Source organism: Streptomyces sp. NPDC048389, assembly GCF_040706335.1.
GTDB lineage: Bacteria > Actinomycetota > Actinomycetes > Streptomycetales > Streptomycetaceae > Streptomyces.
In genome coordinates, this window is the sequence record NZ_JBEZKP010000004.1 from 114572 (window position 1) to 171321 (window position 56750).

Here is a 56750-nt window from a genome sequence, read left to right on the forward strand (position 1 = left end):
CCGTAGCGCCCCGATCAATCTGACCAGCCTTCTGTGTTGACGAATTCCCGCAGGTCAAAGCCACTTCGCGAGGCGCTCGGCAGCCATACTCACGACAAAATTCCGACCCTGGCACGGGTTTGGAGAGCAACGTCGTCTTCGCGCCGAGAACCGCTTCTGACCTGCCTGAATGTGGCTGACGCCACACGGAAACGTAAGCGCTCTGGTGGGTCGTTGCACCCAAGGCCCGGCATGCGCTGTTTGAGCGATTCGCGCCGTGGTTGGTCGGGCGGCAAGGGTGGTTGCCGCGCGCTGGCGGGCGCGGTGGCAGAGGTCCATGCCGGTCGCCGGGTTCAGCGCCAGATGGCACGAAAGGGCCGTTGTGTTCTGTCGAGGAGCCGCCAGTTGTCAGTGCACGCGGCGGTCCTCCAGGGGCGCCGCCTGTACCTGTTCGTCCGTTGTGCGGGGCAGGTGCGGGGTGTGATTGACCAGGCGGGCCGAGTTGGCGACGACGGCGATGCTGCTGGTGTTGTGGAGGAGGGCCGCGAGGACGGGGTTCATGGAGCCGCCGGCGCCGGCGACGAGGCCGAGCAGGTTGACGCCGATGGCCAGACCGTAGTTCTGGCGGACGACCCGCAGGGTGTGTCGGCTGAGTTCGACGACGGCGGCGACCTGGCGCAGGTCGTTGCCCGCGAGGGCGATGTCGGCGGTCTCCAGGGCGACGTGCGAGGAGTGCTCGCCCATGCTGATGCCGACGTCGGCGAGGGCGAGCGCCGGGGCGTCGTTGGTGCCGTCCCCGACCATGGCGACGGTGTGGCCCTCCGCCTGAAGGTCACGGATGAGCTGGAGCTTTCCTTCGGGCAGGGCGTGGGCGTGGACTTCGGTGATACCGAGCGTGTCCGCGACGACCTGCGCGGTCTCGGGGGCGTCGCCGGTGAGCAGGATCAGGCGGGATACGCCCAGGTCACGGAGTTGCCCGATGACGGTCCGTGCCCCGGCGCGTACGGCGTCCGACACGCCGAGGATGCCGATCAGGTTCTCGTCCTGGGCGATGCAGATGACCGTCTCACCGCCGGAACGCAGCCGCTGCGTCCAGCCCAGCGCCTCGTCGTCGAGCTCGACGCCATGCTCGCGCAGCAGAGCGGGGCTGCCCACCAGCAGCCGGGTGCCGTCCAGTTCGGCGCGCATGCCCATGCCGAGGACGACCGCGCACGCCTGGTGGATGGGCACGTGGAGGTGCTGCTGCTCGGTGTGGGCGACGATCGCCTGGGCCAGCGGGTGCCGGGCGTGCAGCTCCCCGGAGGCGGCCAGGCTCAGCACGTCGTCGGCGGTGAACCGGTCGCTGAGCGTCACCACGCTGGTCACCAGCGGCTTGCCGAAGGTGAGCGTGCCGGTCTTGTCGAACACGACGGCCGTGACCCGGCCGACGCCCTCCAGGTGGGTGCCGCCCTTGATGAGAGTGCCGCGGCGCGCCCCGTTGCCGATGGCGGCGCTGATCGCGGTCGGCGTGGCGAGCCCGGCGGCGCAGGGGCAGGCGATCAGCAACATGGTCATGGCCCGCCGCGCGTCCCGCGTCACGGCGTAGGTCACCGCCGCCACCGCGAACGACACGGGCACGAACCGGCGGGTGAACCGGGCGGCCACCGTCTGGATGGGGGCACGGTCGGACTGTGCCTCCTCGACGCGCGTGATGATCCGGCCGACCGTGGTGTCCCGGCCGACCTGGTCGGCTCGGACGGTGAGCGAGCCGGAGGTGAGAATCGTCCCGGCGTACACGTGGCTGCCGGTACGGGCGTACACGGGCAGCGCCTCGCCGGTGATGGCCGCCTGGTCGACGAGGGCCTCCCCGTCGACGGCGTGTCCGTCGACCGGGATGCGGTGGTGCTCGTACACGGCGACGACATCGCCCGGCTCCACCTCATCCAGCGCCGCCTCGACCTCGACGCCGCCCTCTCGTACGAGCCAGACGCGTTCCTCGCCGATCGTCAGCAGTTCCTCGATGGCCCGCCGGGTGCGGCGCAGCGTCAGCGTCTGCAGGAACTCGCCGATGTTCAGCAGCCACAACACGACGAGAGCCACCACGTTCTCCCGCAGCACCAGCGAGATCAACGTCGCGGCGGTGACCAGCGTGTCCGTGCCGGGGGAACTCCGGCCGCGCAGCGAGCGCAGGGCGCCGCGGAAGAACGGCAGCCCCGTGAACAGCACCGTGATCACTCCGCCCGCGCCCGTCGATCCGAGACCGAATCGGGGCCTGGCCAGCAGTCGGCGTACCGCGACGAGGGCGAGGACCGCTCCGCCGACGGCCAGCCGGGCCACCTCGCCGGTGGACGAGTCCGGTACGGACCGGGTCGGTTTGGCGGGCGCCGAGGCGGGCGGGGCCTCTTCGAGCGCGGCGACCAGCTCCTCGACGTCGAGGAGGTCCGGTGCCATCCAGATCACGATGCTTCCGGTGCGGGGAAAGATGCGCAGGGCACGGAAGCCGTCGATGCCGGCCAGCCGTTCGTCGACCAGCCCCGCGCTGCCCGGGCGCTCCCGCACCCAGGGGACGGTGAGCCTGGCCCGGCCGTTGGCGACCGAGCGGACGATCACATGCGACATGAGAAGCTCCCTCGCGGGTGCTCAGTGCTCGTGGCCGTGATCGTGCTCGTGGCCCTCGACCTTGACGGCGGACGGCGGGGGCGCCTCCTCACCGAGGGACGTACGGGCTTCCGCGAGCATGTCACCGGCCTTGAGCCTGGCTTCCTCGGCTGCCGAGGAGAGCCAGCGGCCCGCGACGATTCCGCTCGCGATGCCCCCGACGACGGCCTTGCGGGCCGCCGGCGTGCCGTCCGGCAGACGCTTGGAGAGCCCACGGATGATCAGGCCGCCCACGACCCCGGATGCCGCGTAGTGGGCGAGACGGCCGGCCGCGGCGCCGGCGACAGTGAGGGGATGCATGAGGTGCTCCTTCCCGAAGCCCTGCCTTCAGTCTGCACCCGCCCCGCGTGCCCGGGCGAGTCGTCGGCCCGCCCGGTTCGGGCCGTACAGACGGCAGGCGAGGTAGATCAGGAAGGAGATCGTGGTGACGTACGGGGAGACGGGGATACTGCTCCCGAGGGAGAGCAGCATGCCGCCCTGCATGGCAACGAGAGCGAAGAGCACGCTCAGGACGGGCAGCAGCGCGGCCGACGCCGTGATGCGCGCGGCGGCCGCCGCGGGTGTGACGAGCAGCGACAGCACCAGCAGCGCCCCGACGATCTGCACGCACAGCGCCACTGCCAGCCCGAGCACCACCATGAAAGCCAGGGACAACGCCCGTACGGGTACACCGCGGGCGTCGGCCACCTCCGGGTCGACGCTGGCGAAGGTCAGCGGACGCCACACCAGCGCCAGGGTGAGCAGCACCACGGCCGACGTGCCGGCGAGCCAGGCCAGCTGCGGCGTGTCGACGGCGATGATCTGCCCCGTGAGCAGCCCGAACTTGTTCGCCGCCCGGCCTTTGTAAAGCGACAGGAAGAGGATGCCCAGGCCGAGCCCGAACGGCAGGATGATGCCGATGACGGAGTTGCGGTCGCGAGCCCGGACGCCCAGGAGGCCGATCGCGGCGGCCGCCAGCAGCGCGCCGGCGATGGACCCGGCCACGACGTTCAGCCCCAGCAGCAGGGCCGCGGCGGCGCCCGCGAAGGACAGCTCGCTGATGCCGTGCACGGCGAACGGCAGATCACGCATGATCACGAACACTCCGGCGAGACCGCCGACCAGGCCGAGCAGGACGCCCGCGAGGAGGGAACCCTGGACCAGACCGAGCAGTTCGCCGTAGTCGCCGAAGTCGAAGATCTGCTGCCAGAGGCCGGGGTCGTCGCCCTGAGCGGTGGCCGCCGTCCCGGGGAGCGCTCCGCGCACGGTCATGACGGCCTGTCGGCGTTGGGCCCGGTGCCGTTCGGCCCGTTCCCGTGGTTGTTGTGCGGGGCGGCCGCGTCGGGTGCGCCGACGACCACCACACGGCCTCCGACGTGGACGACGTCGACCTGCGTCCCGTACAGCTCCGAGAGGACGGAGGTGGTCATCACCTCCCCCGGCGGACCGATCCGGAACCCGCCCGGGGCCAGGTACAGGACCCGGTCCACCATGCCGAGTACGGGGTTGATCTCGTGCGTCACGAACACGACGGCGGTGCCGGCCGCGTGGCGCCGCCGGTCCACCAAAGCGGTGACCGTGCGCTGGTAGTGCAAATCGAGGGAGAGCAGCGGCTCGTCGCACAGCAGGACGCGCGGGTCCGCGGCGAGGGCCTGGGCGACCCGTACGCGCTGCTGTTCGCCGCCCGAGAGCCTGCCGAGCGGTACGTCCGCGAACGGTGTCACCCCGACCGCCGCCAGGAGCTCGTCAGCGCGGTGGCGGTCCGCGCGGCGGGCGGGCCACGGGCCCCACCGGTGCCCGTCCATGCCGAGCCGTACCAGGTCACGGGCCCGCACCATGGTGTGCGCGGGCAGCGACCTGTGCTGCGGGACGTAGCCGATGTGCCGGCCGGTGTGCGCGTGGCCGGGGGCGCGGCCGAGAACGGTGAGGGAGCCCGCTGTGAGGGGCCGCCGCCCCAGGATCACCCGCAGCAGGCTGGTCTTGCCGGAGCCGTTCGGGCCCAGCACCGCCAGGAATTCTCCGGGCCGCACGTCGAGGTCCAGTCCCCGCCACAGCTCACGGTTGCCGTATGCGAGGGTCGCGTCGCGCAGGCTGATCACCGGGTCGGTGTGTCCGGGGCTCCGGCCGGCGGCGCGGCGGGAGAGCGGCTCGATGGCCTCCGTACCGTCCATGACGTGTCCGATTCGCGGAGTGAGGGCTGCCTCTCCTGGGGTTACTTCTCCAGTGCGCGCCCGAGTGCGTCGACGTTGTCGGTCATCCAGGCGATGTAGTCCTTTCCTGGCGGCAGGGTCTCGGTGACGGGGACGACCGGGATGCCGTTGTCGCGGGCGGCCTGCTGGACCCGCTCGGTCTGGGGGCTGGACGTCTGCTCGTTGTACACGAGCGTTTCGGCCTTCCTGTCGGCGAGCAGGTCGAGCGTCTCGCGCAGGACCCTGGGGGAGACCTCGTCGCCTTCCTCGACGGCCTCGCTGAAGTCCGGCGGTGTCACGTTCCGCAGTCCGCACGCTTCGATCATGTACAGCGGTACGGGCTCCGTGACGGCCACGGCGGCGCCCGCGTGGTCCTCCCGGATGCGCGCCTCCGCGTCCTCGACGGCCCGCAACTTCTCCTTGAAGTCGGCAGCGTTCTTCCGGAAGGCGTCGGAGCCGTCCGGGGAGGCGGTGGCCAGGGCGGCTGCGATCCGGTCGGCCAGCCGGCTCATCGTGGGCATGTCGTACCAGACGTGCTCGTTGAACTCTTCTTCCCCGGGGCGGTACATGCCCGAGACCTCGACGGCGTTGACGACCTCGGCCGAGGAGTTGTTCGCGCTGCGCAACAGGTCGCCGACGAAGCCGTCGTAGCCGCCGCCGTTCTCGACGACGACCTCGGCCCGGGACAGCTCCAGCCGGGTGCGAGTGTCGGCCTCGTACGAGTGGGGGTCCTGCGCGGGGTCGGTGATGACCGATACCACCCGTACGCGGTCGCCGCCGATCTGCCGTACGACGTCCCCGTACACATTGGTCGAGGCGACAACGGGGACGATCGCGGGGGATGGGGCAGAGGCGGGCGTCACCGAAGCGCCACAGCCAAAGAGCGGTACGAGCACGGCAGCGGTGACGACCACCAGGCCGCGGCCTGCGAACGCGCGCATAACGGTCCTCCCACCGGGGACGAAGCCGAAACGGTTATCACTTGAATTGTCGCGCCGTCGGCGTGGTCCTTCCACCGGAGGCATCAGTGGCGCGGCGCGGCGCGGGTACGCGCGCCACCGGAGGCAACGACACGCTGGCTGACGGGGGCGGCAGCCGCGGGTCCCGTTGTCAGGTTCAGCCCTCGTCGTCCTCCGGGAAGTCGCCGACCTCGTCCACGACCTCCGCGGCGACCAGGCCGCCCGCCACGCCGACGGCTGCGAGGCCCACGGCGCCGGCAGCCGTGGCCGTTGCCCATGCCGGGGCCGGTGTGCCCGTGACCGTCGTGGTGATGGCCGTCGTGCCCGTGATGCACGTGAGAGGTGTCCACCGGACGCGTCAAACCGAAGAAGCCGCCCGGGCGGCGCCCGGGCGGCTCGTTGTCGTGTCGGTCAGAAGAGCGAGTACAGCAGCTTGTTCGGGGAGCCGCTGCCGGCGCTCTTGACGACGCCGCTGGTGGCGTTGGCGGTCACGGCGTCACTGACCTGGGCCGGGGTGGCCGACGGGTTGGCGGCCAGGTACAGGGCGGCCGCCCCGGCGACGTGCGGGGTGGCCATGGAGGTGCCGCTGATGGTGCTGGTGGCGGTGTCGCCGGTGCTCCAGGCGGAGGTGATGCCGACGCCGGGTGCGAAGAGGTCCAGGCAGGTTCCGTAGTTGGACCAGGAGGACTTCGTGTCGGTCTTGTCGGTCGCGCCGATCGTGAGGGCCTCGGGGACGCGGGCCGGCGAGTATTTGCAGGCGTCCTGGGCCTTGCCGCCCTGGTTGCCGTTGCCGGCGGCGATCGCGTAGGTGATGCCTGAGGCGATGGAGTTCTGTACGGCCGCGTCGAGGGTGGAGTTGGCGCCGCCACCCAGGCTCATGTTGGCGACGGCGGGCTTGACGGCGTTGGCGGTCACCCAGTCGACTCCGGCGACGACGCCGGAGATGGTTCCCGATCCGTTGCAGTCGAGGACGCGGACGCCGACGATCGAGGCGGCCTTGGCGACGCCGTAGGTGGTTCCGGCGGTGGTTCCGGCGACGTGGGTGCCGTGGCCGTTGCAGTCGTTGCCGTTCTGGCCGTCGCCGATCGTGTCGGCGACGATCCGACTGGGCGGCCGGGCAGCTCACCACCGACCTCGGCACCTCCCTGGTCAGCGGCCGGCCGGTGGTCGGCATCCTCGCCGGCACCGTCGGCACCACCCTGGTACTCGGCGTCGTGCTGCCGGCGGCCGTCCTGCTCGGCGTCTCATCCGGGCTGTGGGAGGGCGGCCGCCTGTACCGGACGGTCACCTCGGTGACCCCTCGCACCGAACGTCGTACCGGACTTCATGCTGGCCCTGCCGATCGTCGCCGGGCTGTCCCTCAAGCTCGGCCTGCCGCCCGCCACCTGGATGGGTGTCGCGACGCCGGACCTCCTCGCCGAGCCCGCGCTGCTGGTCCTGCCGGTCACGGTGGTGGCCGCGCGCGTGGCGCGCCGCGGCGCTTTCCCCGACGCGACAGCCGCCCGGGCTCAGCGCTTGCGGCTCGGAGCGCCGGGGCCGTGCGGATCGGACACGGCCCCGGCGCGCTGCGACCCGGTCAGCTCTTGAGCTCGTCCAGGTACTTGGCGAACTTCTCCAGGCCGTCGATGTTGCGGGGCCCGCTGATGCCCTCGTTGTAGTCGAGGATGAAGAAGTTGTTCTTCTTGACGGCAGGCAACCCCTTCGTGTGGGGGGACTTCCTCAGGAAGTCGATCTTCTTCTGGGCGGGCAGGTCTCCGTAGTCGAGGATCATGATGACCTCCGGCTCCGCTTTGGCGACGGCCTCCCAGTTCACCTGCGTCCATCGCTGGTCGAGGCCGTCGAAGACGTTCTTGCCGCCGGCGGTCTTGATGATGTCGTTGGGCGGGACCTGGTTGCCCGCGGTGAAGGGTTGGTCGGTGCCCGAGTCGTAGAGGAAGACCGGGACCGGATCACCCTTGGGTGCCTTCGCCTTGACGGCCTCCACCCGCTTCTTCAGCCCATCGACGACCTCATCCGCCTTGTCCTCGACCTGGAAGATCTTGCCCAGCCGATCAAGGTCGGTGTAAAGGGCTTCGAACGGGGTGAGCTTCTCCGGGTACTTGGGGTAGTTGAAGCAGCTCTCGCTGTGCATGAAGCTCTGGATCCCGAGCTTGTCCAGGATCTCCGGGGTGATGCCCCGCTCATCCTTGAAGCCCGAATTCCAGCCGGCCAGGACGAAATCGGACTTGGCCTCGACCACGAGCTCCTTGTTGAGGAGATCGTCACTGAGCATCTTCACCTTGGCGTAGTCGCTCGCCCACGGGGACTCCTCCACCGGCGGGTTCGCCGGCGGCATCACGTAGCCGTGCACGTGGTCGACCAGCCCGAGGCTGAACAGCTTGTCGGCGCTTCCGCCTTCGTACGCCACGGCGCGCTTGGGGATCGTGTATTCGACCGGCTCACCGCACCTCTTGACGGTGGCCTTCTTGGGTGCCTTGGCGTCCGTTTCCACTTCGGCGCCGCAGCCGCTGAGCAGCAGTGTGGCCGCGAGCGCGGAGCCGAGGATGGTGTGCTGCCGCACCGTGCGGGGAGATCGAGTCATGGTCATACCTTGTGGTGCCTTTCACAGGGAGGGGTTGAGCGAATACAACAACTGCGGGTCACCCGTCAGCGGGTGGGACACGACGCTGGCCTTGACCCCGAACACCTCGTGGACGAGGTCCGTGGTGAGTACGTCCTCGGGCGTGCCGGTGGTGACAAGGCGGCCTTCACAGAGAACCCCGAGGCGGTCGCAGGCAGCCGCGGCGAGGTTGAGGTCGTGCAGCACGACCAGGACGGTGAGTCCCGAGCCGCGCAGGAGCGAGAGCAGTTCGACCTGGTGCCGTACGTCGAGGTGGTTGGTCGGCTCGTCCAGAACCAGGATCTTCGGCTCCTGGACGAGCGCACGGGCCAGCAGGACACGCTGGCGCTCCCCGCCCGAGAGCGTCAGGACTCCGCGCCGGGCGAGGTGGCGGATGTCGAGCCGGTCCATCGCGCGTTCGCACAGCTCCCATTCCCGACGGCTGAGCGCCTGGTTGCCCTGAAGGTGCGGTGCGCGTCCGAGTGCGATGACCTCTTCGACCGTGAAGTCGAGATCGACGGCGCCGTCCTGGGTCATGGCCGCGATGACCCGCGCAGAGCGGCGCACTGCCAGGCGGGAGAGCTCCTCCTCGCCCACCCAGACGGTGCCGGAGCTGGGGCGGAGCGCACGGTACACGCACCTGAGGGCAGTGGACTTGCCGCTTCCGTTCGGGCCGACCAGGCCCACGACCTGGCCACTTTCCACGTCCAGGGACAGGTCACGTACCAGGCTCCTGCCGTCGGTCACCACAGACAGCCCGTCAAGTCTGAGTTCCATCTCAGCGGCCTCCGAACATGTAGCCCTTGCGGCGCATCAGGGTGACGAACACCGGCACCCCGACGAGAGCGGTGATGACGCCCAGGGGCAGCTCACGCGGTGCCACCAGCGTCCGGGACACCAGATCGACCCAGACCATGAAGATCGCTCCGGCCAGTGGCGCCACGGCCAGCACGCGTGCGTGGGTGGCGCCGACGACCATGCGCACCACGTGGGGCATGACCAGTCCGACGAAGGCGATGGCGCCACTGACGGCGACCATCACTCCCGTCACGAGCGAGGCCAGGACGAGCAGGGCCTTGCGGTGCCGGTCGGGGCTGATGCCCAGACTCGCGGCGGTCTCGTCCCCGAGTGCCAGCACGTCGAGCGCCCGGCCGTACCGGTACAACACGACCAGGCCGAGAACGATGACCACGGACACGACCGGGAGCACACCCCAGCTCGCGGCGCCGAAGCTGCCCATGGTCCAGTACAGGACCATGCTGGTCGCCTCGCTGTCCGGCGCGAAGTAGATGATCAGGCTCATCACCGCTTGGAAGCCCAGCGACATGGCCACGCCCGTCAGGACGAGGCGCAGCGGGGAGAGCGTGCCTCGGCTGGAGGAGGCGGTATACACCAGGAGCGACGCGACCAGGGCTCCGATGAAGGCACCGGCCGACACCGCGTAGATGCCCAGCGCCGCCAGTCCTCCGGTGACCGTGACACCGACGGCTCCGACGGACGCGCCCGAGGAGACGCCCAGCACGAAGGGGTCGGCGAGCGCATTGCGCACCATGGCCTGGATGGCCACGCCGATCGCGCTCAGCCCAGCTCCCACGAGCGCCGCGAGCAGCACCCGTGGGGTACGGATCTGCCAGATGATCTGGTAGGTGGTCGCCTCGTCCGCGGCGATACGGCCGCCGCTCACAGCCGCCCACAGATACCGGGCGGTCTCCCCCGGCGTGATCACGGCGGCCCCCAGACCGATGGCCACCACGATCGAGGTGAGGAGAACGACGAACAGAGCGGCGCAGGCAAGCACCAGACCCTTACGGGAGGCGAGCCGGCCCTTCACCCCCGACGCGGGTTCGGGGGGTGCCGCGCCGGCTGACGTATCGGCGCCTCTGCTCGCCGATGGCGCAGTGATCGCTGGCGGTGACATGGAACTCGGCCTTCCAGGTTGAACGGAACGTACTGATCAGGCAGGTGGCGTTCGCCCGTGGGTGTGAACCGGCTCAGGGCAGGTCGATGGGCAAGGTCATGCCGTCGAGCGCGCGGGCGGAGGGGGAATCGTTGCTCTCGGGGAGCATTCCGATGGCATCGAGCACGACGCGGCGGAGGCGCTGGGTGTTCTCGGCGAAGACCTTGAAGACCTCTTCCTGGGCAACGCTCTCCGCCGCGTCGATGCCCGCGTCCAGATCGGTCACGAGGGCCACCGCGGCGTAGCCGAGGGCGAGTTCCCGGGCCAGGACCGCCTCGGGGTGCCCGGTCATGTTCACCAGTGACCAGCCGGCCGCCGCGAACCACTGTGACTCGGCGCGGGTCGAGAACCGGGGGCCTTCGACCACGACCATCGTGCCGCCGTCGACCGCCTCGATCCCGGCTGCGGCAGCTGCTTTGAGGAGCGCTTCGCGGCCGTGCTCGCAGTAGGGGTCGGCGAACGAGACGTGGACGGCACCTTCGTCGTAGAAGGTCTGGATCCGGCCGCTGGTCCGGTCCACCATCTGGTCGGGGACCACGATGGCGCCCGGGCCCAGCTCGCGCCGGAGTGAGCCGACCGCGCAGGGGGCCAGGATCTGGCGCACTCCTACGGACCGCATCGCCCAGAGGTTCGCCCGGTAGTTGATCTTGTGTGGCGGAATGCGGTGGCCACGGCCGTGCCGGGGCAGGAACGCCACTCGCCGCCCCTCGACCGTGCCCAGCATCAGGGCATCGGACGGTGGACCGTAGGGCGTGCCGATCCGGACCTCTTCCGCGTCGTCCAGCAGTTCGTAGAAGCCACTGCCTCCGATAACGCCGATGTCGGCCACCGGGGTGTTGCCGCTGACGCTCATGTGGGTGTTTCCTTTTCCCGTCTTGTTCTTCGGTGCAGCCGAATGTCGTCCAGGGCGGGGACCGTCGGGTGTCCGGCCACCTCCGGACCGCGCGGGTCTCCGGGGCGCCGCACGGCCACAGCCCTCCACCCCACGGCGGTGGCCGCGTCCAGTTCCTCTCCCACGTCGCTGAAGAAGACCGTTTCGTGTGCGGGGACGCCGAGGGCACGTGTGATGGCCCGGTAGGACTCCGGGTCCCGTTTGCCGCCCGCGCTGGACAGGTCGAAGTAGCCGTTCAGGAGCACGCTCAGGTCGCCGTGGTCGCTGTGCGCGAACCAGTCACGCTGAGCTGTCGCCGACCCCGAGGAGTAGATGTAACGGTCGATACCCGCCTGCCGCCATCGGGTCAGGGCCGCGGGCACGTCGTCGTAGACGTGGCCGGTCAGCGTGGAGCGGGCGTACCCCTCGGCCCAGATGAGCCCCTGGATCCTCTTCAGCGGCGGTGCCTTGACGTCCTGGTCGGACCAGGTGGTCAGCGCCGCGACGGCCCCGCCCTCGTCGAGGCGAGGATCACCGGTGCGGGTCCGTATCTCTTCCATCAGCTCTGTCCATGGAGGCTCGCCCCGGTGGGCCGCGAACCAGCAGGCGAAGCGCTCCCGCGCGTACGGGAAGAGCACCTCGTGCACGTGGGAGGCGGAGCCTGTGGTCCCCTCGATGTCGAGGACCACCGCCCGCACCGTCGACACGATCACGTCGCCGCCTCCGGCGTCAGGAGCACGTCGAGGCGGGGGAATCGCTGGGCGATGGGGTCGCCGGTGAAGTCGCCCACCCAGCCGTCCTCCTTCTCGAAGAAGCGGATCGCGGCGAACTCGGGACGCGGGCCCATGTCGAACCAGTGGCGGGTGCCCGCTGGTACGGAGAGCAGGTCGCCCGCCTCGCACACCACCGCGTGGACCCGGCCGTCGAGGTGGAGGTAGAAGCAACCCGTACCGTGGGCGAAGAAGCGCACCTCGTCCTCGGCGTGCCGGTGCTCTTCGAGGAAGGTGGAGCGCGCGTTGGCTGCCCGTTCCTCCCACTCGGGGCTCTCTTCCGGGTGGAGCTGAGCGACGTCCACCAGGCTCAGCCCTTCCCGCGCGCACAGTTCGTCGATCTCGGCGCGGTAGCGGGACAGCACCTCCTCCGGGCTGGTGTCCGGTGTGATGGTGCCGCGCAGCGGCCAGCGGCCGAACGCCACCGAGCAGGCTTGCAGGGTCTCCGCGATGCGGTCGTGGTCCCGGGTGCGCAGCAGCACCCTCCCGGGGTCGTCCTCCGGCATGACCTGAAGCAGGGTCATGAGTTCAGCCTTCCTTTCCTTCCGCGGGCAGCCCGGGACCGGCGAGTAGCAGCAGCCGGCAGATCGATTCCAGGCATTCCAGCCGGTTGCGGGCCTGGGCGAGGTCGCGTCCCCATGTGGTGATGCCGTGGTCGGTGATGAGAAGGGCAGGAGGTGCGTGCTGTGTGGCAGCCAGGTGGTCGGCCACGTCCGCGGCGATCCGCGGAACCTCGGGCCAGTTGGGAAAGACGGGCACCTCGGTACGTGTCGGGTCGGCCAGGCCCAGGCCCTTGAGCAGTTCGAACCGCTCGATGCGGAGCGAGGTCAGGCGCGTACGGTGGCCGGTGCGACACGCGACGGCCGTGGCGTAAGGGGAGTGGACGTGGATGACCGCACCCGCGTCCGTGGTCCGGTAGATCGCGGAGTGGATCGTCGTCTCGGCCGACGCCCGCAGCCGCCCTGGGGCTGCCTCCTCTCCCGTGTCAGCCAGCACGACGACCATGTCCTCCGCGGTCAGTTCCCCCTTGTCCCGGCCGCTGGCGGTGATCAGGACCGCCCTGCCGGGCAGGCGCACCGAGACGTTGCCGGCGGTGCCCGGCATCCAGCCGCGCTCGTACAGGGTTCGTGAGAACGCCGCGAGTTCACTTCCGACGCGTACTCGTTCGGCGTCGTCGATGACCGTGTGAGTCATGCCGGCACCTCACGCGGGTAACTCGTGCCGGGGGAACCGTGGGGCCTGAACACCTGGACCTCGGAGACGATCGCGGTGACCAGTTCGGCCGGGGTGACATCGAAGGCGGGGTTGAACACCGCGGCACCGGCGGGGGCGACCGCGACTCCCGCGAATCCCGTCACTTCACTCGAGTCGCGCTCCTCCACCACGATCCCCGAGCCGTCGGTCAGCTCGCGGTCCCAGGAGGACTCCGGAGCGACGATCACGAAGGGGATGCCGTGCCGCGCGGCGGCGACCGCGAGACCATACGTGCCGATTTTGTTCGCCACGTCCCCGTTCGCCGCGATGCGATCGGCCCCCGCCAGCACACAGTCCACCATCCCCCGGGCCATGGCAGCGGCGGCGGCGGAATCCACGCACAGCCGGTACGGCACACCCGCCTCACTCAACTCCCACGCGGTGAGCCGAGCCCCCTGGAGAAGCGGCCGCGTCTCGTCCACGAGCACCTCGGCCACCCGACCGCGCTCGTGCAACTCGATGATCGCGCCAAGTGCGGTGCCGACAGCGGCAGTAGCCAGGCGGCCGGTGTTGCAGTGAGTGAGGACGCGCGCAGGCCGGTCCGGGACCAACGACTGCACCAGGTCGGCGGCCCGTACGACGGCGGCCCGGTTGACCGTGGCGTCCTCCTCCAGCATGGCCATGGCCTCGGCGAGGACGGCCTCGGGCCCGTCGGCGAGCCGCGTCACGGCCCGGCGGACGGCCCAGGCCAGGTTGACGGCGGTGGGCCGAGCAGCCGACAGCCGCGCGGCATCGGCCTTCACAGACGCCAAATCGGTCCTACCGTACGAGCTGTGCCGGTAGGCGGAGAGCGCCACCCCCAGGGCGCCGACCAGACCGATGGCGGGCGCTCCGCGAATGGCCAGCGACGTGATGGCGTCGATCAGTTGATCCACCGTCTCAAGCCGCAGCACGCGGTATTCACGCGGCAATGCCCGCTGATCGACCGCGAGGATGCGCCCGTCGTCCCACGAAAGGGAGTGGGGGCGTGGCGATATCACTGTCTCGCTGTCCCCTTTCATATTCCTGCTCATATGCCCGCCGCCTTGCGCAGCGCGTCGACGCGGTCGGTGCGCTCCCAGGTGAAGTCGGGGAGCTCGCGGCCGAAGTGGCCGTAGGCCGCCGTCCGGCCGTAGATCGGCCGCAGCAGGTCGAGGTCGCGGATGATCGCGGCCGGGCGGAGGTCGAAGACCTCGCCGATCGCGGTCTCGATCCGCTCCACCTCGACCTTGGCGGTGCCGAAGGTCTCGACGAACAGGCCGACCGGCTCGGCCTTGCCGATGGCGTACGCGACCTGGACCTCGCAGCGCGAGGCGAGCCCGGCCGCGACGACGTTCTTGGCGACCCAGCGCATGGCGTAGGCGGCCGAGCGGTCGACCTTGGACGGGTCCTTGCCGGAGAACGCGCCGCCGCCGTGGCGGGCCATGCCGCCGTACGTGTCGATGATGATCTTGCGGCCGGTCAGACCCGCGTCACCCATCGGGCCGCCGATCTCGAACCGGCCGGTCGGGTTGACCAGCAGCCGGTAGCCCTCGGTATCCAGCTTGATGCCGTCGTCCAGGAGCTGCTTGAGCACGTGCTCGACGACGAACTCGCGGATGTCGGGCGCGAGCAGCGACTCCAGGTCGATGTCCGAGGCGTGCTGCGAGGAGACGACGACCGTGTCGAGGCGGACGGCCTTGTCACCGTCGTACTCGATGGTGACCTGGGTCTTGCCGTCGGGACGCAGGTAGGGGATCGTGCCGTTCTTGCGCACCTCGGTCAGGCGCTCGGACAGCCGGTGCGCGAGGTGGATCGGAAGCGGCATCAGCTCGGGCGTCCCGTCCGACGCGTAGCCGAACATCAGGCCCTGGTCGCCGGCGCCCTGCTTGTCGAGCTCGTCGCCCTCGTCACCCGCGGTGGCACCCTCGACGCGCTTCTCGTACGCCGTGTCGACGCCCTGCGCGATGTCCGGCGACTGGGCGCCGATCGAGACGGAGACGCCGCAGGACGCGCCGTCGAAGCCCTTCTTCGAGGAGTCGTAACCGATCTCCAGGATCTTGTTGCGCACCAGCGTGGGGATGTCGGCGTACGCCTTGGTCGTCACCTCGCCGGCCACGTGCACCAGGCCGGTGGTGATCAACGTCTCCACGGCGACACGGGAGGTGGGGTCCTCCCGCAGCAGCGCATCGAGAATCGTGTCGCTGATCTGGTCAGCGATCTTGTCGGGGTGACCCTCGGTCACGGACTCCGAGGTGAACAGACGACGGGACATGAGTCTCCTGTAGGTCAACCGACCCGCGGCACGGGCTCGATGGGCCGGCCGACGGCCGGCAAGCTGCGGGCGCTTCGGGGCGAGCGAGGCGGGGCGACGCGACGGAGAGTCCCCGTGCCCACAAGCGCGGAGAAGTTGATCGTGTCGCGGCCCTCGGCGAGCAGGCCCACCGCGAACCGCCGACGGACGCGTTCCACCGCGGCGACGGGCAAACCGTCGAACAGGTCCCTGAACCTGGTGCCGGACACCAGGGGCCACAACAGGTCGGGGTCGCCGGGCACAGCGAGCGGGACGTACTGCACATCGATGAATGACAGCGAGCGGGCAGCGAGCCAGTCCCGGAACGACCGGGGTGTGCTGATGGGTTGGAGCGGATTGGACAGCCGTGGGACGTCGGGAAGGCGCGGCCGTTCCGGCACGACGGCCCGATGCATCAACTCAGCCAGCGACTCGAACGCGCCCTGGGCCCAGACGGCCACGGCCAGCCGGCCGCCAGGCCGGACCAACCTCAGCAGTCGCTCTGTTCCTGCCGCCACGTCGGGGAACGAGGAGATCCCGAGCGAACACACCACGGCGTCGTAACCACCGGGAGGTGCGGGCCACTCGAGGACGTCGCCGTGGACGAAGCGCACGTTGGAGAGACCGCGGATCGCGGCCTTGGCGCGGCCCCGCTCGAGCGAGGACTCCACGAGGTCGACCGCGTCGATCACGCCGTGCGGGCTGACCTGCTCAGCGGCCGGGATCGCGGACGCCCCCGAGCCGCAGCATGCGTCGAGGACACGCACCCCGGGGCGCAGGCGCGCAGCCTTGACGGTCGCCGCGCCGATCGGCGCCCACAACGCGCTGAACAGTTGGTCGGAGCTCTCCGTCCCTTCTGCCAATCCGGCGGCCACGTCGCGCGGTTCCATGCAAACTCCCGTCCGAGGGTGACAGCGAGAACAACGTACATGAAAATGATTATCAATACTATCTCTCCGGCGATGGGCGCCGCGCCAGAACGCCGAAGCCTCACGCTCCGACCGTCGGCGCCGCCGACAGGACCGGCACCGAGGCGCCCTGGCCCAACTACGGCACCAGCCTCGCCCTCTCGGCCCACGGCGCGGGCATCACCTCGGCGTGGAGCACCGGCGACTGGTGTGGGCGGCGACCGCCTGCGCCCCGAGGCTCACCACGCTCGCCACGAGGGGCTTGCCGAAGGTGAGCGTGCCGTCCTGTCGAAGACGACGGCGGTGACGCGGCCGATGCCCTCCAGGTGAGCGCCGCCCTCGATGAGAGCGCCACGCACCTGCCCGGGTCCCCGGACTCACGCCACGCGCACGGAGTGCGACTGGCCTGCGGACGTCGCCACAGGGTCCACTCGCCCCCTGAGTGGGCATCAGACGATGTTGACAATCATTTTCATCTGATGGATGCTGCTCGAGCCCCGCACCCTCCGCCCCGTCCAGCGGTCGCGGTGCGGGGACCACTCCATGTGATCTCCTGGGAGCAGCATGTCGGTCTTTCGCAGCCGCCGAGAATTCCTCGCCCTCACTGACACCGTCCGCGCCCTGGCGCTCACCGGGTGCGGTGCCGGCTCTGGGGGTGCGGGCTCTGGCAGTGGCGGCCCGGCGGCGGGCGGCATGAGGAAGCCCCGGCGCGGCGGCCGGCTCCGCGGACCGCTCACCGATGGTGTCTTCGACCGACTCATGACAGGTGAAAGGTTTCTTCGCGCACCTGCACAGTCGTGGCCGCCGCCCCGTCCTCCTCTGGGTGGACCTGGCCCTGTCCGCCAAGGCGTGCGTCGGTGTGGCCGGGCTGTCCGGGCCCGTCAAGACACCCCTGTCCCGGTGCGTCGCCGGGCTCCACGAACGCCGGCGCGGCCGGGTGCTGCTGGACGGTGTGGTGCTTGCCGTGCTGCGGCGGTGCACCACCGAGCAGAAGCGACGCGTGCGGTACGTCCGGGCAAAAGCCCGCGCCGCTGCGACGAACGGCATCCGGTGGTCGAGCAGGTAACCCGTACCGCCGTACGACTCCGCGGCAGCGCGCCCGCCGAAGCGCCGGCCGAGGCACATCCGCCGCTGGGCCTGCAGGGGCCGGACGAGAAGACCCTCGAACGGCGCTCCAGTGGCCCGTCAAGCGGCGAGTTGCCACGGGTGGCGCCGGCGCGGGCCGCCATCGCCACCCCCGACGTCCTGGACTGCGACGAGATCACCACGGCCCTCGACCCGGCCGCCACCGCAGCGGTCCTCGCCGGACTCGCCCGGCTCCGCGAGGAGCACGGCACCGCGCTCCTTTGAGTGAGTCACGACCTCGAACTCCTCACCGTCGTCGCGCACCACAGCATCGAAACCGGAGCACCCCACCCGGCGCTGGAGCGGGCCACGCTCACCCGGCACCTCGTACGCGCCATGGATCTCGGTACGGCGCCGGCGGCCACTGACCTGGCCGCGCCGGCCGCACCCGGTTCCTGACTTCACGAGCTTCCACCACACGCCCCGACCACGGAGGACCCATGACCGACCGGACCGCAGCCGGCGCCGCAGCGTCCCAGGACGACGCCCGTGCCCTGCTGGACTCGCTGCCCGACACGCTGCCCCGGGACGAGATCCTCGCGATCAACAGCTCCAAGACCGACATCCACACCACCCGGACGTACGAGTACAACGGCTGGGAATTCATCCTGCCGCCGGGTGTCTTCAAGCCGGGCGACACCAGCCGCATCGTGCACGACCGGCTGCTGGACGGCACGATCCCCGTCAAGGGCAGGTCTTACGCGGCCATGGGCGCCGGCCTCGGGGTCGAGGCCGTCATCGCCGGCACGCTCGGGGCTCGGGAGATCTACGCGGCCGACGTCCACCCGGACAGCGTGGAGACGGCCGCCGAGCATTACCGGCGCATTGTCGGGGACCGGCCGGACACCGTTTTCCGGCCCCTGGTGTCCAACCTCTTCGAGGAGTTCCCCGACTCCGCCCGGCTGGACGTCATCAGCTTCAACCCGCCCGCGGTCTCCACACGGACCAGCGACGATCCGACCGTGGTCCGCAACGTCTGTGTGGGCGCCGAGATCGTCACGCGCTTCTTCGACCAGATCGTCACCCGCGACCTGCTCGCGCCCGAGGGCGAGATCTATCTGATCGTGTCCAACACCGCCGAACTCAAGCGGATCGTCGGCTACGGGATGGAGGCCGGGTTCCGGCCCGAGATCCTGCACCGCCAGACATGGGAGGGCGACGACTGCCAGGCGTACCTGTTCAAGCTCATCCGCCACGACGCCGCCTGACCGGGAGGACAAGACATGCACGATCACATAGCCGAGGCCGTCAAGGAACCGGACGTCGTGACCGTCCCGCCGGGCGCGATCTGTCTGCGCTTCGAGACGATGAAGCTGTACTCGGCCCTCGGCGCCGTACGTCACCTGCTGGAGACCGGACAGGTCAAGCCCGGCGACACCCTCGTCGACAGCTCCAGCGGCATCTACGCCCACGCGCTCGCCCTCGCCTGCCACCGCTATGGCCTCAACTGCCACATCGTCGGCTCGACGACCGTGGACCGGACCCTGCGGGTCCAGCTGGAGATCCTCGGCGCCACCCTGGAACAGGTCCGGCCGTCCAAGAACCTGCGCCTGGACCAGAACCTCCGCGTGGAGCGGATCGGGGAACTGCTGCGCGAGAACCCGCACTACCACTGGATGCGGCAGTACCACGACGCCACCCATTACCTGGGTTACCGGGACGTCGCCGACCTCATCCGCAAGGAGGTCCCGGAGGGCCCGCTGTCGCTCGTCGGGGGCGTGGGCACCGGGGCGTCCACCGGTGCCATCGCCACCTACCTGCGCGAGGCGGGCCGGGACGTGACGCTCGTCGGGGTGCAGCCGTTCGGCAGCGTCACCTTCGGCGCCGAGCACGTCACCGACCCGGACATGATCATCGCCGGTATCGGCAGCTCCATCCCCTTCCAGAACGTCCGGCACGACCTGTACGACCGCATCCACTGGGTCAACTTCGACTACGCCATGTCCGGCGCCGTCGAACTCCTCCGCGCCAGCGGCATCTTCGCCGGCCTGTCGGCCGGCGCCGCATACCTCGCCACCCTGTGGGAGCGGGAGCGCGACTCCGACAGGACGTACGTCTTCCTCGCCGCCGACACCGGGCACCGTTACGTCGACAGCGCCTACGCCAACCACGCCGACGCCGTGGGCCTCGGATCGATGCGGCCCCACGAGGTCACGGCGCAGGACGAGCTACGGCACCCGTGGTCCGCCATGGACTGGCCGCCCACCGACAGCGCGCTGCTGCGTGACGCTCCTGTGCTGGTGCCCGAGAGGGCCTAGCGGCGCCTGCCGGGGCCGACCGATCGCCCCCTTCGTACCGTCTTTCACCGGAAGGTGTCCCATCGATGTCCCTCGACGAGCAGCTCTCACGCGGTTTCGTTCTCCTGCCCCGCCTCCTCGACGTCGCCGAGACGGCGGCTCTGGGCGAGGCGGCGGAAGCCGTGCTCGCGCGCGTGACGAAGAAGACACCTGAACGGGTGGCCGACGTCACCGTGTGGCCGGACGGACACCGGCTGGAGCAGGTGGACGGCACCACCGTCCACTGGGAGCCGGACGCCCGTCCGCCCGCGGTCCGCAGCCTCGCGCCGGTCACGCACCTGCACCCGGCACTGGACGCCCTGTGGACGGACGAGCGGGTCACCGGCCCCATGCGGCGGATCGTAAACAGCGAGCGGCTCGGGCCGTTCACCTCCAAGCTCAACTTCAAGCGTGCGGGAGTCGGTTCGGAATTCCGCTGGCACCAGGACTACCCGTACTGGTACTGCTGCGCCGGGCCCGACGCCCGGGACGTCGCCACCGTGATGATCTTCCTCGACGACGTCACGGCCGACAACGGCGCCCTGGAGATCGTGCCGGGCAGCCACCTGGCCGGTCCCGCGCCGCGGGACCGCTCCGAGCCCACCGGCCTGCTGGTGGACGTCGCGCGCACCGATGCGAGCGGCGCGGTCACCGTCGAGGCACCGGCCGGCTCCGCCCTGATGTTCCCCGGGCTCATCGTGCACCGCTCCGGCCCCAACCGGACGTCACGGGACCGGCGTTCCCTGCTGCTGTGCTTCCAGCCCGCCGGACGCCCCACACTCCCGGGGCTCCCCTACCGGGCGGAGCGGCTGGCCGACCTTCCCTGACTTCCCTCCCTTCCATCCCCCCGAGAAAGAACCGATATGCCTCTCTCACAGCCGTACTCCGTACCCGAGCTCCAGCAGGCCGTCCTCGACGGCGCCTACGGGCCGCGCCCCCAGGAACTGGCCGTCACCAGCGCCTTCTGGCTCCACCACACCACCCGGCTCGCCGGCAGCCAGGTCACCTACCGCAACAGCTACCTGCTGATGAGGTCCGGCGACGCCTTCGGCGCCTGCTCCTTCGAAACCGGCGAGGTCGCCCCCGACTTCTGCGCCGACGCCTCCGGGCACACCCTCGACACCCTGATCCGGCACGACTCGGCGCCGGTGCGCATCGCCGCGCTCGACGCCTACCTCGGGCGCGTACAGCCGCACCGCAGCGCCGCGAACGCCGAACCCGTCATTCTTCCCACCGGAACGCCGGAAGAACGCGCGGAGGCCAGGGACGCGGCCGTCGCCGGGCTCCTCGACATCGCGCCCGGCGCGAAAGTCGCCCTCATCGGCGTCGTCAACCCGCTCGTCGCCGCGATACGCGAGCAGGGCGGCACCCCGCTGCCCTGCGACCTCAACCTGCGCACCACCAACTGGGGCGACCCCGTCACCGACGACATGACGCAGGTCCTCGCCGAGGCCGACGCCGTGGTCGCCACCGGCATGACCCTCAGCAACGGCAGCTTCGACCAGATCCTCGAACACTGCCGCAAGCAGGAACTCCCGCTGGTGGTGTACGCCCAGACGGGCAGCGCGGTCGCGCGCGCCTTCCTGGGTGCCGGCGTGACCGCGCTGTCCGCCGAGCCCTTCCCCTTCTCCCAGTTCAGCGCCGACGCCACCGCGCTGTACCGGTACCGGGCGGAGCAGGCATGAGCAGCGAGACCCAGGGCGTTACGGCCTCCCCAGAGGCTCCCGCTGAGGCCACCGACACGGTCGTGGGGCAGGCTGTGACGGGCGACGGAGCCGTACCGGGCGATTGGAAGATGACCCGCCTCCTGTGGCCGTTCATGCTCGCCTCGGCCGTCGGGCTGGTGCCCTTCACCATCTACAGCACCTTCCTCGTGCCCATCGCCCACGCCGCGGACGGCGGCGTCGCCGCCCTCGGCCAGCTGCGCGGCCTCGGCGGCCTCGCGGCGTTGGCCGTGGGCACCGCGCTGGCACCGCTGATCGACCGCGTACGCAAGGAATGGGCGGCCGCAGGGGGACTCGCCGTGCTGGCCGTCTCCGCCGCGCTCGGCGCGAGCGGCGACTTCCTGCTGCTGGCGGCCTTCTGCCTGCTCGTCGGCGCCGGTACGGCGGTACTGAACCCGGCGCTGACGGCGGCCGCCGCCGACCGCTTCGACAACGAGGCCGCCGCGGGCCGCGCGGCGACGCTGATCACCGCCACGCAGTCGTTGACCGCCCTCCTCGCGGCGCCGCTCGTCGCTCTGCCGGCCCTGCTGTGGGGCTGGCAGGGTGACCTGTGGGCCATCGCCGCGATCTCGGCCGTGCTGGCCCTGTACTTCCTCCTCCGGGGCCGCCGTCGCCACGATGTGGGTGGCGCGGCGGAGAAGGTCGAGAAGCCGGGGTACCTGGAGTCGTTCCGGCTGCTGGGAGCCCTGCCCGGAGTGGTGCCGCTGCTGCTGGTCGCCATGCTGCGGACGGCGGCCTTCATGGGGTACCTCGCCTACCTCGCGGCCTTCTACGACGAACGCTTCGGTCTCGGACCCGAGACGTTCGCGATCGTGTGGACGCTCAGCGGCACGTCGTTCTTCCTCGGGAACCTGTTCGCCGGGCGACTGCTGAGCGCCGAGAAGCCGAGGATCCCCAGCGAGCGCCTGATGGCACTGGCGCTGCTGGTGGCGCTGTCCGCCCTGGTCGGCGTCTTCTTCACGGAGTCCCTGTTCCTCGCCCTGCCGCTGACGGCACTGGTCGGCGTCGGACACGCGACGGTGGCGGCCTGCGTCACCACGCTGCTCGTGCGACGCTGCGGTTCCCTGCGCGGCACGGCGCTCAGCATCAACGCCGCCGGCATGAGCTTCGGTGTCTTCCTCGGCGCCGGACTCGGCGGTGTCGGGCTCGCGCTCGGCGGATACCCCGGTACGGCGGCGGTGCTGGGCGGGCTGACACTCGTGGCACTCGTCCTCGCTCGGCTGGTGGCCCGGTCCACACCTCCGCCCACGATGGACTGAGGCCCCACCGCATGTCCCGAACACGGCATGCGATCGTCATCGGGCCCGGGGCCGGCGAGCCGTGCAACGTGCTCCGCAGGCCCCGGGCGTCGTACCGCAGGAACAGCGTTCATCAGGGAGTCAGTTGTGACGGTCACAGGGGCGGAGACCAGCCGGCGCATGACACGCCAGCGCGCCGCCGTCGGACAGGCCCTCGCCGACTGCCCCGGCTTCGTCTCCGCCCAGGAACTCCACGCGCTGATGGGCGAGGCGGGTGTCCGCGTAGGGCTCACCACCGTCTACCGGGCGCTGCAGGACCTGGAGCGGGCCGATGCCGCCGACGTCGTACGCGACGACGTGGGAGAGAAGCTCTACCGGTACCGCCCCGAAGCCGAACACCGCCACTACCTCCTGTGCCGTCGATGCCGCCGCAATGAGCCCTTGGACACAGATGTTGTCGAGGACTGGGTCGCCGCCGTCGTACGCTCGACGGGCTTCGAGGAGGTCGAGCACACACTGGAACTCATCGGAATCTGCGCCGACTGCCAGAACGGCGGGGACCACGTCTGAGGGGAGCCGCCATCGAAGAAGCCCGCGTCCAGTACGCGGAGGAGTACCGCGTCAGACACTTCGAAGCTCAGGAAGCGGCTTGGCGCCACGCCACTCAACTGACGGAATACGTGAGCACCATGGCCTCCCCGCACGCCGTCGGCGTCGCCGCCCGAGTCGCCGAGGACATCGAGTCCGCCGACCTCAGCAGCGTGGCAGGCACACCGGCGTTCTGCGTCAACGATCGCCGACACCACGGCCCCTACGACATCACGAGCCTGTCGGCGGCCGTCCGGGACCTGGACCGCGGGCGCCAGCAGACAACACAATCGAGACAGGAGCACTGGAAAGGGACATTTCCAGATCGTGGGACATGCGTGGGACCGCGCGGCCAACATAGCGTCAGGTGTTCCGCCGACCTGGGAAAACGCTGGAAAGGCCGACGACCTCCGGAGCCGTGTGCGCAGGTTCGAATCCTGCCGGGGGCACAGAAGCCGGAACAGCGTGAACCGCCCGCCGACCTGCGGAAGTGCCAGACTTCAAGAGCGGACCCAGTCCCACTGGGTCCGGCTCTTTTTCGTTGTCGCTCACTCATCGCGAGTGAGTGGCGAGTGGGGCAGTCACCGACAGGGGCTACTCGACTCGCCGTCCGGACTCCTTCTCTTCCTCTTCGTCGTCAGGGAGATGCACGTCGCTGACCGTGATGTTGACTTCGACGACTTCCAGGTCCGTCATCCGCTCGATGGCGGAAATCACGTTCTCGCGTACATCACCCGCGACATCGCCGATCGCCAAGCCGTACTCGACGATGAACTCGAGGTCGACGGCGGTCTGCTTCTCGCCCACCTCGACCTTGACTCCGGCGGTGACCGCCTTACCCGTGCCCGGCATGCGTTCCCGCATGGCCCCCACGCCCCGTGCGAGCCCGCCGCCCATCGCGTGGACGCCTGGGACTTCCCGGGCGGCCATGCCGGCGATCTTCGCGACCACACCGTCGGCGATCGTCGTCCTGCCCCGTGATCCCGGGTCGTTCGCCCCGGGCTGTTTCCGGTCGTCGGCAGCCATCATCACGGTTGCCCTCCCACGTGTAGGTAGTGGTTGCGTCACTTCTTTCACGCTAACGCCGACAGCCCACCAACGCCGCTGGGGGAGGCATGGCGCTCCCCCACTGCGGGCGCGGGCGGTTCGCCGCGCCTTCAAAGAGAGCAGGTCGCGACACCCTCAGCCAGGCAGGATGACCCGCGGCGGCGTTTCAGGGTTCGTCCGACTTGTCATGGTCTGTAACGTGAGCTTGTGCTGATGCCCAAGCGCTTGCCCGTTCGCCTTGCCCCGGTGGGCCCGGCGGCCCCGCCACCCGCGCCGTCCCCCTCGCCCCTCCCCGCCGCGGCCCGGCTCCCGGCTCGTCACCCCTTCGCCGATGCGTGACACGCTCCGGGCGCAGCTGTGGCCCCTGCCGACGCTGGGAGTCACGCTCGCCATCGCCGCGGGCGTGGGGATGCCGCGGATGGACAAGCGGATCCGGGACGACATGCCGCCCTTGTTGCGGGACTACCTGTTCAGCGGTAACGCGGACGCCGCACGGTCGGTGCTGGCGGCGATCGCCGGCTCGCTGGTCACGGTCACCGCTCTGACCTTCTCGCTCACTGTGCTGACGCTGCAACTGGCAAGCAGCCAGTTCTCTCCGCGCCTGTTGCGGACCTTCACCGCGGACCGGTACTTCCAGACGACTCTGGCGCTCTTCCTCGCCACGTTCACGTACGCCCTGACCGTGCTGCGCACCGTACACACCGGCGAGGACGGGCAGACCGAGTTCGTCCCCCAGGCGTCGGTCACACTGGCCTTCCTGCTGACGCTGGCCAGCGTGCTCGCCCTCGTGGTCTTCCTGTCGCACCTGGCGCGCGAGATCCGCGTCGAGACGATGATGAGCAGCGTCCACTCCGCCGCCGACCGCACCATCCACCGGCTTCTACCGGGAGAGCCGGAAGAGACGGGAGAGCCGGAAAAGGGAGAAGAGGGGGAGAGGAGGGAAGAGGCGGACAGGGCACGGCAGAATCGCGCCGCCAAGGACCGTCGTGGCGCTCCGCCGGAACCGCCCCCGAACACTCTGACCCTGACCGTCGGCGCTTCCGGCTTCCTGACCTCCGTGGACGAGGAAGCTCTTCTGAAGGCAGCCGTGGCAGCCGACGCCGTCCTGCTCATCGACCGCGGCCCCGGCAGCTCGCTCATCATCGGCACGCCCATGGGAGCCGCGTGGCCACGCGACGGAGAGCCGTTCGCCCCCGAGACACGGGCACGCCTGGTGGAAGCAGTCGCCGAAGCGGTGATCACCGGTAGCGAACGCACCGACCTCCAGGACATCGCCTTCGGGCTGCGGCAGCTCACCGACATCGCCGCGAAAGCGCTCTCCCCAGGAGTCAACGACCCGACGACCGCTGTCCACGCCCTGTCCCACTCCTCCGCGCTGCTGTGCGACCTGGCACAGCGCGACCTCGGTCCGCACCTGCTGTTCGACGACGACCAGCAGGTCAGAGTGGTGCTGAGGCGCCCGACCTTGGAGGATCTGCTGGATCTGGCGGTGGACCAGCCGCTGCGCTACGGCGCGGCCGAGCCCGCCGTCCTCACCCGCATCGCGATGCTGCTGCGCGAAGTCGCCTGGAGCTGCGCACCTGGGCAGCAGCCGCCCGTCATCGCCGCACTCACCCGACTGCGCTCCACTGTCGAGGCACAGAACCTGCACCCCACCGAGCGTCTCCGGCTGACCGAGCTGACCCAGCTCGTCGAGCAGGCGCTGGCCGGGCGATGGACACACAGCCCGATGCCCTGACCGTACTGCCGGCAGAGACCGTACCGCCGGGCAAAGACTGTACTGCCGGGCAGACTCTCGGCTCCCCTGCTCCCCGTACGGGCACTCCCCTGCTCCCCGTACGGGCACTCCTCGCCGGTACGACACGCGGACGCCGCACGAAGTCGGGCCTGTGTGGCGAGCGAGTCCGCCATCGGGCGGCCCGCTGCCAGGACTGACGGCACGTCACATGACGTCAAGTCACGGCACATCACGTCTGTCACGTCACGCGGCGGGCCGTACACGCTCAGGACCGGGACCCGTGCGTACGCTGGACGCGTGCAGCTACTCCCGGAGCCCGTCCGCCGGCTCGCCGCCTGGTGCGCCGTCGTCCTGTTGGTCTCCGGGGTCGTCTACATCGGGATCCAGCTGTGCGTGGCGCTCCGGCCGGCCGTGGTCCCCGTGCTGCTCGCCCTGCTCGGCGCCGCGCTGCTCCTGCCCCTGCACCGGTGGCTCGTGAAGGTGAAGGTCAACCGGTCCGTCGCCGCCGGGCTCACCTGCATGGCGGTACTCGGTGTGGTCGGCGGTGCCGTGTACATCGTCACGGTCACCCTGGTCGACACCTGGGACCAGATCGTCGCCTCGCTGCGCAAGGCGGTGCGTGATCTGGCCGATCAGCTCGGTGCGTCCGGCACCTCCCTGGACGATCTCGCCCAGGATGCCCTGGACATGCTGGGAAGGTTCGGGGGAACGGCCGCCTCGGGCATCGTCAGCGGGGTCGGCTTCGCCGTCCAGGCGCTGGGCATGGCGGTGCTCGCGCTGCTGCTGGTCTTCTTCTTCCTGCGCGACGCCGATCAGGCCGCCGGCACCCTGCGCTCTCTCGTCCCGCACGGCAGTGCCGAGACCGTCGAGGCGATCGCCCGGCGGGCCTTCGAGGGCGTCGAGGGGTTCATGCGGGGCACCACCGTGGTGGCGCTCATCGACGCGGTGTGCATCACCGCGGGCCTGCTGGTCCTGCGCGTGCCGGGTGCTCTCGGCCTCGGCGCGATCGTCTTCATCGGTGCCTACGTCCCCTACCTCGGCGCCTTCCTTTCCGGGGCCGCGGCCGTGCTGGTCGCGCTCGCCGACCGGGGGCTCGTCATCGCACTGTGGGTGCTGGGGGTGGTGCTCGTGGTACAGGTGCTCGAGGGAAACATCTTCCAGCCCATGGTCCAGAGCCGGACCGTGCGGATTCACCCCGCGATGGTCCTGGTGGCGCTCACCGCGGGCGCGTCCGTGGCCGGAATCATCGGCGTGCTCCTCGCCGTGCCGGTCACCGCCGCCGCCTTCGGAGTCGTCCGCGAGCTGCGCACACGGTACGCGTCGTCCTCGGCCCCGCCTCCTCCGGAGCCCTCCAGCGAGCCGTCCGCGGATGCGTAGAGCCACACCGGACGAATGACACTCCGCGACTCGTCTCGTGGCCCTGCTCCCGCGGGAGCGGGGCCAGTGGCTCGATGAGCCCGATGCCGTCGCCCGGGTGTCGCGCCGGTCGCACGGGTGGACGACCGAGCGGCACTGCACCGATGGAATCGCAGGAGCGGGCGGCCGGCGGGGACGGTGCGGGTGACGGTGGCCCGGACGCCGAAGACGCGCAGTTCACGCCGTTCCCGGGTGCGGGCGAGGCGGGCGTCGCGTGGTGCGGAGGCGAAGCGCGTCGCCGAGTGCAGGAGGTTGGGGGGCCGGTCAGGGGCGCGCGGCGTCGGCCGCTGCCGACTCGTCCGCACTCTCCGCGTCGTCCTCGTGCTGCCACGCTCTCGGCCAGCTGCCGGACGGCGGCGGCGGCCCGGTGATGCCGAGGTCACGCCGCGCGAGGCCGTAGAAGGCGTCGCGTGCCAGGCTCATGCGCCTGACCGCCTTCTCCCATCCGGCCGGGTCGTGCTTCTGGCCGCGCGCGTACAACTCGACGTTCCATACGGCCTCGTGCCACCGGCGGGCTGCCGCTATGGTCTCGGCGTCGCCGATGAGCAGCACGGACTCCCACTCCGCAGCACGTCGCGCTTCGGCCTCGACGATCTGGGCGAGACCCTCCTCCGGGTCGAGCGGGTCCACGGCGTGCTGGAACCCCCTCGCCGCGCCCATCCGCTGCGCGATGTTCAGCTGGTGCTTCAACGCGTTGGCATAGGAGGCGTAGACGTCCAGCCTCCTCTGGTCCCAGCGTTCGGCCTTGGCCCGCCGCCAGCGACTCCGTTCCGTGAGGCTGGTGGCCACGTACGAGCCGGCGGCCCCTACGACGACACCGGCCAGTGCCGGTAGTTGCTCCCACATGCCGGTCCCCCTGCGTCTCGCACGAACGGTCGAGGACACAGTGCCGTACTCGGCGGTCACGGGCCAGACGGCCGGGCCGCCGGCTGCCGTGTGCTGCCGGTCCGGTGGAGACGGGGAAGTCTGGTCACGCCCCGCCCCACACCTCCGCCCGTCGCGCCACGTCGAAGAGCCGGTCCGCCTCTCGGACGGTGAGTTCGCCCGACAGCGGGGCCAGGGCCGAGACCTGGCGTTCGCGGTAGACGCGGACGTCGGTCAAGGTGGCCGCGACGTCGAGGGAGGCGGCGTCCACGAAGACGAGCACGGGATGGACGCGGACCGGGAAGTCGCAGTGGCTCCCCAGGACCTTCCGGACGAGGGCGGCCTCGGCCCGGCATTCGGCGATGTACGGGAGCGGGTCGCTGTCGTCGATGCGGACGGTGTCGTCATCGGCCCGCACCGACTGCTGCGGGTGGTATTCGGTACGGATCGTGAACACGCCACCGGGGCCGATCAGCAGGTGGTCGATGTCCGCGCCGTCACCGAGCGGGATCGAGTGCAGGACGCGCCAGCCGTGGCGGGTGAGGCGGCCGACTTCGGCGCCGGTTCTGCGTTCGCCGAGGAGTTCCTTGCGGCGTGACTCGGGCATGGGGCGGCGGCGGAGAAGGCGGGAGCTGAGGCGTTCGAGTCGGCCCGAGTCGGGGGCGGCGGTCGTGGCACCGGCCGGGGAGGATTCCTCGCGCAGCGTCGTGCCGGGGCGGCGGGAGGCGAGGTCGTTCTCCGGGGTCAGCAGGGGGAGCCGGTCCGGCCTGCCGGGGCTTGCGGGCGCCTGTGCCCCCGCCGGTCCGGGCGTGCTCCGTACGGGGGCGCCGCCCGCTGCCCGGGCGGCAGGCGGCGGCAGCTCGACCGGACGGCTCGGGGCGGCAGCGGCAGCGCCGACGGCACCGGCGGCCTCAGCCTCCGCCGCCGGCTCGTCGGTGTCGTCGAAGGCGCCCGGATGGACACGCACCTCCGGCAGTGGGCGGGTCAGGAGTTCGGGGGCACGGCGGGCCAGCATGTCGGTCACGTCGTCGCGGTAGCGGGCGTGGACGACGGTGATGCCGCCGGTCCTGCGGTCCGCCCAGCCGATGGGCGTGCCGTCGGGCAGGTTCACATAGAGCCGGTCGTGCCCGAAGTACTGCCATGCGGTGACCGTCAGTTCCTCGAGCATGCCCCTGCCTCCTTCGCGGTATTGTCCGGTGCCGCCGTAAGGCGGCACCGGCCCCCGTGTGTCCCAGGCTGACCCGCCGACGCGCCCGGCAGAAGGGCGCAGAGCGGGCGCACTGGTCGACGGGCGTCCTCACCGGGCAGGACCTGGGACTATGCCGAGGGTACGTGCCTTGACGCGGCGGACCGGGCGCGGCGGGGCGCACGGGGGAACGGGCCACCGCCCGGGTGCAGGCGCCGAACGGGCCGCGGGGGCAGCCCTCTTGAGCGGTGCCCCGCGCTCCCCTACGGTCGGGACGATGGACCCTGCGACCATCGGACTGCGCGGCGGGGCGAGCGTGGTCACCCCCCTCGTCAAGCGGCTCTTCGTACGGGAAGGGGCGGGCGCCGGACTCGTCGAGCGGGGCGTACGGCTGTCCGGGCTCGTTTCCGGCCGAGTTCCTGGCCGCGGCGCACCACCCCATGGCGGGCTCCGAGCCGGGCTGCTGGGCGGTACGGGTCCTCACCTCCGGGCGGGCGCTGCTGCTGATCGACGGCATCGACGAGGCACCGGCCGAGCGGCGTGAGCTGGTGCGCGGGCAGATCGACGCGCTGCAGCGCACGTTTCCCGGCAACCGCTGGGTGGTGACGTCGCGCCCGACGGCCGTACGCGAACGGTGGCTCGCGGCCCAGGGCTTCACGGAGCTGACGCTCGCCCCGATGACCCGGGACCAGGTGTCGCGGTTCATCCGCTCCTGGCACGCGGCCGCCGCCTCGGACCCCGGCACCGACCACTCCCGTCTCCCCCACTACGAGCGGCGGCTGCTGCACTCGGTGCGGCTCATCAGGGAACTGCGGGGGCTGGCCACCAATCCGCTGATGTGCAGCCTGATCTGCGCGCTGAACCGGGACCGCAGCGGCATCCTGCCGCGGGGCCGCAAGGCCCTGTACAAGGCGGCGCTGGCGATGCTGCTGGAGCGCCGGGACCCCGAACGCGAGGTCGACGCGGACGGCATCGTCATCGACCGCGAGGCCAAGGAACGGCTGCTGCAGAAACTCGCGCACTGGATGCTGCTGAACGACCTGACCGAGGTGGACCGGACCACCGCGGTCAGCATTCTCGACCTCTATCTGCCGGCGATCCCGAGCGCCGGGAGGCAGGGCACCCCGGAGGAGCTGTTCGACCATCTCCTGCACCGCACCGGGCTGCTGCGGATGCCGACACCGGGCGTGGTGGACTTCGTCCACCGCACCTTCCAGGACTATCTGAGCGCCAAGGAGGCCGTAGAGCGGCACGACATCCGCTTCCTGATCAACAACGCGCACCGTTCCGACTGGGACGAGGTGATCCGCATGGCGGTCTCGCTCGCCCGGCCGGACGAATGCGCGCAGATGATGGAGGAGCTGGTCTCCGCCCGGCCCGGGCTGACGGCGGCGGAGGCCAAGTACTGCAAGCTGCTGGCCTCCGCCTGCCTGGAACACGCCACGGAGATGAGCCCCGAGACCCGGGAGATGGTGCGTCAGCGGACCCGTTTCATCGTGCAGCCGGACGGTCTCGACAGTGCGCGCGGGCTGGGCTGGATCGGGCCGATAGCCCTGGAGCTGCTGCCGGACCCGGAGAAGGTCTTTGACGACCGCGCCCTGCTGCTGGCCGCGACCGCGGCCGGGGTGCGGGACGACGCGGCGATCGACTACCTGGTCCGGCTGCGTGACCGGCGCTCACTCGCCGTTCGGGCCGAACTGGCGGGTGCGTGGCGACGGTTCGACACCGAGCGGTACGCGGAGGAGGTGATCGCCCATCTGGACCCGGATGACCTGTACTTCACGGTGACCGGACCGGAGGAGATGGCCGAGCTGCGCCGCCTCGGCGGCCGTGAGCGCATCCAGGTCGCCGAGCTGCTCACCCCCGGCCAGCTGGTCGAGGGCCTGGTCGCGGACCGCCTGACCCACCTGTACCTGCTGGTCCACGACGCCCGCCGGGACCTCGGCCCGCTCAGCGCCTTCCCCCGGCTGACCACGCTGCGGCTGGGGCGCCACGTGGGGCCGGTGCGGGGTGTACCGGAGGGCGTACGGGTGGAGCGCGACGGGGCGTGAGGCGGGGCCTGGCCGGGCCGCGCGGAGCACGTGAGCGGGGCGGGCCGGGTGGGTGGTCGGACCGCCGACCATGCCCGCGGACGTGGCGGGACCCGGGAGTCGTATCCAGCTCCCGGGTCCCTGGGGATGCCACCCGATTGCGCACGCCAGTGGCGTTTAAAGGTACGGATCAGTCATCAGGCCGACGTGTTCTTCCTTTGAACTACCGCACCGTGTAAGAGGTGCAGGCTGGATTCGAACCCGCATCCGCCGGCGTTCGTCCGTACCCGGTCGATCTGGCGATCAGTGGCGATGCTGAATCTGGAGCGAGAGTCTGAGTTTGATCGCGGCTGCCTCTGCCATGTTGGGCCACCCCGGCCCGTGTGGTGCCGGGAGAAGGACTCGAACCTTCACTGTCACCGCGTCGTCAGGCTGAACCTCAGTTTCAGCTTGCGCCCATCACGCGGACCAGGCCTCAATTCCGGGCCGCGTCTGTTGCGCACCCCCGCGCTCGCACGCGGGGGCAATCGTGGGGCCGACGCCTGGCGGCGCCGGCCGGTGTGCCGTCAGCCGAAGAGGTAGCCGAACACCGCGTCGCCGACCCGCTGGTCGGTGACCTCGGCGCCGTTGGCCTCCTCGCGGGCGAACTTCACCGCGTGCTGGAGCTTCTCGACCCGCCCGAGCAGTTCGTTCACCCTGCGCGCCGGGAGCGCTCCGGAGAACTTGACCGTGGTCCAGTAACCGATCGGCACGTCCTCGTAGTACACCTCGACCTGCGCCGGGTGCTTGTCGGTCGCCTCGGCCTTGACGTGGTTGCGCGGCACCTTCTTCGTACGGATCGTGCGTACGGGGTCCGTCTTCCACCAGTCCGTCGACGGGTCCTGCGACCAGGACTCGGCGGCGTCCAGCACGGGCAGCTTCTTCACGAAGGTGTGCAGGTCGGTGAGCTGCTTCTCGAGGAAGAGCAGATAGCTGACCGGTGCTTCGGCGACGAGGGTCCGCCCGTCGACGACGACGTCCGCGCGGGCCGAGCAGTTGGCCCGGTCCTTGGTGGCGGTCACATCGAACAGCCGGGTCAGCGACGCCGACATCTCGCGCAGCACGTCCTCGGCCACGACCTGCACCTGTGTGGACTCGGGCGGCAGTTGCTCGCCCTCCTCGTCCTTCGGCTGGTACGTGCGCGAGATCCCGGCCAGCAGCGCGACCTTCTGCACCTTCTGGTGGGCCGCGGTGATGTCCTGGTACGACTTGCTCTTGACGCCCTTTTCGACGGCGATGATCTGATTGAGCTTCGCCACTTCTCCCCCTTCGAACAGCATCGAACCTACCGGGCGGGGCGGGGCCGGGTCCCGTGGTTTTTCACAGCGCCGGCGGCGAAGAGCCGGAGTCGTCCGCGACCTTCTCGTACACGGAGGACTGCGACCAGTCGGCGCCGGTGTCCGGGAAGTACCTGACTGCTCCCGAGGGCGGCCGGTGCAGGAAGAGCGACGCATCGGACGCGGCGCCGCGACGGACCACGCGTCCCGGTTCAGCTCGTCCACCGCTTCGGGGACCGGGTCGGCGGCGAACCGCATCCGCGGAATGCCGGAGGCGGGAGAGACGGTGACGCCACCGTGGGCGCGGTCGGCGACGGTGCGCCTGCCGCCCGGCCCCGCCGCCGCCCGTGGTGCGGATCCGGTCGCAGTACCGGGCCCAGGTCCGCGGAGTCCGGCTTCGTCCCGGCGGGCACGGCCCCAGCGGCGACCGCGGCAGGACGCGGGCGCGGCCGCCGGTGGTGCCGACGAAAGCAGGACGCGGGCGCGGCCGCCGGTGGTGCCGACGAAAGCAGGACGCGGGCGCGGCCGCCGGTGGTGCCGCCGACGCACGGCCGGTCGCCGCCGTAGTCGACGCCGGACCGCCGGAGCTGATCACGACGGCCTGGGACGGTGTGGACGTGAGGGCGGCGGGGGCGGTCGTGCGGCCGATCGCACCCCGAACCACATCGCCGGTAAACACTCTCCCGCTCCACGGCTGTTACTGGACGAAGGCTTGTCCGGAGTCCGGCGAACAAGAGGGAGTGCTCCCGATGCAGGAACCGATGATGTTGGCGGCCGCCGTGGGCGTGGTGGCCTCTCTGCCGAGAGTCCTGCTGTTCTGGCTGATGTCCAGGGAACGGCGGCGTATCGTGGCCGCCGTCTCCGAGTCCGGGAACGCGACCCTGTTCCTGGACCATTACGGGCCGGGCCGGGCCGGAGTGACGCTGTTTTCCGGCCGGGGGGACGAGAGGGGGAGCCGGTGACCGGGCAGGCGCACACATCGGGGGCGGTGAGGACGGCCGAGCCGTTCGACGGCTTCTTCGCCCGCTCGTTCCCCGGTATGACGGCCAGAGCCCTGCTGCTGTGCGGGCATCCGCAGGACGCCGAGGACGCGGTGCAGGAGGCGTACGCAGCGGCCTTCGCTCGCTGGGAACGGCTGCGTCACTACGACGCTCCCGACGCCTGGGTCTACCGGGTCGTCCGGCAGCGCCTGTGGGCCGTCGCCCGCGACCGGTCGCGTATCCGGCCCGCGGAGCCGGACTCGCTCCAGCCGCCCCCTTCGGCCGGAGTCGAACAGACGGTGGAGGCCCGTGCCGTTCTTACCGCGCTGGCCGAACTGCCCTCCCGGCAACGGACCGTGCTGGTGCTCAACTGCCTGGAGGGCATGACCCAGGAGGCGATCGCCGACGAGTTGGGCCTGACCAGAGGCGCGGTGGCGTCCAGTGTCTTCAAGGCCCGCGCCCAACTGGTGAAGGCGGTGGGCATGTCGGACAAGGCGGACGCCGGGAGCAGCCGACGGGCAGTGCGTGCGAGGCACGACGATCTCGGCCTGGTGCCCTCGCACGCACTGGCGCGGCTTCGGGACCAGACGGCTGCTCCCGCCGACCCCGTCGCCGCGGCACTGCGGCGGACCGAGCTGTGGCTGCGCGCCGCCGTCGCCCGGTCGGAGCGGCCCAGCCGTCAACTGGCCGCCGTACGCGCCGCCTCGGCGGATGTCTGCGCCGCAGAGGCCGAAGGGGAGGAAGAGTGAGCCGGTTACGCCGTTCACTGCGGTCGGCCGCCGCGCTCGCCCTGGTGGTCGGCTTCCATGTGCTGGCCGTCGTCCTCATCGGCGGGTACGCGGTGTTCGGTGTGGTGATGTCCCGGGTGGTCTTCGACCCGGCGGGCGAAAGCGGCCTGCCCCTCCTGCTGACGCAGATCTCCTTCGCAGTCGCCGCTCTGGTGATGCTCCCCCAGCTCATCATCGGAGTCGGCAGGGGGGCCGGTCCGCGCCCCGGCACGGCGGCAGTGGACCTCGACGACGCCTTCGGCCTGTGGGAGACCGTCCTGGACCTGGCCGACCGGATCGGGGTGCCCGCCCCGACGGAGATCCGCCTGACCATGGAGGCCAACGCCGCGGTCAGCGAGCAGGCGGGCGGCCGGATCGAGACGTGGGAACGGCGCCTGTACGTGGGGGTGCCGCTGCTGGCCGGACTGAGGGCCGACGAACTGCGGGCCGTCCTCGCGCATGAACTCGCCCACTACGCACAGGGGCACACCCGCTTTGCCGCGACGGTCTACCGGGGAGCGACCGGCCTGGAAGCGGCACGCGAGAGCTTCGCCAAGCCGGAGGTCGCCAATCCCATCGTCACCGTCTACACGGGCTTCCAGCACCTGACACTCAGTCTGTACGCATGGCTCTACAACGGGCTGTCCTTCGCCGTACGTCGCCGGCAGGAACTGGAGGCGGACGCGGCGGCAGCGGCGGTGGCGGGCAGGGATGCGGCCGTCCGGGCCCTGATGTCCGTGGAAACGGTCGCCGCCGCGTGGGAGGACTTCCGTTCACGGGTGCTGACGCCCATGTCGGTGCTGGGCCGTCTGCCGGACGACCCGGTGCGCGCCTTCCACGCCGCACTCACCGATCCGCGGTACGCGCAGACCCGGGTGCGCCAGGTGGAGGAGGGGGCGTGGCGCCCGGTGGCCGTGCGTCACCCGTTCGACTCGCATCCACCGCTGGAACAGCGTCTGGACGCGCTGCGGGCGCTGCCGGAAGGGCAGGCGGAACCGGACCTGCGCCCCGCCCACGTCCTCGTCGACGACGAAGGGACCCTGCCGGACCGGGTGTTCACAGCGCTGATTCCGCCGCGGTCACCCGGTCGTGAGCGCCTGACGCGGCCCTGGGCCGACTGGCTGACGGAGGCGGCGGAAGGCCGGGCGGTGCGCGCCGTCGAGGAACTGGACCAGGCGATGGGGCTCATCGCCCTGACACGCCCGACGACCGGTGGAGTCCTGGACCTGCTGACCGGCGCGCGCGGTGGCGAACTCGCCGATGCGTTGCGGGACACGGGCTGGGGCGAGCGGTGGGAAGCCGTGCCCTCGCCGCATGCCCTCCGTGGAGCCAGGGCGGAAGAGTCCCGCCGGACCGTCGGGACGTGGTGGACGCAGCGCATGGCCGACCGATGGGAGGAGCGTGGAGAGACCCCGAGCGAGGACCGTGACCGACAGGGCCCGCACGGCGTGGGCGATCAGCGGGAGGCCGATGCCCGGCATGCCGTCCTCGCCCTCGAACTGCTGGCCGGGCACGTGCTCGTGACCGCCGGCCGGGCCCGCTGGACCTTCCGCATGCACGGCCCCGGCCGGGCCGTGTCCGAGGACCCGGCCGCGGCCGAAGCACTGGAGGTGATCCCGGCCGCGCTGACGGACCCGGGCAGCGCTGCCCGGCTGCGCGCCCTTCTGCTGCTGTGCGGGGTCTCGCTCGAGACGGAGCTGAGCACGGCGGGCGCGAACTCCGCCCTGCGGATTCCACCCCAGTCCGTCGCGGCGGAGGAGCCGGAGGGCAAGCCGGAGCGGCCCGCCTTCCCGGTGGTCGTCTTCCTCATGGCCCTGGTCGCGCTGCTGCTGTTCGTGCTGCGCTGGGACATGGAGAACGAGCAGCGCTCACGGCCCCCACTGCCCTCGCTACCGGACCGGTACCCCCCGCCGTCACCTCTCTTCCACCCCACCTGCCCGCCCGGCCACATCCCGTACAGCGGCCTGTGTGTGCGCGTTCCCCCGCCGCAGCCCACCGGTTGAGCCAGGACCGCCCTTCGGGAAGGGGGAAGGGCTGACGTCCAGCACCGTGAAGAGCATCCGCGGGGTGTGCTCGTCCGCCCGGTGAGCGCCGCCGGGCCGGGTCAGGTCGGGCCGGCGCCAGGTCGGGCCAGGGCGGGTTTGGCCGGCGCCAAGCAGGTCAGCGCCAGGTCGGGCCAGGGCGCAGCAGAAGTCGGGACGAGTGGTCCACCATATCCGCCAGTACCGGCGTGCAGTCGGTGTCGCCGCCCAGCGGCGTGAGGATGCCGTGGGCTTCGTCGCGCAAGGAGTCGAGGTCCCGGGCGTAACGGTGGAGGTCGGCGGGGCTCGGAGGAGGGCGGCCGGTTCGAGGCGGGCGGGCGGCGGGAGATGCGCGGGGCGCGGCGTGCAGCGGCAGGAGGCGGTCGGCGGTCGGGAGAGCCGGCGTCGAGGGCGCAGGCGAGCAGACGGGTGAGCGTGCCGTTCAGCAGATCCTCGTTGCGGCCCGAGGCCACGTCCTCCTGTTCGCGCCGGGCCGCCGCGGCCGCTCAGCCCGGCTGCAGGGAGCGCCAGATACGGTCCGGGAGCACACGGGCGGCCTCGTCCAGGTCCATGTCGTACGTGCTGGCCAGCCAGCGGCGGGCGGCCTCCGCCGCCGGGCCGAGGACCAGGACCTCCACCAGCGACGGGGCGATGGGCGCGATCTCCCCCGCCTCCATCCGGGGCCGCATCCACGCCGCGACGGGTGCCAGCATGGCCCCCTTGGCCGCGCGTACCTCTTCGGCGTGGGACGCCAGGTAGCCGGAGTAGGCGGAGGCGTGGATGAACAGGGCGGCGTCGCGATGCTCTTCGGTGAAGCGGAGGTACGCGCGGACCAGGGCCCGGACGCCGGTGCGGGCGGTGCGGGTGCGCTGCAGAGCGGCGATCATCTCGTCGAACAGCTCGCCCGTGCACCGGATGTAGAGGGCCGCGGCCAGGCCGTCGAAGCTGCCGAAGTGGTGGTAGAGGCTGCCGAGACTGACACCGCTGGCGGTGGTGACGGCGTTGACGGTGAAGCCCTGCCCGTCCGACTCCCCGTAGAGGCGCAGTGCGGTGGTGAGCACATGCTCGACCGTTGCTTCGCCGCGTTGCTGCTTCACCATGGCGGACAGCCTAATGGCTCGTCACGCGGCCCTGACCGGGCCGGCCGACCTGCTGCTCGCGGTCCCGCAGGCCGTCCCGGGGAGCCTGCCTTGGAGGTGGCGGGACGCCGGTCCCCGTGTCCGTCCGGCGGATGAGCACGGGGGAGGTGGGCACGGGGGAGGTGGGCACGGGGGAGGTGGGCACGGGGAGATGAGTGAGGCGGAGTGGCCGTCGGCTGCAACGGATCAGTCGGACGCCGCTGGCACACTCCCGTACGGCCCCAGGAAGTGGAAGGCGCCGCCGCGGACCTCGTACTGGAACAGGGACGTGTCGCTCAGCCGGAACGCGTGTGTGACACCCGGGGCGAAGGCGAGGGGCTTGGCCAGGCCCTGGTGGGCGGTCGTGAACAGGCGCTGCGCCAGGGTCGCGGCGGTGACGTCGGGGGCGGGCAGGGTGTCGATGGTGGCTGTCAGGAGGCCGACCGCGTCGTACGCCTCGGCGGACCAGCGGGCCGGGTGCGTGTCGTACCGGTCGCGGTGGGCCTTGGCGAAGTCGGACAGGCCGGGTGCGTCGGAGGCCGTGAAGGGGGCGCTGAACACCCAGCCCTCCGCCGCCCGGCCCGCCTCGGTGAGGAAGGCCGGTGTCATCACGTGCCACACGGCCGCCCGCGCGCCGGTGAAGCCCTGGCGGGCCAGCTCGCGGGCGCAGGCCGCCGCCCGGCCGGGCGAGGTCCCGGAGTGGACGACCGCATGGGGGCCGGCCGCCAGGGCCTCGCGGACGGCGGGGGCGAAGTCGGCCGTGCCTGCGTCGACCGCATGCACCGTCACCGTGCCCCCGCCGGGCGGGGCGGCGCGTAGTCCGCTCACCCATGCCCAGCCGGCCGCGCCCGCCGCCCGGTCGTCGATCACGGCGGTGCGGGTGGCCTTCACCTCCTGGGTGAGGTGGCTGATCAGGCCCGCCTGCAACACATTCTCGCCCGCCCTGGTCACCGCCATCGTGCGGTGCTTGGACGTATGAAGGGTGTTGCTGTCCGAGACGTTGACGAGGAGCATCGCCGTCCGCGCCTGTTCGTACAGCTCCGCCACCGCGGCCGCGGTCGCCGCGGTCGTCGGGCCGATGACCGCGGCTACCGTTCCGTCCGCCGTGAGGCGTTCGGCGCCCGTCCGCGCGCGCTTCGGGTCGCCGCCGTCGTCGGCCACCCGGAGGCCCAGCCGGTACGCCGCGCCGCGGGCGTTGTGCGCCGCCACCGCCAGCCGGACGCCCCGCTCCACGGCGAGTCCGTCCGTACGGCCCGGACCGGTCAGGTCCGCCTGGACGGCGAGGGTGTGCACGGGTGGCGGGGAGGCGGCGGCCACCGGGTCGGTCTGCCGGCGGCGGCTCGCCAGGTACGCCACGCCGCCCGCGGTCAGGCCCGCCATCACCGCGCCCGCCGCGAACAGCACCCCGCGACGCCCCGGCCGGCGGTCCTCGAGCGCGGGCACGAGGGTGGCGGGCCCCTCCGGAGGCGGTGGGTCCAGCGCCGCAGCGGAGCGCTCCGCCACCAGGCGCAGCACGTCGGGAGGGAGCCAGTCCCCGTCTGCGTGATCCGGTGCCAGAGCCGCCCTCACCGCCGCCGCGGTCGGCCTGTCCCCGGGATCCTTGGCCAGGCAGCGCAGCACCAGGGCGCGCAGCCCGTCGGGGACACCGGCCACGTCCGGGGCCTCGAAGACCGTGCGGTAGAACACCCCGTACGGGTCCCCGTCGCCGAAGGGCCGCCGCCCCGACGCGGCGAACGCCAGCACACAGCCCAGCGCGAACACGTCGCCCGCAGGAACGGGGTCCGCACCCTTGCCGCCGGCCTGCTCGGGCGGCACGTAGCCGGGCGTGCCGACGACCGCGCCGTGGGCGGTGAGCGCGGAGGCGCCCGCGGGGCGGGCGACGCCGAAGTCGATGAGGCGCGGTCCGTCCAGGGCGAGCAGGACGTTGCCGGGCTTGACGTCCCGGTGGATCAGCCCCGCCCCGTGCACCTCGGCCAGCGCGTCGGCGAGCCGGGCACCCAGCACCCGTACGCAGCGCTCGGGCAGCGGCCCGTACGCGGCGACCGCCTCCGCCAGCGACGGAGCCGGCACATAGGAGGTGGCCAGCCAGGGCCCGGCGGCCTCCGCGTCGGCGGACGTGACCGGCACCAGCCAGGGCCCGGTCAGTGCGGCCGCCACCTCGGCCTCACGCCGGAAGCGTGCCCGGAAGCCGACATCGGCGGCCTGGTCGGCGCGGATCACCTTCAGCGCGACGAGCGCCCCGCCGCCGGTCCGCGCCAGGTACACCACGCCCATGCCGCCCGCGCCGAGCCGGGCGAGCAGCCGGTGCCCACCGACCTCGCGGGGGTCCTCGGGACGCAGCGCCTTCAGCGGCCCGCGTGGTGCGCCCACCCGGTCACCCGCTCACATGGCGCAGGTGGCCACCCCTGATCTCGTGCAGATACGGCTTCCCGTTGTCGGCGCGCAGCGTGCGGTCGTCCTGGAACGCGTACGTGCGGACGACGCCCTTGTACGTGCCACGGGCCAGCGCGCCGCCCACCTGGGCGCGGGTGGGGCCCGTCGCCGGTGCGGAGGCCGCTGCGGAGGGGGACGCCGGTGCGGACGGGGACGAGGGGGACGCCGGTGCGGACGGCGACGAGGGGGACTGAGCGTTCTCCAGCGCGGTGAGCCGGTCCAGGACCATCCTGGTGGCGTCGTACGCCTCCGCCGCCCAGACGTCCGGTGTCCGGCCGTGGAGGTCGCGGTGGGCCGAGGCGAAGTCCCGCAGCGCGGAGGCCGTCGGGGCGAGGTACGGGCTGACGGTCAGCCAGCCGTCGGCGGCGGCGCCCGCCTCGCGCAGGAACGCCGCGTCGACTGCCGCGTGACCGAGCAGGCGGAGCCCGGTGAAGCCGCGCTCGGACAGTTCCCGGACGACGGCGACGGCACCGGCCGGGGCGCCCGTGAAGAAGAAGGAGTCCACGCCGCGCGCCAGGATCCCGGCGACGGCGTCCCCGAAGGACGTCGTACCGCGCGGAACGATCCGCGGGTGGACGTCCATCCCGCCCTCGACGAACGCCCGCCGGCCGATCAGGGCGGTCTCCGAGGCGCCGACGCTGCCGGATCTGTCCCACAGCATCCCGACGCGCCTGCTGCCGCGCTCCTTGAGCAGCTCGGTCTCGCCGATGACGGTCATGCGGGATGTCGGAACGGCCTTGAAGTGGTACTGGGGCCGCGTCACGTTGTACGAGGCGGCCAGTCCGGTGGAGACGCTCAGCAGCGGCAGGCCCGCCTCGTCGTACACGCCCTCGACGGCGAGCACGGTCCGGTCGCTCGTCGGCCCGAGCACGGCGAGGACGTCCGGCCGGCCGGTGAGGCGCCGGGCCACGGTCACCGCGCGGGCCTCGTCGCCCCCGTCGTCGGCGACCTCGAGGGCCGCACTGAAGGGCCGGTCCTCGCGGGCGTTGAACTCCTCGACGGCCAGCCGCGCGCCGTGCTCCTGGGCCTTGCCCGCGTCCTTGCCGGGGCCGGTCAGGTCGGCCTGGAGCCCGAGCACCCTGCGGGGGCCGCCCGTTGCCGTACCGGCCCCGCCCGCGTCGTCCGGGCCGAAGGCCGCCCACAGGGCCGTGCCGCCGCCCGCGGCGAGGACCGTGGCACCCGCCGCCCAGGCCAGGACCCGCCGCCGGGCGGGCGCGGCCGGCTCCCCGGAGGACGGGTCGACCAGGGTGTCCTCGGCGTCGAGGAGGGCCAGTGCCTCCGCCGAGTCCCCGGCGACAAGGCGGACCACGGGGTCGGGCAGCCAGTCCGTCGGGCTGTCCGGGGCGTCCTCGACGAGGGCCGCGTCCACCTCGGCAGCCGTCGGCCGGGCGGCCGGGTCCTTGGCGAGGCAGCGCTCCAGCAGCGACACCAGTTCGCCGTCGGCGATGCCCTCCAGATCCGGGGCGTCGTGCACGGTCCGGTAGAGCTGTGCCTCGACCGCGCCCGTACCGAACGGGAGCCGCCCGGTCGCGCAGTACGCCAGCACGCACCCGAGCGAGAAGACGTCACCGGGCCGGCCGGTCTCCGCGGCCCGCGCCTGCTCCGGCGCCAGGAAGCCGGGTGTGCCGACCACCATGCCTGCGCCGGTCAGTTCACCGTCCCCGGCACGCTCCCCCGCCGCCCCGGTGACCGCCGTCGGGGAAGCGAACCGGGCGATGCCGAAGTCGATGAGCCGGGGCCCGTCGAGTGCGAGCAGGACGTTGCCGGGCTTCACGTCCCGGTGGACCAGCCCGGCCGCGTGCACGGCGCGCAGTGCCCGTGCCAGGGCCTTGCCGAGGAGTCTCACCGCGCCCGGGGGCAGCGGGCCGCACGCGGCGACCGCCTCCGCGAGGGAGGGCCCCGGTACATACGCGGTGGCCAGCCACGGTGCGCGGGCCTCGACGTCGGCGTCGAGCAGGGGCACCACCAAGGGGTCGTTCACGCGCCGGGCGGCCTCCACCTCCCGGCGGAAGCGGGCGCGGAAGCCGGGCTCGTCCGCCCATTCCGGCTGGATCACCTTGACCGCGGCCAGCTCGCCGCCGGCGGACCGTCCCGCGTACACCACGCCCATGCCGCCCGCGCCCAGGCGGCGCAGCAGCCGGTACCCGCCGATTCGCGGCGGGTCTGAGGGCAGCAGCCTGTCCATCAGTCCCGCGCCCCCTGTTCGTCCGTCTGCCGGCCCTTCGTCTCCTGCTCCCTTGCGGGCTGTTCCCGCGTCCGCTCCTTCGACTCCGGCACCGTGTGGCCGATCCGGGCCTTGACGCGGCCGATCATCGCCACCATCGGGTTGACCAGCAGTCCCGTGGCCGCCTCATCGGAGTGGCCCTTCGCGCCCTTCACGGCGGCGGACACCTGCACCGGTCCGATCCGGGCCTGCCACCACATGTAGGCGTGCGGGCCGCCCTGTCCGTCGCGGGCGTACAGGCCGTTCTCGAGCAGGGTGTCCTCGGCGTAGGAGTTCTGTCCCTCGCCGAAGTAGTGCGCCTGCGAGAACACGGCTTTCAGCTCTTCCCCCCGGGTCAGCCGCTGGTCCGGGCAGCGCATGGTCTCCTCCAGCGTGTCCGCGTTGGCCCAGTCGGCGGCGAGCGTGGTGCGGTACACGGTGACGGTCGCGGTCAGTCGCACCGCGCCCTTGCCGCCGGCCGCGGGCAGTTCGTAGTCGCGGGTCCGGCTGGCCAGCACGTCGGCGGGCAGTCCGGCCCGCTCCCAGACGCAGTCCTCCGTGAGGACCGGCCACCAGCCGGGGTCCCGCTCGTAGGGCGCGCTCCGCACCACGCCGTGGCCGAACTCGTCCGGCGCGGCCAGCACCGCGCCGATCAGCTCCGTCGCGGCGGAGGCCGTGCGGGGCAGCTTCGCCGGGTCGGCCTCGACACTGCGGCGGTCGGGCACGGTCGGCGCCGGTGTGGCTGTGGAGGTGGCCCTGCCCGAGGGCGTGGACTCTGCGGAGGCGGTGGTTGTGCTGGGTGGTGGACCGGCGCGGCCGTCGGGTGCACGCTCGTCCGCCGTACAGCCGATCGTCGTGGATCCCAGAAGCAACACGGCGCACAGCGCCGCAGGTACCCCTCCGCGTAACGCACTTCCGTAAGCCATGGCCCCGCCCCGCCCCTGTGGCATATCGCCCTGTTCGTAGGCGAGTTCCGCATTTTAGCCGTGCGGACCGGCCGCCGCCGCCGTTGTCGGCAAACTGCCTCGGCGTGCGGGCCCCCGGGGCGCCACGTCGCACGGGCCCCCACACCCCGGGAGCCGGACGCGTCGATCCGGGTCCGGCTCCCGTGCGCTTTCCGGTCAGGCGTTGGGGCGCTTGCCGTGGTTCGCGCTTTTCTTCTTACGGGCGCGGCGCTTGTTGCCTCGCTTCGACATGATGCGCGTCTCCCTCGACTCGGGATCTTTCGGGCGCCGCCAGTCTAGGTTCCACCCCTCCGGCCCGCATCAGCTCGCCGGACTCAGCATCCGCTCCAGGTCGCGCAGGTCCTTGCCGATCGAGGACCGTACTCTGCGCCCCATCAGCGGGGCAGCCGGGCGGTAGTGGCCGCCCGGGTCGCCGCGTGCGTGGATACGGGCCAGGGTGCCGGTCCCCCGCGGCGTGAAGGTGTAGGTGACGCGCATGGGCATGGGGCCCGCGACCGAGGCCATGTCGAGGAGCCGGAGCGGCTCGAGGGCGACGACCCGGAGCACGTAGTCGATCCGTTTGCCGAGGAAGTACGCCGCCCGGGTCACCTCCGCGCCGACGCCGAAGCCGCCACCCTCGGCCTCCCCGGACAGCGTGGCGCGGCGGATGCCCCGGGTCCACTCGTGGTCGTGGCGCCAGTCCATGGCGTAGGGGGCGACGCGGTCGACCGGAAGCGGGATCAGACGTTCGGCTGTCACGTCGATGCTCATCCGCTCCTCCTGCTCCTCCTGGGCCGGTCGGACCCGCCGGGCCGGCCGGGCCCGGATCCGGGGTCGGGACGCCGGCGCTGCGCCGCGCCCCGTCGTACCGGCCTCAGCGCCATCTCGGCCGGCCGCACGCACCGGCGCGCGAGCCGCCTGGGGGTTCCGCCGTTCACGCCGAGGAGCGCTTTCTCGGTGCCGTCTTCTTCGCGGTGGACTTCTTCGCGGTGGACTTCTTCGCCGTCGAGGAGGACGAGGAAGACGAAGAGGACGCCGACTTCGCGGTGGACTTCGAACCCGACTTCGAGGCGGTCTTCGGGGCGGACCGGGACGAGGACTTCTTGGCCGCCGTGGACGTCGGCTTGCCCGCCGTGTGCCCTGCCGCGGACTTCTTCGCCGTGGACGTCGACTTCTTGCCGCCCGGCCCCTTCCGAGCTGCCTCGGAGCGCCGCCCCTTGATCGGGGTCACCTGCGCCTCGTCGCGGGCGGGCTCCTCCGTCCCGTCGCCGCGCGACTCCCGGGCAGCCCGCACACTGCTCTCCAGCGCCGCCATCAGGTCGATGACCTTGCCGCCCTCGTGTTCCGCCGGAGCCGGCTCTGCGGCCGCGCCGCCGCCCTCCACCTTCGCGGCGATCATGGCCTCGAGCGCATCGCGGTAGTCGTCGTGCAGCGACTCGACGTCGACCTCGCCGAGGGTGGCCATCAGGGCATCAGCCAGGTCCAGTTCGGCCTCCCGCACCTTCACGTCGCTCTGCGGGGCCACGCCTTCCGGCTCCCTGATCTCGTCGGGCCACAGCAGCCCGTGCATGGCGATCACGTCGTCGACGACCCGGAGCATGCCGAGCCGTTCCCGGCCGCGCAACGCGAACTTGGCGATGGCGACGCGGTTGCTGCGCCCCAGGGCCTCGCGCAGCAGGGTGTACGGCTTGGCGGCCGGTGCGCCGTTGGCCGAGAGGTAGTAGGCCGTGTCCATCTGGAGCGGGTCGATCTCGGAGGCCGGCACGAAGGCGACGATCTCGATCGTCCTGGCGGTCGGCAGCGGGAGGGCGGCGAGGTCCTCGTCCGTGATCGGGATCATCGACCCGTCCGCGTCCTCGTACGCCTTGCCGATCTCGTCCTGCGTCACCTCCTTCTCCTCCAGCTCGCACACCTTGCGGTAGCGGATCCGGCCGCCGTCGGCCGCGTGGATCTGGCGGAACGAGACGGAGTGGTTCTCCGTGGCGTTGACCAGCTTGACCGGGATGCTGACCAGCCCGAAGGAGATCGCGCCGTTCCAGATGGATCGCACGTTTCATCCCTTTCATCCGGAATGCCGGGAATCGTGGGATTCTCATCGTATGACGCCGATCACAGAGGTGGAGGGGCGGCGCCTGACGCTCACCAACCTGGAGAAGGTCATCCACCCCGCCACCGGGACCACCAAGGGCGAGATCGTGCACTACTACGCCGTCACGGCCGAGGCGATCCTGCCCCACCTCAAGGACCGCCCCGTCTCGTTCCTGCGCTATCCGGACGGCCCCGACGGACAGGTCTTCTTCACCAAGAACCCGCCGCCCGGCACGCCGGACTGGGTGCGCACCGCACCGGTCCCCCGCTCGGAGGACCCGAAGGCGCGCCAGGTCGTGGTCGACGACCTGCCCTCGCTCGTCTGGGCGGCCAACCTGGTGGTGGAGTTCCACACCCCGCAGTGGCGGGCCGGCCGGCCGGCCGTCGCGGACCGCATGGTGTTCGACCTGGACCCGGGCGCGCCCGCCGGTGTCGCCGAGTGCTGCGAGGTCGCCCTGTGGCTGCGTGACCGGCTCGCCCGGGACGGCCTCGACGCGTACGCCAAAACGTCCGGATCCAAGGGACTGCATCTGGCCGTGCCGCTGGAGCCGACCCCCTCCGAGCAGGTCTCGGCCTACGCGAAGTCGCTGGCCGTCGAGGGGGAGGCCGCCCTGCCGAAACTGGTCCTGCACCGGATGGCCCGGGCGCTGCGGCCCGGGAAGGTCTTCGTCGACCACAGCCAGAACGCCGCCGCGAAGACCACCGCGACTCCGTACACCCTGCGGGCGCGCACGGAGCCGGCCGTTTCGGCCCCGGTGACCTGGGAGGAGGTGGAGGAGGGCCGCGCGGACGGGGCGGGGCTCGCCCTCGGGCTCTCCGACATCGCCCCCCGGCTCGAGCGGTACGGGGACCTGTTCGCCCCGCTCGACGACGGCGACAGGGCCGGGCACCTGCCGTGACACTGCCCCGGCCGCCCCTGAGGGTCGCGCTCGCCGAGCCGGTGAACGCCCTGCCGCGCGGTAGCGGCCTGGCCTACGAGCCCAAGTTCGACGGGCACCGCATGGTGATCTTCCGTATCGACGGCGAGGTGCTGCTCCAGGCGCGTTCCGGGCGGATCGTCACGGCCGCCTTCCCCGACCTCGCCGCCGCCGCGCGGCAGCTGCGCGACGGCACGGTGCTCGACGGCGAGGTCGTGGTGTGGCGCGACGGGCGGACCGACTTCGCCGCCGTACAGAAGCGCGCGGCCGCCACACCGGGGCGGGCGCCCGCCCTCGCCCGCTCCCTGCCCGCCTCGTACGCCGCTTTCGACCTGCTGGCGGAGGCGGGCGAGGACCTGCGGCCACTCGCCTACGAGAAGCGGCGGGCGCGGCTGGTGGCGGTGGCGGGGCCGCTGGGGCCGCCGCTGCAGCCGGTGCCGATGACGCTCGACCCGGCGGAGGCGGTGGGCTGGTACGAGAGCCTGCCGGCGATCGGTGTCGAGGGCCTGGTGGTCAAACGACTGGACCAGAGCTATCGGGGCGGGGTGCGGCTCTGGCGCAAGCTCCGGCACACCCGTACGCACGACGCGGCCGTCGTCGGCTTCACCGGCGCTCCGGCCAGGCCCGGCGCCCTGGCCGTGGTACTCCCCGACGACGACACACCGGTGGTGTCCAGCCCTCTGCCGCCCGCGCTGCGGACCGAGGCGTCCGCCCTGCTGGCGGGGCGGGTGAGCGGCGCGAGCGGGACGGCGATCGCGACCGGGATCGGCGAGGTGGAGTACCGGACGGTCGAGCCGGGGGTGACGGCGGAGGTGGAGCTGGGCACCACGCGGCACACGGTGACGACGGTGGTGCGGCTGAGACTGCCGGAGGATCTCGATCGACCGGCAGTCGATTAATCAAGTTTGACTACTCTCGGGGCCGGGCACTACCTTCCAGGACCGAGCAGCCGGGCCTTACCCGGCACGACGAGGAGACAGAGTGACGTTTCTGCCCGACACCGGACACATCCCGAGCGCCGAAGAGCTGGCCGGCATCCAGGAGTGGTTCGCCGTCTACGACGCGCACAGCGCCGCACGCGACGTCGAGCGCATGGCGGACATGGCCGTCTTCCCGCTCAACCTGATCAGCGACGACTCCGCGGGCAACGGCGCCTCCGCCCAGTGGGACCGCGAGCAGTTCACCGAGACCATGAGCCGGGTGATGGGCGACGGTGACGGCGACATCACGTTCGAGTCGGTGCGGACACCGGTGTTCCTCTCCGCCGCGATGGCCGTCGTCTTCACCGACTCGGCCATGACCGTGGACGGGCGGACCCGGCAACTGCGGTACGCGGACATCCTGATCAGGCGGAACGGGACGTGGGCGTTCCAGACGATGATGCAGGGCGGCTGGGGCGACCACCTGCGCTGAGCGGCCCGGCTCAGGCCCGGTCGGGGCGGCAGCCGGCACTGGACCCGGCCGCCCGGGATCACGCCCCGAGCCAGGCACGACGGCCCCGGCCACCCCGGGTCACGCCCCGAGCCAGGTACGGCGGTCCCGGGCCGCCGCGTACAGGGACTCGATGTCCGCGGGCTTGAGGACCCCGCCGAGCCGGGCCAGTGCCGGCACCTCGTCGTCCCGCAGGATCCGGATGTCACCAGGTGCCGACGCGGCGTCCAGCCGGGCCGCGCCGACGACGACCAGGACCGGCCGGACCGCGGCGGCCAGTACGTGCGCGGCCCGTTCGGCACGGCGGCGTGTCGGCGTCACGTCGCAGACCGCGCCCCGGCCGCCGCGGACCGGACGTTCACCGACCCGCACCCGCGTCCCGTCGGCCGCGAACGCGTGCAGAGCGAGCACGCCGCCCGGGCCGACGGCCAGCTGGTCGATGTGGTCGCCACCCGGCAGCGGCACGGCGTGCAGGACGCGCCAGCCCGCCGGTTCCAGCTCGTCGAGCGCTTCGCCGAGCCGCTGCTGCGCGGCGAGATCCGAACGCCGCGCATCGCGCCGCATCAGCCGCAGCGTGGCCGGCGGCCTGCGTTCGAGGTCCGTGAGGAGCGCCTCGCCGGGCCGGTTGGGAGCCAGATCGTCGTCCGGGGGCAGCGCGAGACGCGCCAGTTCCGCCCGGGTGGGCACGGGCGGCGGCCCCACGGTGAGCTCGCCCGCCGTGAACGGGGCGAGCGCCTCCAGCACGGCGTCGCGACGGTCGTCGAGGAGGAGCGCGACCCGTCCGGTGTCGCGCTCGCACCAGGCGACGGCGCGGCCGTCGGGGAGGGTCACCACGAGCCGGTCCCTGCCCTGGACTCGGGCCGGCGTCACCCTCAGTCGCTCCATCACCATCACCCACCGCCCATGGGAACAGCCGCCCGCTACGGCGGCAACAGGCCGGGATTCAACAACCCCCGGACAACCCCGCCGGTTACCGGTCAGGATGTCGGCTCCTTGGGGCACACTTCCCCCAGACACAAGGGTCGAGACCCGAAGTTTGCTTGGAGACCCAAGGTTTCTTGGGAGGGGGACAGTCGTGTTCGCGGGAATCGACGAGGTCGAGTGGGCCTCGCTGGAGCATGCCTACGGCCCGGCCGACGATGTGCCGGAGCTGCTGCGCGGACTCGCCTCCGCGGATCCGGCCGAGCGCGAGCACGCGCTCGACGGAATGTACGGGGCCGTGCACCACCAGGGGGACGTGTACGACTCGACGCTGGCGTGCATCCCGTTCCTGATGGAGCTGGTGGCCGATCCCGCGGTGCTGGACCGGGGCTGCATCGTCGAGCTGCTGACCAGTATCGGCGGCATCGATCTGGACGGCGACGAACTGGACCCGGAGGACGAGGAGTTCGAGGACGCCGCGAACTACGCCATGGCGGCGTCGGCGGTCACGGCCGGGGCGGACGTCTTCCTCGGCCTGCTGGACGATCCGGACCCCGGGGTGCGGCTCGCGGCGCCGCTCGCGCTGGCCACCCTGCACAGCGATCCGGTCAGGGTGCTGCGCCTGCTGCGCGCACGGCTGGACGCGGAACGTGACACGGAGGTGCGGCTGGCGTGCCTGGAGGCCGCCGGCCGGATAGCGCTGCGGCACCGGGGCCTGCTGCCGGAGGTGGTGGACCTGCTGACCGCCCTGTCCCGGACGGCGTACGGCGCGGGGCTGCGGCTCGCGGCACTCGCGCAGCTGGCCCGCTGCGCGCCCGGTGCGCTGCCGTCCGATGTCGTACCGGGGGTGACGGGTCTGCTGCGGGAGCTGCGCACCCAGCCGGTGGCGTCGGCCCCGGCCGCCGACGGGCTCCCCTCTGCGACGCTGCTCGGCCAGCTGTGGCAGGTGCGGGCCGGCGACACCTCGGCCCACCGCGCGGCCCCGTGGACGGCGGACCTGCTGCGGACGCTCCACGACGGGCTCGGCGACCGGGTGGACGACCGGATAGCGCTGCTGGCCGACCAGCTGTGCAGCCCGGACCGGGCGCAGCGGGTCGACGCGGTACGGATGAGCAGCGCGCTGCTGCGGACGTGGCGGGGTGCGTACGGGGAGCTGGTCGGCCTGCTCGGCGAGCAGCTCGCGGATCCGGAACCGCAGCTCGCCATGGGGGCGGCGTACACGCTCAAGGAGCTGTTCGGCCTCGCGGTGCCGGCGGCGGACGCGCTGGCGCAGCGGGTGGCGGCGGAGCCGTCCACCTGGGTGCGCAGATGGCAGGACGGGCCGCCGACGCTCTGCCCCGCGATCGTGGCGCTGGCGCGGGCGGGCGACGCGCGGGTGGTGCCCGTACTGGCGGAGATCCTGCAGCGGGCGGAGGCGCCGGGGGATCTGGGGCACTCGCTGGACGAGCTGGGCAGGGCCGCCGCACCGCTCGCCCCGGCGCTGCGTGAGCGGCTGGCGGCGCTCGAGCTGGACGACCGGCTGGCCGACCGGGTGGAGCCGCTGCTGCACGGGCTGTCCGTACTGGGCCCGGGTGCCGCGGCGGCCGAGTCGGTGCCTGCCGTGCTGCGGGTGCTGCAGGGGGCGACGGGCGAGCGGCGCGAGGGGGTGGTCGGATCGGCCGTGCGGACGCTCACGGCCTTCGGGCCGGCGGCCGGCGAGGCCGTTCCGTACCTGTGGGGGCTGCTGCACGAGGCGGGTTACGGGCAGGGGGCCGACTCCGCGGCGCACCTCTCCCCCGCCGGGGCGGCCTTACCGCCGGCGCTCGCCGCGCGGACCGCGGGCGCCCTGTGGGCGATAGAGGGCGACCGGGACGCGGTGCTGCCGGTGCTGTGCGCGGTGCTGAACACGCCCGAGCAGGCGGCCCGGCGGTCGGCGGCCTCGGTGCTCGGCACGATGGGCACGGCCGGTGCGGCCGCCGCGCCGCAGCTGGCAAGGCTGCTGCGGTCGATGGAGCCGTGGACGCGGGTACGGGCGGCGGTCGCGCTGTGGCGGGTCACCGAGGACCCCGAGCAGGCGTGGCCGGTGCTGCGCGCGGCCTGGGAGACGATGCCGCGCACCCGGATGTCGGCCGCGGCGTGCCTGGCGGACCTGTCCACGGCGGGTGCGCAGGGGGCGCAGCGGCTGGTCGACCGCGAACTGCTGTCCGCCCGGCGTCACAACGGGAACGAGAGCGTGGCGGACAGTCGTGACATCGTGGAGGACGAGAGGCTGCTGGCCCTGTGCCGGCAGGCGGTCCACCGCGGGCCGTGACCGGCCGGCGGTCAACGGACGCACCATCGACGGGGAGGACCCGACAGCATGATCATTTTCGGTACCAAGGGATACATCCACCAGCTGGCGATACTGACGCTGGTGTGCGGCCACTGCGGCAATCCGTCGGCGCACACCCTCAGGAAGCGGGTCAGCAAGTTCACGCTGTTCTTCGTGCCGCTGTTCCCCTTCTCGACGAAGTACGCCACGCAGTGCACTTTCTGCGGCGCGGAGCAGCAGATCACCGCCGAGCAGGCGGAGCAGCTCCAGCTCCAGGCCGGCGGCGGGCAGGGGCTCCAGGGCGGGCAGCCGACCGGCCACGCGCAGCAGCCGGGGCAGCACCCCTACCAGCGTTGAGGACGGCACCGAATGTTCATGACGGTCCGTCCGTTCGACGTCGGCACACTATGACATAAAGGGGCAAAGCAAGTCGCCGCTTGCTACGTTGCGTGGCATGACCGCAACGACGGCGGGGACTTCGCCGCACGAGCCGGGCCCCGGGCCGCGTCCGCCGAAGCGCCGGGGCGTCGAGCTGTCGCTCCTCGTCTGCGCCGTCCTGATCTGCGTCCACGGCTATGTCGCCGTCGGTCTCGCCAGGAACGGCGCCGTGCCGCCGGACGTCGCCGGCTACGGGGCGGGGCTCGGCGTCCTGGCCCTTGTCGCCCATCTGGCCGTCCGGCTGTGCGCGCCCTACGCCGACCCGCTGCTGCTGCCCATCGCGGTCCTCCTCAACGGCCTGGGCCTGGTGCTGATCTACCGCCTCGACCTGGAGACCCCGCTCAACCGGGCGGCCCCCGCCCAGCTCGTCTGGTCCACCTTCGGCGTCGCCCTGTTCATCGGCGCCGTCGTCCTGCTGCGCGACCACCGGGTCCTGGCGCGGTACGCCTACGTCAGCGTCACGGCCGCGCTCGCCCTGCTCTGCGCCCCGATCTTCTTCCCCGCGGTCAACGGCGCCAGGATCTGGATCCGGATCGGGCAACTCTCCTTCCAGCCGGGGGAGTTCGCCAAGGTCCTGCTGGCCGTCTTCTTCGCCGCATACCTCGCCGCGAACCGGGGCGCCCTCTCGCACGCGAGCCGGCTGATCCGCGGACTGCAACTGCCCACCGGGCGGGTGCTCGGACCGGTCGTCGCGGTGTGGCTGGTCAGCGTCGGTGTACTGGTGCTGGAGCGGGACCTCGGCACCTCGCTCCTCTTCTTCGGGCTGTTCGTCGTCATGCTGTACGTGGCGACGGGCCGGATCGGCTGGATCGCCGTCGGGCTGGTGCTGGCGGCGGCCGGGGCGTTCGCCGTCGGCTCGCTCGAGCCACACGTCCACAGCCGGGTCGAGGACTGGCTGAACCCGTACGCCAGCATCGAGGCCGGACAGGGCCCCGGCCAGCTGGCGCAGTCCCTGTTCGCCTTCGCCGCCGGGGGTGTGCTCGGCACCGGCCTGGGGCTCGGCCACTCGGTCCTGATCGGCTTCGCCACCAAGTCGGACTTCATCCTCGCCACCGCCGGAGAGGAGCTGGGACTGGCCGGCCTGAGCGCGATCTTCCTGCTCTACGCGCTTCTGGTGGCGCGCGGGCTGAGCACCGGACTCGGCCTGCGTGATCCGTTCGGCAGCCTCCTCGCGGTCGGGCTCTCCTCGATCGTCGCGCTCCAGGTCTTCGTCATCGCGGGCGGCGTGACGGGGCTGATCCCGCTGACCGGTATGGCGATGCCGTTCCTCGCGCAGGGCGGCTCCTCCGTGGTCACCAACTGGGTCATCGTGGCGCTGCTGATCCGGCTCAGCCACTCGGCCCGCGCACCGCTGCCCGTGCCCGTGGAGGCAGGCGTCATCGCGCCGGCCGAGGCGGTGCGGCAGTGACCCGCACCATCCGGCACGCCGCCGGCCTGTGCCTGCTGCTGCTGCTCGCCCTGCTGGTCAACGCCGGCCGTGTGCAGATCGTCGAGGCCCCCGGGCTCGGCGCGGAACCGGCCGACCGCCGTGCCGCCATCGCCCGTTACGCCCAGCCGCGCGGCGACATCCTCGTCGACGGGAAACCCGTCACCGCCTCCGAGGACACCGGCGAGCAACTGCGGTACGAGCGGACCTACCGCGACGGCCCGCTGTACGCCCCGGTGACGGGCTACGCCTCGCAGACGTACGGCACCTCGTTCGTCGAACACACGGAGGACCCGGTCCTCAGCGGCACCGACCCGATGCTCGCGCCGCTGCCCCTGTGGAACGACCTCAGCCGCAGCCGCCCGCCCGGCGGCGACGTCGCCACCACCATCAAGGCGGCGGCGCAGGAGGCCGCGTACCGCGGTCTGGGCGGCAGGCGGGGCGCCGTGGCGGCGGTCGAACCGGCGACGGGCAAGATCCTGGCGCTGGTCAGCAGCCCCTCCTACGACCCCGGTCTGCTGTCCGGCACCGGGCCGGAGGTCTCCCGGGCCTGGTCCCGCCTGAACGCCGCCGAGGCGCAGCCGATGCTGAACCGCGCGATCCGCCAGACGTATCCGCCCGGCTCGGCGTTCAAGATCGTGACGGCCGCGGCGGCGCTGGAGGCGGGCGTCGTCGACGACGTGGACGCCCCGACCCGCACCCCGGAGCCGTATCTGCTGCCGAACACCCGCACACCGATGCCCAACGCCACGAAGGGGTGCGAGAACGCCTCCCTGGCCGACGCCGTCCAGTGGTCGTGCAACAGCGTGATGGCGAACCTGGGGGCGCGCGTCGGGCTCGCGGACATGGTCGCCACCGCCCGCGGGTTCGGCTTCAACGACCCGGCGCTGCGCATCCCCACCGGCGTGACCGCCTCCAACTTCGACACCGACATGTCCCCCGACCAGCTGGCCCTGTCCTCGATCGGCCAGTTCAACACGACGGCCACACCCCTCCAGATGGCGATGGTGGCGGCGGCCGTGGCCAACGGTGGCGACATCCGGCACCCCTACCTGGTGGACCACGTCACCAGGGCGAACGGCGACCTGGTGGCGCAGAACGGCCCGCGCGGCTACCGGGAGGCGATGACGCCGGTCACCGCCCAGCGGGTGCGCGACCTGATGGTGCGGGTCGTCGAGAAGGGCACCGGGGAGAACGCGGCGATCGACGGCGCCACCGTCGGCGGCAAGACCGGCACCGCCCAGCACGGCATCGACAACTCCGGGCTGCCCTATGCCTGGTTCATCGGGTGGGCCCACGCCCATGACGCGGCCCAGCCCGCCGTCGCCGTCGCCGTCGTCGTGGAGGACGCGACCGCCCTGCGGGAGGACATCAGCGGCGGGGGCAGCGCGGCACCCGTCGCGCGGGCCGTGATGGAGGCGGCACTCTGGACGCCATGAACATCGCGGCGACACTGGAGGCCATCGGGCGCCTCGACCCCGGCGTGAGCGCCTTCACCGACGTGTGGGGCGCCGAAGCCCTCGCCCAGGAGCGCCGCACCGACCCGCGACTCCCTCTCGCGGGAGTCCCGTTCGCCGTCAAGGGCCCCTCGGGCATCCGGTCGTACGCGGCCCGGCGGCTGACCGCCGCGGGCGCGGTGGCGGTCGGCTCGACCTCGGTACCCGGGCCCGGCACGTACTGGCAGACCTGGGGGCTCGGCGCGTACGGGCCGACCCGCAACCCCTGGCGGGCGGACCGCACACCCGGCGGCTCCTCCGCGGGCTCCGCGGCGGCGGTCGCGGCGGGCATGGTGGGCCTCGCCACCGGCAGTGACGGGGCCGGCTCCGTGCGGGTCCCGGCGGCGTGGTGCGGTGTGTTCGGGCTGAAGACGACGAACGGGCTGCTGCCGTCGCCCGACCGTACCGGCCTGGCGTCGGCCGGCGTGCTGGCGGCGTCGGCGGCCGACGCGCGGGCCGCTCTGCGCCGCATCCTGGACACCTACGAGCCGGTGGCGCCGAAGCTTCCGCTGCGCGCGGTGTGGTCGGCGGACCTCGGCTTCGCGAACACGGAACCGGAGGTGGCGGCGGTCGCGCTGGCGGCGGTGGAACGGCTGGAGTCGGCCGGTGTCGTACGGCTCGCCGACGCCCGTCCGGCGCTGCTCGATCCCGCCGGCGCGTGGTCGGCGGTACGGAGCGGCCGGCCGGAGCGGGGCGCGGAGGTACGCGCGGAGAACGACCTCCGGCTGGACGCGCTGTTCGCCGGCGCGGACGTCCTGCTGACCCCGGCCACCCCCAACCGCCCGCACGGTCACGACGGGCCCGGCCACGACGTCTACTCGACGGCCCTGACGTGGACGTTCAACCTGAGCGGCCACCCGGCGGCCAGCGTCCCCGCCGGTTTCACCGGCGACGGCTGCCCCGTCGGGCTCCAGCTGGTGACGGCCCGGGGGACGGACGTCTCACTGGTCGAAATCGCCGCCACGGCACAGGAGCATCTGATTACCGTGCGTCCATGACCTCCTACGAACTCGCCCAGGTGAACATAGGCCGCCTCAAGGCCCCGCTGGACTCGCCGCAGTTGAAGGACTTCGCCGACAATTTGGAGCCCGTCAACGCGGTGGCGGACGCCGCCGACGGCTTCGTCTGGCGCCTGAAGACGGAGGCCGGCGACGCGACGGACCTGCGGATCTTCGGCGACGAGTGGATGCTGGTCAACATGTCCGTGTGGCGGGACAACAACGCCCTGACGGCCTTCATGTACCAGGGCATGCACCGGGAGCTGCTGGCGCGCCGCTACGAGTTCTTCGAGCGGATGCACGAGGTCATGACGACGATGTGGTGGGTCCCGGCCGGCCACCGGCCGACGGTCGCGGAGGCGGAGGAACGCCTGCTGCACGTACGCGAACACGGCCCGACGCAGTACGCGTTCACGCTGCGGAAGCCGTTCCCGGCGCCGGGGGCGTGATCAGCGGCGGCGGTTGACCGCCGTCAGATCGATGCCGATCGGGAACGGCAGGTCGAGGACCAGTTTCTTGTGGTGGATCCCCGTCAGCGCATAAGCCCGGACTGCCGGGTCGAGCTCGTACACGTACACGACAGGGAGCCCCTCGTCCTCCTCGACCCGCCAGAAGTGCGGGACGCCCGCCCGGGCGTACTTGTTCGGCTTGACCTCCCGGTCACGCTCGACCGAGTCGGCCGAGACCACGTCTACGGCGAGCACGACGTCCTCCGGGCGGAACCAGGTCTGGCGGGGCCCTCGTCCGCGTCCACCGGGACCACGAGGACGTCCGGCTCGGGCCTGTTCCGCCGGTCCAGCTTGACGGTCATCTCCCTGATGGCCTCCAGGTGATCCGGCGCCTGCTCCATGAGCGCGTTCTCCAGCAGGCGCATGGTGCGACTGTGGAACCGGGTCCGCGGACTCGTCAAGACAAGACTCCCGTCGATCAGCTCCGTGTGCGGAGGAAGATTCGGAAGCCTCTCCAGGTAGTCCGCGGTCCGGCCGTCGACCGGCGGACGGGGCCACTGGTAGTCCTCGCCCAGCCCGTACTCGCGTGCGGCACTCATGGTTGCTCCCATGCGACGGCGTCTGCCTGGGAGATCAAGCCCACCCAGCCGGAACGCCGGACGCCCGACTCGAAGGAGTGATCGACAACCGCGCCTTGACGGCATCGCCCGGGGCCGTCAAGGCGGCAGGCCCGCCTACGGCGTCTCCACCGCCCCGTCCGCGACGGCCTGCGCCACCTCCGCGACCCGTTCCCGCTCCTCGGCCGCGAACCGCTCCCGGTCGAGCGCTTCCGCGATCTCCTCGTCCTGGGCCATCAGCAGGTCGAGACTGGCGTCGCCCATCTCGAAGACGCCCATGTCGAGATACGCCTTCTGCAGCCGCTCGCCCCA

The 56750-nt window shown here is 71.9% G+C and carries 53 protein-coding genes and 2 pseudogenes (1 of these 55 cut by a window edge); 25 read left to right on the forward strand and 30 right to left on the reverse strand.

From position 1 onward, the window contains the following. Positions 1-387: 387 nt before the first annotated feature. The 6 genes and pseudogenes from AB0903_RS04800 to AB0903_RS04825 form a co-directional block, all read right to left on the reverse strand. Complete coding sequence (locus tag AB0903_RS04800) at positions 388-2577, reverse strand: cation-translocating P-type ATPase (protein ID WP_366699018.1); 2190 nt, start codon at positions 2575-2577, stop codon at positions 388-390. A 21-nt stretch (positions 2578-2598) separates the two neighbouring features. Beyond that, positions 2599-2916, reverse strand: coding sequence for a DUF1490 family protein (locus AB0903_RS04805; RefSeq protein WP_366699020.1), 318 nt, complete (start codon positions 2914-2916; stop codon positions 2599-2601). Between the two features lie 27 nt (positions 2917-2943). Further along, positions 2944-3867, reverse strand: coding sequence for a metal ABC transporter permease (locus AB0903_RS04810; RefSeq protein WP_366699022.1), 924 nt, complete (start codon positions 3865-3867; stop codon positions 2944-2946). Beyond that, entirely contained in the window at positions 3864-4766 is a 903-nt protein-coding gene (locus tag AB0903_RS04815) for an ATP-binding cassette domain-containing protein (RefSeq protein WP_366699024.1), read from the reverse strand. Before AB0903_RS04815 ends, AB0903_RS04810 begins: the two co-directional genes overlap by 4 nt. Before the next feature lie 41 nt (positions 4767-4807). After that, the gene (locus AB0903_RS04820) at positions 4808-5725 is read right to left on the reverse strand and encodes a zinc ABC transporter substrate-binding protein (protein ID WP_366699026.1); all 918 of its coding nucleotides are present in this window, start codon (positions 5723-5725) and stop codon (positions 4808-4810) included. Positions 5726-6154: 429 nt separating this feature from the next. Next, positions 6155-6835 (reverse strand): annotated as a pseudogene (locus tag AB0903_RS04825) (S8 family peptidase); the annotation flags it as partial. A 234-nt stretch (positions 6836-7069) separates the two neighbouring features. On the opposite strand from AB0903_RS04825, the gene AB0903_RS04830 reads away from it, so the two are divergent. After that, positions 7070-7330, forward strand: a complete 261-nt coding sequence (locus AB0903_RS04830; RefSeq protein ID WP_366699028.1) for a hypothetical protein — start codon at positions 7070-7072, stop codon at positions 7328-7330. On the opposite strand, the gene AB0903_RS04835 is transcribed toward AB0903_RS04830, so the two are convergent. The 10 genes from AB0903_RS04835 to AB0903_RS04880 form a co-directional block, all read right to left on the reverse strand. Beyond that, positions 7320-8330 carry an ABC transporter substrate-binding protein gene (locus tag AB0903_RS04835; RefSeq protein WP_366699030.1) on the reverse strand — a complete coding sequence of 337 codons (1011 nt, stop codon included), beginning with the start codon at positions 8328-8330 and terminating at the stop codon, positions 7320-7322. The genes AB0903_RS04830 and AB0903_RS04835 overlap by 11 nt on opposite strands. A 15-nt stretch (positions 8331-8345) precedes the next feature. After that, the gene (locus tag AB0903_RS04840; protein ID WP_366699032.1) at positions 8346-9119 is read right to left on the reverse strand and encodes an ABC transporter ATP-binding protein; all 774 of its coding nucleotides are present in this window, start codon (positions 9117-9119) and stop codon (positions 8346-8348) included. Position 9120: 1 nt separating this feature from the next. Continuing rightward, the gene (locus AB0903_RS04845; protein ID WP_366699034.1) at positions 9121-10140 is read right to left on the reverse strand and encodes an iron ABC transporter permease; all 1020 of its coding nucleotides are present in this window, start codon (positions 10138-10140) and stop codon (positions 9121-9123) included. A gap of 193 nt (positions 10141-10333) precedes the next feature. Then, complete coding sequence (locus AB0903_RS04850; RefSeq protein ID WP_366699035.1) at positions 10334-11152, reverse strand: S-methyl-5'-thioadenosine phosphorylase; 819 nt, start codon at positions 11150-11152, stop codon at positions 10334-10336. Next, positions 11149-11883, reverse strand: a complete 735-nt coding sequence (mtnC, locus tag AB0903_RS04855; protein WP_366699037.1) for an acireductone synthase — start codon at positions 11881-11883, stop codon at positions 11149-11151. Before mtnC ends, AB0903_RS04850 begins: the two co-directional genes overlap by 4 nt. Then, a complete protein-coding gene (locus AB0903_RS04860; RefSeq protein ID WP_366699039.1) occupies positions 11880-12464 on the reverse strand; it encodes a cupin in 585 nt (194 codons plus the stop codon). Before AB0903_RS04860 ends, mtnC begins: the two co-directional genes overlap by 4 nt. 4 nt (positions 12465-12468) lie before the next feature. Then, positions 12469-13134 (reverse strand): methylthioribulose 1-phosphate dehydratase, encoded by a 666-nt coding sequence (gene mtnB, locus AB0903_RS04865; RefSeq protein WP_366699041.1) that lies wholly within the window; start codon positions 13132-13134, stop codon positions 12469-12471. Further along, positions 13131-14207 carry an S-methyl-5-thioribose-1-phosphate isomerase gene (gene mtnA / locus AB0903_RS04870; protein ID WP_366699043.1) on the reverse strand — a complete coding sequence of 359 codons (1077 nt, stop codon included), beginning with the start codon at positions 14205-14207 and terminating at the stop codon, positions 13131-13133. Before mtnA ends, mtnB begins: the two co-directional genes overlap by 4 nt. After that, entirely contained in the window at positions 14204-15427 is a 1224-nt protein-coding gene (gene metK / locus AB0903_RS04875; RefSeq protein WP_366699045.1) for a methionine adenosyltransferase, read from the reverse strand. Before metK ends, mtnA begins: the two co-directional genes overlap by 4 nt. Positions 15428-15441: 14 nt before the next feature. Continuing rightward, on the reverse strand, positions 15442-16335 hold the full coding sequence (locus tag AB0903_RS04880; RefSeq protein WP_366699047.1) for a class I SAM-dependent methyltransferase: 894 nt from the start codon (positions 16333-16335) through the stop codon (positions 15442-15444). A gap of 784 nt (positions 16336-17119) precedes the next feature. On the opposite strand from AB0903_RS04880, the gene AB0903_RS04885 reads away from it, so the two are divergent. The 9 genes from AB0903_RS04885 (at position 17120) to AB0903_RS04925 (ending at position 23286) form a co-directional block, all read left to right on the forward strand. Further along, complete coding sequence (locus AB0903_RS04885) at positions 17120-17419, forward strand: hypothetical protein (protein WP_366699049.1); 300 nt, start codon at positions 17120-17122, stop codon at positions 17417-17419. Beyond that, the gene (locus tag AB0903_RS04890; RefSeq protein ID WP_366699051.1) at positions 17404-17703 is read left to right on the forward strand and encodes a hypothetical protein; all 300 of its coding nucleotides are present in this window, start codon (positions 17404-17406) and stop codon (positions 17701-17703) included. Before AB0903_RS04885 ends, AB0903_RS04890 begins: the two co-directional genes overlap by 16 nt. Continuing rightward, on the forward strand, positions 17704-17877 hold the full coding sequence (locus AB0903_RS04895; protein ID WP_366699053.1) for a hypothetical protein: 174 nt from the start codon (positions 17704-17706) through the stop codon (positions 17875-17877). A gap of 41 nt (positions 17878-17918) precedes the next feature. After that, positions 17919-18686 (forward strand): methyltransferase, encoded by a 768-nt coding sequence (locus AB0903_RS04900; RefSeq protein ID WP_366699055.1) that lies wholly within the window; start codon positions 17919-17921, stop codon positions 18684-18686. Between the two features lie 15 nt (positions 18687-18701). Next, positions 18702-19736: a pyridoxal-phosphate dependent enzyme gene (locus AB0903_RS04905; protein WP_366699057.1), complete on the forward strand. Its 1035-nt coding sequence runs from the start codon at positions 18702-18704 to the stop codon at positions 19734-19736. A 65-nt stretch (positions 19737-19801) separates the two neighbouring features. Then, a complete protein-coding gene (locus AB0903_RS04910; protein ID WP_366699059.1) occupies positions 19802-20581 on the forward strand; it encodes a phytanoyl-CoA dioxygenase family protein in 780 nt (259 codons plus the stop codon). A 36-nt stretch (positions 20582-20617) separates the two neighbouring features. Further along, positions 20618-21439, forward strand: coding sequence for a DUF364 domain-containing protein (locus tag AB0903_RS04915; protein WP_366699061.1), 822 nt, complete (start codon positions 20618-20620; stop codon positions 21437-21439). Further along, positions 21436-22737 (forward strand): MFS transporter, encoded by a 1302-nt coding sequence (locus tag AB0903_RS04920; protein ID WP_366699063.1) that lies wholly within the window; start codon positions 21436-21438, stop codon positions 22735-22737. The genes AB0903_RS04915 and AB0903_RS04920 overlap by 4 nt, the downstream gene beginning before the upstream one ends. 126 nt (positions 22738-22863) lie before the next feature. Next, positions 22864-23286, forward strand: coding sequence for a Fur family transcriptional regulator (locus AB0903_RS04925; RefSeq protein WP_366699065.1), 423 nt, complete (start codon positions 22864-22866; stop codon positions 23284-23286). Positions 23287-23898: 612 nt separating this feature from the next. On the opposite strand, the gene AB0903_RS04930 is transcribed toward AB0903_RS04925, so the two are convergent. After that, on the reverse strand, positions 23899-24333 hold the full coding sequence (locus AB0903_RS04930) for an Asp23/Gls24 family envelope stress response protein (protein WP_366699220.1): 435 nt from the start codon (positions 24331-24333) through the stop codon (positions 23899-23901). 349 nt (positions 24334-24682) lie between these two features. Here AB0903_RS04930 and AB0903_RS04935 point away from each other — a divergent pair, with 349 nt between their 5' ends. Together AB0903_RS04935 and AB0903_RS04940 are read left to right on the forward strand one after the other, a co-directional pair. After that, on the forward strand, positions 24683-26089 hold the full coding sequence (locus AB0903_RS04935; RefSeq protein ID WP_366699067.1) for a DUF2254 domain-containing protein: 1407 nt from the start codon (positions 24683-24685) through the stop codon (positions 26087-26089). Between the two features lie 297 nt (positions 26090-26386). Next, positions 26387-27466 carry an AI-2E family transporter gene (locus AB0903_RS04940; protein ID WP_366699069.1) on the forward strand — a complete coding sequence of 360 codons (1080 nt, stop codon included), beginning with the start codon at positions 26387-26389 and terminating at the stop codon, positions 27464-27466. 303 nt (positions 27467-27769) lie between these two features. On the opposite strand, the gene AB0903_RS04945 is transcribed toward AB0903_RS04940, so the two are convergent. After that, entirely contained in the window at positions 27770-28351 is a 582-nt protein-coding gene (locus tag AB0903_RS04945; protein ID WP_366699071.1) for a hypothetical protein, read from the reverse strand. A gap of 124 nt (positions 28352-28475) precedes the next feature. Then, positions 28476-29537, reverse strand: coding sequence for a nuclease-related domain-containing protein (locus AB0903_RS04950; RefSeq protein ID WP_366699073.1), 1062 nt, complete (start codon positions 29535-29537; stop codon positions 28476-28478). Positions 29538-29803: 266 nt separating this feature from the next. Between AB0903_RS04950 and AB0903_RS04955 the strand changes: the two genes are divergently transcribed. Then, a complete protein-coding gene (locus AB0903_RS04955; RefSeq protein ID WP_366699075.1) occupies positions 29804-31606 on the forward strand; it encodes an NACHT domain-containing protein in 1803 nt (600 codons plus the stop codon). Positions 31607-32151: 545 nt separating this feature from the next. Here AB0903_RS04955 and AB0903_RS04960 read toward each other — a convergent pair. Next, a complete protein-coding gene (locus AB0903_RS04960) occupies positions 32152-32883 on the reverse strand; it encodes a hypothetical protein (protein WP_366699077.1) in 732 nt (243 codons plus the stop codon). Between the two features lie 61 nt (positions 32884-32944). Beyond that, a complete protein-coding gene (locus AB0903_RS04965) occupies positions 32945-33103 on the reverse strand; it encodes a hypothetical protein (RefSeq protein ID WP_366699079.1) in 159 nt (52 codons plus the stop codon). 547 nt (positions 33104-33650) lie between these two features. Here AB0903_RS04965 and AB0903_RS04970 point away from each other — a divergent pair. From AB0903_RS04970 to AB0903_RS04980, 3 genes are read left to right on the forward strand one after another with little or no spacing between them, the layout of a single operon-like run. Then, entirely contained in the window at positions 33651-33863 is a 213-nt protein-coding gene (locus tag AB0903_RS04970; protein ID WP_366699081.1) for a hypothetical protein, read from the forward strand. Then, the gene (locus AB0903_RS04975; protein WP_366699082.1) at positions 33860-34630 is read left to right on the forward strand and encodes a sigma-70 family RNA polymerase sigma factor; all 771 of its coding nucleotides are present in this window, start codon (positions 33860-33862) and stop codon (positions 34628-34630) included. The genes AB0903_RS04970 and AB0903_RS04975 overlap by 4 nt, the downstream gene beginning before the upstream one ends. Continuing rightward, entirely contained in the window at positions 34627-36651 is a 2025-nt protein-coding gene (locus AB0903_RS04980) for a M48 family metalloprotease (protein WP_366699084.1), read from the forward strand. The genes AB0903_RS04975 and AB0903_RS04980 overlap by 4 nt, the downstream gene beginning before the upstream one ends. A 524-nt stretch (positions 36652-37175) precedes the next feature. Here AB0903_RS04980 and AB0903_RS04985 read toward each other — a convergent pair. The 6 genes from AB0903_RS04985 to AB0903_RS05010 all read right to left on the reverse strand — a co-directional run bounded on the left by AB0903_RS04985 (position 37176) and on the right by AB0903_RS05010 (position 45417). Then, complete coding sequence (locus AB0903_RS04985; protein ID WP_366699086.1) at positions 37176-37769, reverse strand: TetR/AcrR family transcriptional regulator; 594 nt, start codon at positions 37767-37769, stop codon at positions 37176-37178. Between the two features lie 225 nt (positions 37770-37994). Beyond that, positions 37995-40157, reverse strand: coding sequence for a bifunctional serine/threonine-protein kinase/ABC transporter substrate-binding protein (locus tag AB0903_RS04990; protein WP_366699088.1), 2163 nt, complete (start codon positions 40155-40157; stop codon positions 37995-37997). A 4-nt stretch (positions 40158-40161) separates the two neighbouring features. Next, positions 40162-42405, reverse strand: a complete 2244-nt coding sequence (locus AB0903_RS04995; protein ID WP_366699090.1) for a bifunctional serine/threonine-protein kinase/ABC transporter substrate-binding protein — start codon at positions 42403-42405, stop codon at positions 40162-40164. Further along, on the reverse strand, positions 42405-43298 hold the full coding sequence (locus AB0903_RS05000) for a hypothetical protein (RefSeq protein ID WP_366699092.1): 894 nt from the start codon (positions 43296-43298) through the stop codon (positions 42405-42407). Before AB0903_RS05000 ends, AB0903_RS04995 begins: the two co-directional genes overlap by 1 nt. A 390-nt stretch (positions 43299-43688) precedes the next feature. Continuing rightward, positions 43689-44138 (reverse strand): SRPBCC family protein, encoded by a 450-nt coding sequence (locus AB0903_RS05005; RefSeq protein WP_366699094.1) that lies wholly within the window; start codon positions 44136-44138, stop codon positions 43689-43691. 163 nt (positions 44139-44301) lie between these two features. After that, positions 44302-45417 carry a Ku protein gene (locus AB0903_RS05010; protein WP_366699096.1) on the reverse strand — a complete coding sequence of 372 codons (1116 nt, stop codon included), beginning with the start codon at positions 45415-45417 and terminating at the stop codon, positions 44302-44304. 49 nt (positions 45418-45466) lie between these two features. On the opposite strand from AB0903_RS05010, the gene ligD reads away from it, so the two are divergent. The 3 genes from ligD to AB0903_RS05025 all read left to right on the forward strand — a co-directional run bounded on the left by ligD (position 45467) and on the right by AB0903_RS05025 (position 47785). After that, complete coding sequence (gene ligD / locus AB0903_RS05015) at positions 45467-46354, forward strand: non-homologous end-joining DNA ligase (protein ID WP_366699098.1); 888 nt, start codon at positions 45467-45469, stop codon at positions 46352-46354. After that, entirely contained in the window at positions 46351-47271 is a 921-nt protein-coding gene (locus tag AB0903_RS05020; protein WP_366699100.1) for an ATP-dependent DNA ligase, read from the forward strand. Before ligD ends, AB0903_RS05020 begins: the two co-directional genes overlap by 4 nt. A gap of 82 nt (positions 47272-47353) precedes the next feature. Next, positions 47354-47785, forward strand: a complete 432-nt coding sequence (locus AB0903_RS05025) for a nuclear transport factor 2 family protein (protein WP_366699102.1) — start codon at positions 47354-47356, stop codon at positions 47783-47785. Between the two features lie 99 nt (positions 47786-47884). Here the strand turns inward: AB0903_RS05025 and AB0903_RS05030 are convergent, their stop codons facing one another. Then, on the reverse strand, positions 47885-48688 hold the full coding sequence (locus AB0903_RS05030; protein ID WP_366699103.1) for an NERD domain-containing protein: 804 nt from the start codon (positions 48686-48688) through the stop codon (positions 47885-47887). Positions 48689-48878: 190 nt separating this feature from the next. On the opposite strand from AB0903_RS05030, the gene AB0903_RS05035 reads away from it, so the two are divergent. The 6 genes from AB0903_RS05035 (at position 48879) to AB0903_RS05060 (ending at position 55821) form a co-directional block, all read left to right on the forward strand. After that, the gene (locus AB0903_RS05035; RefSeq protein WP_366699104.1) at positions 48879-51014 is read left to right on the forward strand and encodes a PBS lyase; all 2136 of its coding nucleotides are present in this window, start codon (positions 48879-48881) and stop codon (positions 51012-51014) included. Positions 51015-51062: 48 nt separating this feature from the next. Then, a complete protein-coding gene (locus AB0903_RS05040; protein ID WP_366699105.1) occupies positions 51063-51371 on the forward strand; it encodes a zinc-ribbon domain-containing protein in 309 nt (102 codons plus the stop codon). 97 nt (positions 51372-51468) lie between these two features. Continuing rightward, entirely contained in the window at positions 51469-52860 is a 1392-nt protein-coding gene (locus AB0903_RS05045; protein ID WP_366699107.1) for an FtsW/RodA/SpoVE family cell cycle protein, read from the forward strand. Further along, positions 52857-54317, forward strand: a complete 1461-nt coding sequence (locus AB0903_RS05050) for a penicillin-binding transpeptidase domain-containing protein (protein ID WP_366699109.1) — start codon at positions 52857-52859, stop codon at positions 54315-54317. Before AB0903_RS05045 ends, AB0903_RS05050 begins: the two co-directional genes overlap by 4 nt. After that, positions 54314-55372: an amidase gene (locus AB0903_RS05055; protein ID WP_366699111.1), complete on the forward strand. Its 1059-nt coding sequence runs from the start codon at positions 54314-54316 to the stop codon at positions 55370-55372. The genes AB0903_RS05050 and AB0903_RS05055 overlap by 4 nt, the downstream gene beginning before the upstream one ends. Further along, on the forward strand, positions 55369-55821 hold the full coding sequence (locus AB0903_RS05060) for a DUF3291 domain-containing protein (RefSeq protein WP_366699113.1): 453 nt from the start codon (positions 55369-55371) through the stop codon (positions 55819-55821). Before AB0903_RS05055 ends, AB0903_RS05060 begins: the two co-directional genes overlap by 4 nt. Here AB0903_RS05060 and AB0903_RS05065 read toward each other — a convergent pair. Further along, a pseudogene (locus tag AB0903_RS05065) lies at positions 55822-56420 on the reverse strand (Uma2 family endonuclease). Between the two features lie 135 nt (positions 56421-56555). Continuing rightward, positions 56556-56750 carry the end of a ferritin-like domain-containing protein gene (locus AB0903_RS05070; RefSeq protein WP_366699114.1) on the reverse strand. Its footprint extends 918 nt past the window's final position, so only the last 195 of its 1113 coding nucleotides appear in the window; the start codon falls outside the window, past its right edge — the gene reads right to left on this strand; the stop codon is at positions 56556-56558.

What these genes read in the sequence shown, in the direction of transcription:
- AB0903_RS04800 (WP_366699018.1), bottom strand. Translation starts at nt 2,577, where the DNA reads ATGTCGCATGTGATCGTCCGCTCGGTCGCCAACGGCCGGGCCAGGCTC.
- AB0903_RS04805 (WP_366699020.1), bottom strand. Translation starts at nt 2,916, where the DNA reads ATGCATCCCCTCACTGTCGCCGGCGCCGCGGCCGGCCGTCTCGCCCAC.
- AB0903_RS04810 (WP_366699022.1), bottom strand. Translation starts at nt 3,867, where the DNA reads ATGACCGTGCGCGGAGCGCTCCCCGGGACGGCGGCCACCGCTCAGGGC.
- AB0903_RS04815 (WP_366699024.1), bottom strand. Translation starts at nt 4,766, where the DNA reads ATGGACGGTACGGAGGCCATCGAGCCGCTCTCCCGCCGCGCCGCCGGC.
- AB0903_RS04820 (WP_366699026.1), bottom strand. Translation starts at nt 5,725, where the DNA reads ATGCGCGCGTTCGCAGGCCGCGGCCTGGTGGTCGTCACCGCTGCCGTG.
- AB0903_RS04830 (WP_366699028.1), top strand. Translation starts at nt 7,070, where the DNA reads ATGCTGGCCCTGCCGATCGTCGCCGGGCTGTCCCTCAAGCTCGGCCTG.
- AB0903_RS04835 (WP_366699030.1), bottom strand. Translation starts at nt 8,330, where the DNA reads ATGACCATGACTCGATCTCCCCGCACGGTGCGGCAGCACACCATCCTC.
- AB0903_RS04840 (WP_366699032.1), bottom strand. Translation starts at nt 9,119, where the DNA reads ATGGAACTCAGACTTGACGGGCTGTCTGTGGTGACCGACGGCAGGAGC.
- AB0903_RS04850 (WP_366699035.1), bottom strand. Translation starts at nt 11,152, where the DNA reads ATGAGCGTCAGCGGCAACACCCCGGTGGCCGACATCGGCGTTATCGGA.
- AB0903_RS04860 (WP_366699039.1), bottom strand. Translation starts at nt 12,464, where the DNA reads ATGACCCTGCTTCAGGTCATGCCGGAGGACGACCCCGGGAGGGTGCTG.
- mtnB (WP_366699041.1), bottom strand. Translation starts at nt 13,134, where the DNA reads ATGACTCACACGGTCATCGACGACGCCGAACGAGTACGCGTCGGAAGT.
- mtnA (WP_366699043.1), bottom strand. Translation starts at nt 14,207, where the DNA reads ATGAGCAGGAATATGAAAGGGGACAGCGAGACAGTGATATCGCCACGC.
- metK (WP_366699045.1), bottom strand. Translation starts at nt 15,427, where the DNA reads ATGTCCCGTCGTCTGTTCACCTCGGAGTCCGTGACCGAGGGTCACCCC.
- AB0903_RS04880 (WP_366699047.1), bottom strand. Translation starts at nt 16,335, where the DNA reads ATGGAACCGCGCGACGTGGCCGCCGGATTGGCAGAAGGGACGGAGAGC.
- AB0903_RS04900 (WP_366699055.1), top strand. Translation starts at nt 17,919, where the DNA reads ATGACCGACCGGACCGCAGCCGGCGCCGCAGCGTCCCAGGACGACGCC.
- AB0903_RS04905 (WP_366699057.1), top strand. Translation starts at nt 18,702, where the DNA reads ATGCACGATCACATAGCCGAGGCCGTCAAGGAACCGGACGTCGTGACC.
- AB0903_RS04910 (WP_366699059.1), top strand. Translation starts at nt 19,802, where the DNA reads ATGTCCCTCGACGAGCAGCTCTCACGCGGTTTCGTTCTCCTGCCCCGC.
- AB0903_RS04915 (WP_366699061.1), top strand. Translation starts at nt 20,618, where the DNA reads ATGCCTCTCTCACAGCCGTACTCCGTACCCGAGCTCCAGCAGGCCGTC.
- AB0903_RS04920 (WP_366699063.1), top strand. Translation starts at nt 21,436, where the DNA reads ATGAGCAGCGAGACCCAGGGCGTTACGGCCTCCCCAGAGGCTCCCGCT.
- AB0903_RS04930 (WP_366699220.1), bottom strand. Translation starts at nt 24,333, where the DNA reads ATGATGGCTGCCGACGACCGGAAACAGCCCGGGGCGAACGACCCGGGA.
- AB0903_RS04935 (WP_366699067.1), top strand. Translation starts at nt 24,683, where the DNA reads ATGCGTGACACGCTCCGGGCGCAGCTGTGGCCCCTGCCGACGCTGGGA.
- AB0903_RS04945 (WP_366699071.1), bottom strand. Translation starts at nt 28,351, where the DNA reads ATGTGGGAGCAACTACCGGCACTGGCCGGTGTCGTCGTAGGGGCCGCC.
- AB0903_RS04950 (WP_366699073.1), bottom strand. Translation starts at nt 29,537, where the DNA reads ATGCTCGAGGAACTGACGGTCACCGCATGGCAGTACTTCGGGCACGAC.
- AB0903_RS04970 (WP_366699081.1), top strand. Translation starts at nt 33,651, where the DNA reads ATGCAGGAACCGATGATGTTGGCGGCCGCCGTGGGCGTGGTGGCCTCT.
- AB0903_RS04985 (WP_366699086.1), bottom strand. Translation starts at nt 37,769, where the DNA reads ATGGTGAAGCAGCAACGCGGCGAAGCAACGGTCGAGCATGTGCTCACC.
- AB0903_RS04995 (WP_366699090.1), bottom strand. Translation starts at nt 42,405, where the DNA reads ATGGACAGGCTGCTGCCCTCAGACCCGCCGCGAATCGGCGGGTACCGG.
- AB0903_RS05005 (WP_366699094.1), bottom strand. Translation starts at nt 44,138, where the DNA reads ATGAGCATCGACGTGACAGCCGAACGTCTGATCCCGCTTCCGGTCGAC.
- ligD (WP_366699098.1), top strand. Translation starts at nt 45,467, where the DNA reads ATGACGCCGATCACAGAGGTGGAGGGGCGGCGCCTGACGCTCACCAAC.
- AB0903_RS05030 (WP_366699103.1), bottom strand. Translation starts at nt 48,688, where the DNA reads ATGGAGCGACTGAGGGTGACGCCGGCCCGAGTCCAGGGCAGGGACCGG.
- AB0903_RS05040 (WP_366699105.1), top strand. Translation starts at nt 51,063, where the DNA reads ATGATCATTTTCGGTACCAAGGGATACATCCACCAGCTGGCGATACTG.
- AB0903_RS05045 (WP_366699107.1), top strand. Translation starts at nt 51,469, where the DNA reads ATGACCGCAACGACGGCGGGGACTTCGCCGCACGAGCCGGGCCCCGGG.
- AB0903_RS05055 (WP_366699111.1), top strand. Translation starts at nt 54,314, where the DNA reads ATGAACATCGCGGCGACACTGGAGGCCATCGGGCGCCTCGACCCCGGC.
- AB0903_RS05060 (WP_366699113.1), top strand. Translation starts at nt 55,369, where the DNA reads ATGACCTCCTACGAACTCGCCCAGGTGAACATAGGCCGCCTCAAGGCC.